57 protein-coding genes (1 of these 57 running past the window's edge) are annotated in these 54944 nt (G+C 71.5%); 25 read left to right on the top strand and 32 right to left on the bottom strand.

What is annotated here, in order from left to right; genetic code table 11:
• Window positions 1-82: 82 nt before the first annotated feature.
• From CFW40_RS33100 to CFW40_RS38795, 3 genes are all read left to right on the top strand, one after another.
• Window positions 83-1480, top strand: a complete 1398-nt coding sequence (locus tag CFW40_RS33100; RefSeq protein WP_088801414.1) for a GNAT family N-acetyltransferase — start codon at window positions 83-85, stop codon at window positions 1478-1480.
• Window positions 1481-1631: 151 nt separating this feature from the next.
• Window positions 1632-3326, top strand: coding sequence for a DUF885 domain-containing protein (locus tag CFW40_RS33095; protein ID WP_088801413.1), 1695 nt, complete (start codon window positions 1632-1634; stop codon window positions 3324-3326).
• Window positions 3327-3428: 102 nt separating this feature from the next.
• Window positions 3429-4916, top strand: a complete 1488-nt coding sequence (locus CFW40_RS38795; protein ID WP_088801412.1) for a GNAT family N-acetyltransferase — start codon at window positions 3429-3431, stop codon at window positions 4914-4916.
• Here CFW40_RS38795 and CFW40_RS38510 read toward each other — a convergent pair.
• The 3 genes from CFW40_RS38510 to CFW40_RS33080 are packed head-to-tail and all read right to left on the bottom strand — an operon-like array spanning window position 4888 to window position 9426.
• The gene (locus CFW40_RS38510; RefSeq protein WP_256331142.1) at window positions 4888-5022 is read right to left on the bottom strand and encodes a hypothetical protein; all 135 of its coding nucleotides are present in this window, start codon (window positions 5020-5022) and stop codon (window positions 4888-4890) included. The two genes, CFW40_RS38795 and CFW40_RS38510, sit on opposite strands and share 29 nt — an antisense overlap.
• 25 nt (window positions 5023-5047) lie before the next feature.
• Complete coding sequence (locus CFW40_RS33085; protein ID WP_088801411.1) at window positions 5048-8263, bottom strand: AAA family ATPase; 3216 nt, start codon at window positions 8261-8263, stop codon at window positions 5048-5050.
• A complete protein-coding gene (locus tag CFW40_RS33080; protein WP_088801410.1) occupies window positions 8260-9426 on the bottom strand; it encodes an exonuclease SbcCD subunit D in 1167 nt (388 codons plus the stop codon). The genes CFW40_RS33085 and CFW40_RS33080 overlap by 4 nt, the downstream gene beginning before the upstream one ends.
• Window positions 9427-9812: 386 nt before the next feature.
• Between CFW40_RS33080 and CFW40_RS38790 the strand changes: the two genes are divergently transcribed.
• Window positions 9813-10193 carry a chaplin gene (locus tag CFW40_RS38790; protein WP_088801409.1) on the top strand — a complete coding sequence of 127 codons (381 nt, stop codon included), beginning with the start codon at window positions 9813-9815 and terminating at the stop codon, window positions 10191-10193.
• 114 nt (window positions 10194-10307) lie between these two features.
• Here CFW40_RS38790 and CFW40_RS33070 read toward each other — a convergent pair whose 3' ends face one another.
• On the bottom strand, window positions 10308-11792 hold the full coding sequence (locus CFW40_RS33070) for an APC family permease (RefSeq protein ID WP_088801408.1): 1485 nt from the start codon (window positions 11790-11792) through the stop codon (window positions 10308-10310).
• A 160-nt stretch (window positions 11793-11952) separates the two neighbouring features.
• Window positions 11953-12579 (bottom strand): YigZ family protein, encoded by a 627-nt coding sequence (locus CFW40_RS33065; RefSeq protein WP_088801407.1) that lies wholly within the window; start codon window positions 12577-12579, stop codon window positions 11953-11955.
• 263 nt (window positions 12580-12842) lie between these two features.
• Between CFW40_RS33065 and CFW40_RS33060 the strand changes: the two genes are divergently transcribed.
• Window positions 12843-13631: a type VII secretion system-associated protein gene (locus CFW40_RS33060; protein ID WP_088801406.1), complete on the top strand. Its 789-nt coding sequence runs from the start codon at window positions 12843-12845 to the stop codon at window positions 13629-13631.
• 190 nt (window positions 13632-13821) lie between these two features.
• Window positions 13822-14229 carry a CoA-binding protein gene (locus CFW40_RS33055; protein WP_088801405.1) on the top strand — a complete coding sequence of 136 codons (408 nt, stop codon included), beginning with the start codon at window positions 13822-13824 and terminating at the stop codon, window positions 14227-14229.
• 25 nt (window positions 14230-14254) lie between these two features.
• Here the strand turns inward: CFW40_RS33055 and CFW40_RS36825 are convergent, their stop codons facing one another.
• From CFW40_RS36825 to CFW40_RS33045, 3 genes are all read right to left on the bottom strand, one after another.
• Window positions 14255-14482 carry a hypothetical protein gene (locus tag CFW40_RS36825; RefSeq protein ID WP_119203481.1) on the bottom strand — a complete coding sequence of 76 codons (228 nt, stop codon included), beginning with the start codon at window positions 14480-14482 and terminating at the stop codon, window positions 14255-14257.
• Window positions 14483-14951: 469 nt separating this feature from the next.
• Entirely contained in the window at window positions 14952-15509 is a 558-nt protein-coding gene (locus CFW40_RS33050; protein ID WP_088801404.1) for a YbaK/EbsC family protein, read from the bottom strand.
• 42 nt (window positions 15510-15551) lie between these two features.
• On the bottom strand, window positions 15552-16124 hold the full coding sequence (locus tag CFW40_RS33045) for a helix-turn-helix domain-containing protein (protein WP_088801403.1): 573 nt from the start codon (window positions 16122-16124) through the stop codon (window positions 15552-15554).
• Window positions 16125-16230: 106 nt separating this feature from the next.
• On the opposite strand from CFW40_RS33045, the gene CFW40_RS33040 reads away from it, so the two are divergent.
• Entirely contained in the window at window positions 16231-17100 is an 870-nt protein-coding gene (locus CFW40_RS33040) for a DMT family transporter (RefSeq protein ID WP_088801402.1), read from the top strand.
• Between the two features lie 41 nt (window positions 17101-17141).
• Here CFW40_RS33040 and CFW40_RS33035 read toward each other — a convergent pair whose 3' ends face one another.
• Window positions 17142-17906 carry a DapH/DapD/GlmU-related protein gene (locus tag CFW40_RS33035; RefSeq protein ID WP_088802523.1) on the bottom strand — a complete coding sequence of 255 codons (765 nt, stop codon included), beginning with the start codon at window positions 17904-17906 and terminating at the stop codon, window positions 17142-17144.
• A 143-nt stretch (window positions 17907-18049) separates the two neighbouring features.
• Between CFW40_RS33035 and CFW40_RS33030 the strand changes: the two genes are divergently transcribed.
• Window positions 18050-18589: a gamma carbonic anhydrase family protein gene (locus CFW40_RS33030; RefSeq protein ID WP_088801401.1), complete on the top strand. Its 540-nt coding sequence runs from the start codon at window positions 18050-18052 to the stop codon at window positions 18587-18589.
• Window positions 18590-18713: 124 nt separating this feature from the next.
• On the opposite strand, the gene CFW40_RS33025 is transcribed toward CFW40_RS33030, so the two are convergent.
• The 9 genes from CFW40_RS33025 to CFW40_RS32985 all read right to left on the bottom strand — a co-directional run bounded on the left by CFW40_RS33025 (window position 18714) and on the right by CFW40_RS32985 (window position 26757).
• Entirely contained in the window at window positions 18714-19478 is a 765-nt protein-coding gene (locus CFW40_RS33025; RefSeq protein ID WP_088801400.1) for an enoyl-CoA hydratase/isomerase family protein, read from the bottom strand.
• Window positions 19479-19502: 24 nt separating this feature from the next.
• A complete protein-coding gene (locus CFW40_RS33020; RefSeq protein WP_176956640.1) occupies window positions 19503-20741 on the bottom strand; it encodes a cytochrome P450 in 1239 nt (412 codons plus the stop codon).
• A gap of 132 nt (window positions 20742-20873) precedes the next feature.
• Window positions 20874-22238 carry a cytochrome P450 gene (locus tag CFW40_RS33015; protein ID WP_088801399.1) on the bottom strand — a complete coding sequence of 455 codons (1365 nt, stop codon included), beginning with the start codon at window positions 22236-22238 and terminating at the stop codon, window positions 20874-20876.
• A 10-nt stretch (window positions 22239-22248) separates the two neighbouring features.
• Window positions 22249-22839: an ATP/GTP-binding protein gene (locus CFW40_RS33010; RefSeq protein WP_088801398.1), complete on the bottom strand. Its 591-nt coding sequence runs from the start codon at window positions 22837-22839 to the stop codon at window positions 22249-22251.
• Window positions 22814-23194: a DUF742 domain-containing protein gene (locus tag CFW40_RS33005; protein ID WP_088801397.1), complete on the bottom strand. Its 381-nt coding sequence runs from the start codon at window positions 23192-23194 to the stop codon at window positions 22814-22816. The genes CFW40_RS33010 and CFW40_RS33005 overlap by 26 nt, the downstream gene beginning before the upstream one ends.
• Window positions 23191-23607, bottom strand: a complete 417-nt coding sequence (locus tag CFW40_RS33000) for a roadblock/LC7 domain-containing protein (RefSeq protein WP_088801396.1) — start codon at window positions 23605-23607, stop codon at window positions 23191-23193. Before CFW40_RS33000 ends, CFW40_RS33005 begins: the two co-directional genes overlap by 4 nt.
• Window positions 23604-24842: an ATP-binding protein gene (locus tag CFW40_RS32995; RefSeq protein ID WP_088801395.1), complete on the bottom strand. Its 1239-nt coding sequence runs from the start codon at window positions 24840-24842 to the stop codon at window positions 23604-23606. The genes CFW40_RS33000 and CFW40_RS32995 overlap by 4 nt, the downstream gene beginning before the upstream one ends.
• A gap of 432 nt (window positions 24843-25274) precedes the next feature.
• Complete coding sequence (locus CFW40_RS32990) at window positions 25275-25631, bottom strand: DUF4333 domain-containing protein (RefSeq protein ID WP_088801394.1); 357 nt, start codon at window positions 25629-25631, stop codon at window positions 25275-25277.
• A gap of 133 nt (window positions 25632-25764) precedes the next feature.
• Window positions 25765-26757: an esterase family protein gene (locus tag CFW40_RS32985; protein WP_088801393.1), complete on the bottom strand. Its 993-nt coding sequence runs from the start codon at window positions 26755-26757 to the stop codon at window positions 25765-25767.
• A 297-nt stretch (window positions 26758-27054) separates the two neighbouring features.
• Here CFW40_RS32985 and CFW40_RS32980 point away from each other — a divergent pair, with 297 nt between their 5' ends.
• Together CFW40_RS32980 and CFW40_RS32975 are read left to right on the top strand one after the other, a co-directional pair.
• The gene (locus CFW40_RS32980; RefSeq protein WP_088801392.1) at window positions 27055-29124 is read left to right on the top strand and encodes an AAA family ATPase; all 2070 of its coding nucleotides are present in this window, start codon (window positions 27055-27057) and stop codon (window positions 29122-29124) included.
• Window positions 29125-29225: 101 nt separating this feature from the next.
• Window positions 29226-29435, top strand: a complete 210-nt coding sequence (locus CFW40_RS32975) for a hypothetical protein (RefSeq protein ID WP_176956302.1) — start codon at window positions 29226-29228, stop codon at window positions 29433-29435.
• A 112-nt stretch (window positions 29436-29547) separates the two neighbouring features.
• On the opposite strand, the gene CFW40_RS32970 is transcribed toward CFW40_RS32975, so the two are convergent.
• Together CFW40_RS32970 and CFW40_RS32965 are read right to left on the bottom strand one after the other, a co-directional pair.
• Complete coding sequence (locus tag CFW40_RS32970) at window positions 29548-30198, bottom strand: DedA family protein (RefSeq protein WP_088801391.1); 651 nt, start codon at window positions 30196-30198, stop codon at window positions 29548-29550.
• 254 nt (window positions 30199-30452) lie between these two features.
• Window positions 30453-30908, bottom strand: coding sequence for a DUF4442 domain-containing protein (locus CFW40_RS32965; RefSeq protein WP_086717747.1), 456 nt, complete (start codon window positions 30906-30908; stop codon window positions 30453-30455).
• A 391-nt stretch (window positions 30909-31299) separates the two neighbouring features.
• Between CFW40_RS32965 and CFW40_RS39065 the strand changes: the two genes are divergently transcribed.
• Window positions 31300-31491, top strand: a complete 192-nt coding sequence (locus CFW40_RS39065) for a hypothetical protein (protein WP_371127243.1) — start codon at window positions 31300-31302, stop codon at window positions 31489-31491.
• A complete protein-coding gene (locus tag CFW40_RS39060) occupies window positions 31488-31631 on the top strand; it encodes a hypothetical protein (protein WP_371127244.1) in 144 nt (47 codons plus the stop codon). The genes CFW40_RS39065 and CFW40_RS39060 overlap by 4 nt, the downstream gene beginning before the upstream one ends.
• A 37-nt stretch (window positions 31632-31668) precedes the next feature.
• On the opposite strand, the gene CFW40_RS32955 is transcribed toward CFW40_RS39060, so the two are convergent.
• The 3 genes from CFW40_RS32955 to CFW40_RS37375 all read right to left on the bottom strand — a co-directional run bounded on the left by CFW40_RS32955 (window position 31669) and on the right by CFW40_RS37375 (window position 34167).
• Window positions 31669-32523, bottom strand: coding sequence for a spermidine synthase (locus CFW40_RS32955; protein ID WP_088801390.1), 855 nt, complete (start codon window positions 32521-32523; stop codon window positions 31669-31671).
• A gap of 200 nt (window positions 32524-32723) precedes the next feature.
• Entirely contained in the window at window positions 32724-33896 is a 1173-nt protein-coding gene (gene tuf, locus CFW40_RS32950; protein WP_088801389.1) for an elongation factor Tu, read from the bottom strand.
• Between the two features lie 109 nt (window positions 33897-34005).
• A complete protein-coding gene (locus tag CFW40_RS37375; protein ID WP_176956260.1) occupies window positions 34006-34167 on the bottom strand; it encodes a hypothetical protein in 162 nt (53 codons plus the stop codon).
• A 189-nt stretch (window positions 34168-34356) separates the two neighbouring features.
• On the opposite strand from CFW40_RS37375, the gene CFW40_RS32945 reads away from it, so the two are divergent.
• Both CFW40_RS32945 and CFW40_RS32940 read left to right on the top strand, forming a co-directional pair.
• Window positions 34357-35058 carry a TVP38/TMEM64 family protein gene (locus tag CFW40_RS32945; RefSeq protein ID WP_088801388.1) on the top strand — a complete coding sequence of 234 codons (702 nt, stop codon included), beginning with the start codon at window positions 34357-34359 and terminating at the stop codon, window positions 35056-35058.
• Window positions 35059-35227: 169 nt separating this feature from the next.
• Window positions 35228-36100: an undecaprenyl-diphosphate phosphatase gene (locus CFW40_RS32940; RefSeq protein ID WP_088801387.1), complete on the top strand. Its 873-nt coding sequence runs from the start codon at window positions 35228-35230 to the stop codon at window positions 36098-36100.
• A gap of 104 nt (window positions 36101-36204) precedes the next feature.
• Here the strand turns inward: CFW40_RS32940 and CFW40_RS32935 are convergent, their stop codons facing one another.
• The gene (locus CFW40_RS32935) at window positions 36205-36597 is read right to left on the bottom strand and encodes a hypothetical protein (RefSeq protein ID WP_256331144.1); all 393 of its coding nucleotides are present in this window, start codon (window positions 36595-36597) and stop codon (window positions 36205-36207) included.
• A gap of 357 nt (window positions 36598-36954) precedes the next feature.
• Window positions 36955-37815: a hypothetical protein gene (locus CFW40_RS32930; protein ID WP_256331145.1), complete on the bottom strand. Its 861-nt coding sequence runs from the start codon at window positions 37813-37815 to the stop codon at window positions 36955-36957.
• Between the two features lie 237 nt (window positions 37816-38052).
• Between CFW40_RS32930 and CFW40_RS32925 the strand changes: the two genes are divergently transcribed.
• Window positions 38053-38910: a hypothetical protein gene (locus tag CFW40_RS32925; RefSeq protein ID WP_088801385.1), complete on the top strand. Its 858-nt coding sequence runs from the start codon at window positions 38053-38055 to the stop codon at window positions 38908-38910.
• Here CFW40_RS32925 and CFW40_RS32920 read toward each other — a convergent pair.
• From CFW40_RS32920 to CFW40_RS32895, 5 genes are all read right to left on the bottom strand, one after another.
• Window positions 38907-39818 carry a hypothetical protein gene (locus CFW40_RS32920; protein ID WP_088801384.1) on the bottom strand — a complete coding sequence of 304 codons (912 nt, stop codon included), beginning with the start codon at window positions 39816-39818 and terminating at the stop codon, window positions 38907-38909. The two genes, CFW40_RS32925 and CFW40_RS32920, sit on opposite strands and share 4 nt — an antisense overlap.
• Before the next feature lie 594 nt (window positions 39819-40412).
• Complete coding sequence (locus CFW40_RS32910) at window positions 40413-40643, bottom strand: hypothetical protein (RefSeq protein WP_088801383.1); 231 nt, start codon at window positions 40641-40643, stop codon at window positions 40413-40415.
• 2 nt (window positions 40644-40645) lie between these two features.
• The gene (locus tag CFW40_RS32905) at window positions 40646-40882 is read right to left on the bottom strand and encodes a DUF6400 family protein (protein ID WP_088801382.1); all 237 of its coding nucleotides are present in this window, start codon (window positions 40880-40882) and stop codon (window positions 40646-40648) included.
• Window positions 40883-41193: 311 nt separating this feature from the next.
• On the bottom strand, window positions 41194-42435 hold the full coding sequence (locus CFW40_RS32900; protein WP_176956303.1) for a PP2C family protein-serine/threonine phosphatase: 1242 nt from the start codon (window positions 42433-42435) through the stop codon (window positions 41194-41196).
• Between the two features lie 114 nt (window positions 42436-42549).
• A complete protein-coding gene (locus CFW40_RS32895; RefSeq protein WP_088801381.1) occupies window positions 42550-43254 on the bottom strand; it encodes a TetR/AcrR family transcriptional regulator in 705 nt (234 codons plus the stop codon).
• Window positions 43255-43538: 284 nt separating this feature from the next.
• Between CFW40_RS32895 and CFW40_RS32890 the strand changes: the two genes are divergently transcribed.
• Together CFW40_RS32890 and CFW40_RS32885 are read left to right on the top strand one after the other, a co-directional pair.
• Window positions 43539-45062, top strand: a complete 1524-nt coding sequence (locus CFW40_RS32890; RefSeq protein ID WP_256331148.1) for an APC family permease — start codon at window positions 43539-43541, stop codon at window positions 45060-45062.
• Window positions 45063-45202: 140 nt separating this feature from the next.
• Window positions 45203-46918, top strand: coding sequence for an amidohydrolase (locus CFW40_RS32885; RefSeq protein ID WP_088801379.1), 1716 nt, complete (start codon window positions 45203-45205; stop codon window positions 46916-46918).
• Between the two features lie 134 nt (window positions 46919-47052).
• Here the strand turns inward: CFW40_RS32885 and CFW40_RS32880 are convergent, their stop codons facing one another.
• Window positions 47053-47463 carry an organic hydroperoxide resistance protein gene (locus CFW40_RS32880; protein ID WP_088801378.1) on the bottom strand — a complete coding sequence of 137 codons (411 nt, stop codon included), beginning with the start codon at window positions 47461-47463 and terminating at the stop codon, window positions 47053-47055.
• Window positions 47464-47590: 127 nt separating this feature from the next.
• Here CFW40_RS32880 and CFW40_RS32875 point away from each other — a divergent pair, with 127 nt between their 5' ends.
• The 7 genes from CFW40_RS32875 to CFW40_RS32845 all read left to right on the top strand — a co-directional run bounded on the left by CFW40_RS32875 (window position 47591) and on the right by CFW40_RS32845 (window position 53458).
• Window positions 47591-48052 (top strand): MarR family winged helix-turn-helix transcriptional regulator, encoded by a 462-nt coding sequence (locus CFW40_RS32875; protein ID WP_088801377.1) that lies wholly within the window; start codon window positions 47591-47593, stop codon window positions 48050-48052.
• Window positions 48053-48323: 271 nt separating this feature from the next.
• Complete coding sequence (locus CFW40_RS32870; RefSeq protein WP_088801376.1) at window positions 48324-48557, top strand: acyl carrier protein; 234 nt, start codon at window positions 48324-48326, stop codon at window positions 48555-48557.
• Window positions 48554-49792, top strand: coding sequence for a beta-ketoacyl synthase (locus CFW40_RS32865; RefSeq protein ID WP_088801375.1), 1239 nt, complete (start codon window positions 48554-48556; stop codon window positions 49790-49792). Before CFW40_RS32870 ends, CFW40_RS32865 begins: the two co-directional genes overlap by 4 nt.
• Before the next feature lie 293 nt (window positions 49793-50085).
• Entirely contained in the window at window positions 50086-50991 is a 906-nt protein-coding gene (locus CFW40_RS32860; protein WP_088801374.1) for an alpha/beta fold hydrolase, read from the top strand.
• 68 nt (window positions 50992-51059) lie between these two features.
• Window positions 51060-51377 (top strand): helix-turn-helix transcriptional regulator, encoded by a 318-nt coding sequence (locus tag CFW40_RS32855; protein WP_088801373.1) that lies wholly within the window; start codon window positions 51060-51062, stop codon window positions 51375-51377.
• On the top strand, window positions 51374-52225 hold the full coding sequence (locus tag CFW40_RS32850) for an SRPBCC family protein (protein ID WP_088801372.1): 852 nt from the start codon (window positions 51374-51376) through the stop codon (window positions 52223-52225). The genes CFW40_RS32855 and CFW40_RS32850 overlap by 4 nt, the downstream gene beginning before the upstream one ends.
• Before the next feature lie 528 nt (window positions 52226-52753).
• Window positions 52754-53458 (top strand): transglycosylase SLT domain-containing protein, encoded by a 705-nt coding sequence (locus CFW40_RS32845; RefSeq protein WP_088801371.1) that lies wholly within the window; start codon window positions 52754-52756, stop codon window positions 53456-53458.
• A 216-nt stretch (window positions 53459-53674) separates the two neighbouring features.
• Here CFW40_RS32845 and CFW40_RS32840 read toward each other — a convergent pair whose 3' ends face one another.
• Complete coding sequence (locus CFW40_RS32840; protein ID WP_088801370.1) at window positions 53675-53890, bottom strand: hypothetical protein; 216 nt, start codon at window positions 53888-53890, stop codon at window positions 53675-53677.
• Window positions 53891-54617: 727 nt separating this feature from the next.
• On the opposite strand from CFW40_RS32840, the gene CFW40_RS32835 reads away from it, so the two are divergent.
• Window positions 54618-54944: the 5' portion of a transglycosylase SLT domain-containing protein gene (locus tag CFW40_RS32835; RefSeq protein WP_088801369.1), read on the top strand. It continues 318 nt past the right edge of the window; only the first 327 of its 645 coding nucleotides appear in the window; its start codon is at window positions 54618-54620; its stop codon lies off the right edge, out of view.

The raw sequence follows: 54944 nt of genomic DNA, 5'->3' as shown, positions 1-54944 counted from the left end.
GCCAATGCGTCGATTGCGTCTTTTACCCGTCGGACACAAGGTGTTGGCGATCAGGCAACACCTGTGCGCAAGGCTGGTGTGCATGACTGAAGCATCCTCTGCCCGTGCCACCCGCCGTCATCACTGGCGGCGGGACGTCGTCGAGCTGGCCGCCCTCTTCAGCGCCGTGGCGGGGGCCGACGTCCTGGCCCACACCATCGCGCACGACCCGTCGGGTCCCGTCATGCTGTGCTCCGCCGCGGTCGCCCTCCTGGCCGTGGCCGGCTTCCACGTCTGGTGGTCACGACGCCACGAAAACGCCCCGCCGCCGACCGATACCGGCGCCACGGCGGCGTCCCCGTCCGGACCGGCCCCCGGGGCCGGCGGGCAGGAGACGGTGCTGTGGCGGATGCGGACCACGGTCCGGGACGAGCCCGGCAGCCTGGCCGTGCTGTGCACGGCGCTGGGCGCGCGGCGGGTGGACATCCTCAGCCTGCAGACCCACCCGCTGTCCGAGGGCACGGTCGACGAGTTCCTGCTGCGCGCGCCCGCCGCGCTGACGTCCGCAGAGCTGACCCGCACGGTCACCGAAGCGGGCGGCACGCACAGCTGGCTGGAGCGGGCCGATGCGCACGACCTCGTCGATGCGCCGACCCGGATGCTGGGTCTGGCGACCCGGACCGCCCTGGACTCCGCCGAACTCCCCCTGTCGCTACGCCAGTTGCTGGGACGCTGCACGATACGTTCGGTGCCCGCGCGCTGGCTGCGCGGGCAGCCGCTCGCGGAGCAGGTGCCCACGGGGGGCGTGCTGGAGAAGCACCGCATGAAATTCCGCGACCCCTCCGGGGGCTCGCTCACCATTGAAAGGCCGCAATTGCCGTTCACCCCCGCCGAGTTCGCCCGGGTACGCGCCCTGGTCGACCTGGACGCCAGACTCGGCCAGCGGGTGCCCCCGCGGCGTGATGTGCTGACGCTTCCCGAGGGCAACGAGATCACGGTCCGCCGCGCCGACACCTCCGATCTGCCCGCGGCCCGCGAGATGCACGACCGCTGCTCCCCGAAGACCCTGGGGCTGCGCTACCACGGCCCGGTCGGTGATGCGGACCGCTATCTCGGCCATCTGCTCAGCCCGCGGTTCGGCCGCACCCTGGCGGTGGAGACGGCATCCGGCCGGCTGGTGGCGCTGGGACACCTGCTGTGGGACGGCGACGAGACCGAGGTCGCCCTGCTGGTCGAGGACGCCTGGCAGCAGCGCGGCATCGGCGCCGAGCTGCTGCGCCGGCTGCTGACGATGGCGGCCGAAACCGGCTGCGAGAGTGTCTATGCGATCACCCAGTCCTCCAACACCGGCATGGTGGCGGCGATGCGTGGACTCGGACTGCCGCTCGACTACCAGATCGAGGAAGGCACGCTGGTGATCACCACCCGCCCCGCGGACATGCCCGCCCGGCGGGAGACCCCGCAGAGCGTATGGGTCCAGGACGGCACGGGGCGCCGCTGAGCACCACCCCGTGGTGCCCGGCCGGGCGTGCCGACGCCCGGCCGGCGCCCCCGCAACCGGACCTCCCGCCTCCGGACGAGAGCGCAAAGCGTCAGCAACGTACCGTCTCTTGGTGGTGACGCGGCGGGGCCATCCGTACGAGGATGGACGTATGTCCCACACCACTACTTCCGGGGGCGGCCCGCTGCCCCGCCAGGTCGCCGATGCCCATGTCGACGCCCTCGTCGACCTGGACCCGATCACCGGCACCTTCCTCGGCATCGCCGAGAGCTCCGGCAAGCTCCCCGACTTCTCACCGACGGGCCAGGAAGCGGTGGCCCAGCTCGCCCGGACGACGCTGGAGAAGCTGGCCGAGGCCGAGTCCCGGCCCGGCGCGGAGCAGGCCGCCGAGCAGGTCTGCGCCCGGCTGCTGCGCGAGCGGCTGACCGCCGAGCTGGCGGTGCACGAAGCGGGCGAGGGTCTGCGCACGGTCAGCAACCTCAGCTCGCCGCTGCACCACGTCCGTGAGGTCTTCACGGTCACCCCGGCCGAGACGGAATCGGACTGGGCGGCGATCGCCCAGCGGCTGCGGGCCGTACCCGCCGCGCTGGAGGGCTACCGCGCCGCACTCGACGCCGGCCTGAAGCGCGATCTGCCCGCCGGACCGACCCAGGTCCGCACCGTCATCGGCCAGTTGGACGAATGGATCGGCACCGACCGCGGCTGGTTCGCCGAGTTCACCGACCCGGGCCCGGAGGCCCTGCGCGCCGAACTGACCGAGGCCGCCGGCGTGGCGACCGGCGCCCTGGTGGAGCTCCGCGACTGGTTCCGTGACAGCTATGCCCCGGCCGTCGAGGGCGCACCGGACGTGGTGGGCCGGGAGCGCTACGCCCGGCTCGCCCGCTACTTCAACGGCGCCGACGTCGACCCGGACGAGGCGTACGCGTACGGCTGGTCCGAGTTCCACCGGCTGCTCGCCGAGATGGAGACCGAGGCCGAGAAGGTCCTGCCCGGGGCGAAAACGCCGTGGGAGGCGCTGGCCTGGTGCGATGAGCACGGCGAGGCGATCGAGGGCGTCGAGGAGACCCGGCAGTGGCTCCAGTCCCTCATGGACGAGGCCATCGACGCGCTCGACGGCACCCACTTCGAACTGGCCGAGCGGGTGCGCCGGGTGGAGTCGCGGATCGCCCCGCCCGGTGGCGCCGCCGCCCCCTACTACACCCAGCCGTCGCTGGACTTCTCCCGGCCCGGCCGGACCTGGCTGCCGACGATGGGCGAGACCCGCTTCCCGGCGTACGACCTGGTCTCCACCTGGTACCACGAGGGCGTGCCCGGCCACCACCTCCAGCTGGCGCAGTGGGCGCACGTCGCCGACCAGCTCTCCCGCTACCAGACGACGGTCGGCATCGTCAGCGCGAACGCCGAGGGCTGGGCGCTGTACGCCGAACGGCTCATGGACGAGCTGGGCTTCCTGACCACCGCCGAACGGCGCCTGGGGTATCTCGACGCCCAGATGATGCGGGCGGTCCGGGTCATCATCGACATCGGAATGCATCTGGAGCTGGAGATCCCGGCGGACTCCCCCTTCCATCCGGGTGAGCGCTGGACGCCGCAGCTGGCACACGAGTTCTTCGCCCGGCACAGCAGCCGTCCGGCCGACTTCGTCGAGAGCGAGATCATCCGCTACCAGGGCATGGCCGGGCAGGCGATCGGCTACAAGCTCGGCGAGCGGGTGTGGCTGCAGGGCCGGGAGGCGGCCCGCGCCCGGCACGGCGCGGACTTCGACCTCAAGGCCTGGCACATGGCAGCGCTGTCGCAGGGCTCGCTGGGCCTGGACGATCTGCTCGCCGAGCTGTCGGCGCTCTGATTCCGGCCCGGTGTACGGCGGCCGGCCACCACACCGGGTGGGGTGGCCGGCCGGCACACCGGGTGTTGTGGCCGGCCGCCGCCGTCCGTAGGGTCCGCTGACATGACAGTGGATCCCGCGCCGGACCGGCCGCTCCTTCTGCTCCCCGGCGACCCGCTGCGTCCCCGGCGCACCGATCCGCACTTCGCGGCCGACGCCGCCGCGGCGCAGTCGGCCGGCGCGGTGACCGCGCTGCTCGACCACGAGGCACTGGTCGCCGGGGACGCCGAGGCGGCGGTGGCGCGGGTCCCGCGGGATGCCGGACCGGTCTGGTACCGCGGCTGGATGCTGCCCGCCGGCCGCTATGCCGAGCTGTCCGCGGCGCTCGCCGACCGCGGCGGCCGGCTGCTGACCTCCCCTTCGGCATACCAGCGCGCCCATGAGCTCCCGGGCTGGTACGAGACCTTCCGCGCACTCACCCCGCACAGCGCCTGGCTCCCCTGCGCGCCCGGCCGGGCGCCGGAGCGGGCGGCGCTGGCGGGACTTGCCGACGGGCTCGGCACGCCGGGCCGGCCCCGTCCGCTCGTCGTCAAGGACTGGGTCAAGTCCCGCAAGCACGAATGGAACGAGGCCGCGTTCGTCCCCGACGCGGGCGACACCGAGCAACTGGCCGCGGTCGTCAGCCGCTTCCTCGCCCTCCAGGAAGAGTTCTTGACCGGAGGCGTGGTGCTGCGCGACTTCGAGACCTTCGAGGCGGTGGGCGAGGCGCGGGTGTGGTGGGTGGACGGCGAGCCGGTGCTGACCGGCCCGCACCCCGACACCCCGGGCCTGCGCCCCGTCCCCGATCTCATCCGGGTGGCGCCCGCCGTACGGGAGTTGGGGCTGCGTTTCGTCACCACGGACCTGGCGCTGCGCACCGACGGTGTGTGGCGGGTGGTGGAGGTGGGCGACGGCCAGGTCAGCGGTCTGCCCGCGGGGGTGGACCACCGGCCGCTGTTCGAGGCGCTGGTCACCGCGGGCGCCGGCTACCCGCTGGTGCTCAGGTCCGGCCGGGTGGCGCTGCGGGCACTGCTGCCGGCCACCGCCGCGCTGGTCGCGGACGGCGAGCCCGCGGGGTTCGACTGGATCGACGGCACCCCGGCCGCGGCCACCTCGGGCGGCGCCGGTATCGCCGTACGGGCCGCAGCGGCCGGCCACTACCGGCCCGGCTGGGGCGTCTTCGTCCTGACCGACGCGGCCTCGGGGACGGCGCTCGGCAGCATCGGCTTCCACGGCCCGCCGGACGCCGAGGGCTTCGTGGAGATCGGCTACGACCTCTCCCCGTCCGCCCGCGGCGCCGGCTGGGCGACCGACGCCGCGCGCCTGCTCGCCGGCTGGGCGGCCGCCCACCCCGAGGTGCGGACGGTGTGCGCCCTGACGGAGCCGGAGAACGTCCCGTCCCAGCGGGTGCTGGAACGGGCGGGTTTCCGGTTCTCCGGGCAGCGCGAGGGGCTGTGCGCCTACGAGATCGACGGGTCCTCGGCCACGGCGGGGGCCGAGGCCGCTGTCGGGGCCCGGCCCGGTGCCGGTGCCGGAGACGGGGTCAACGCCGCAAGCCGCCCTCGGAGTTGATGACCTGGCCGGTGATCCAGGGCGCCTCGTCGGTCGCGGGCCAGAGGATCAGCCGGGCCGGGTCGAGCCGCCCGCCGGTCAGCCAGTGACCGCCCGTCCGTGACACCCCCGCCCGGCAAGGCTCAGGCCGCTCAGCCCCGTACGCGGTGCCGGACCGTCGACCCCGACCGGTCCTTGACGACCTCCAGTTGGGCGGGGATGCGCGCCTTGAGGTCGGCGACGTGGCTGACGATGCCGACGCTGCGGTCGCGTTCGCGCAGGGAGTCCAGGACGTCCAGCACCTCGTCCAGGGTCTGTTCGTCCAGGCTGCCGAACCCCTCGTCGATGAAGAGGGTGTCCAGCCGGGTGCCGCCCGCCTCGTCGGTGACCACATCGGCGAGGCCGAGCGCCAGCGCGAGCGAGGCGAAGAAGGTCTCGCCGCCGGAGAGGCTGGAGGTGTCCCTCTCGTGTCCCGTCCAGGCGTCGATGACATGCAGACCGAGGCCGGAGCGCCGGGCGCCGCCGACGCGTTCGTCGGAGTGGACGAGGGTGTAGCGACCGCCGGACATCCGCTGCAGCCGGGCCGTGGCGGCGGCGGCGACCTGTTCGAGCCGGGCGGCGAGCACATACGACTCCAGGCGCATCCGCCGCTCGTTCTCCGTGGACGTACCGGAGGCGAGGGCGGCGAGACGGGCGATGCGCTCGTAGCCGGCGCGCAGCGGGGCCAGCGCGCGGGCGTCGGCCTCGGCGCGCGCGGAGAGCCGGTCGAGCTCGGTGCAGCGGTCCCGGGCCGCGGCGTGGGTGGCCGAGGCGCTACGCAGCCGCGCCGCCGCTGCCTGGTGCGCGGTCTGCGCGGCGACCGGGTCGGCGGGCGGCAGCGCCGCCGCGGCACTCGCCCCGGGATCGGCCAACTCCGCTTCCACAGCGGCCGATTCGGCCTGCCAGTCGTCGAGTCGCTGCTGCAGCTCCCGCCATTCGCCGTCCCGCAGCAGGGCCTCGGCGGCGGCCTGCGGGGTGTCGAATCCGGCACGGTGGGCGGCGTCGGACAGCCCGGCCTCGGCGTCCTGCAGACGCCGGTCGCAAGCGCCGGCCGTACGGGCCGCCTCCGCCGCCGCGGCGAGCAGGGCGACCTGCCGCTCCAGCCGCGCGGCCCGCTCGGCCACGCTCGGGGAGTCGCCACGCGCCCGGGCCAGCTCCTCTTCCAGGGCGGCCCGTTCGCGGTCCAGCGCCTCGCGCCGGGAGGTACGGGCGGCGACCCGGCGTTCGGCCTGCTGCTGTCCGTCGCGGCGCCGTTCGTATTCCCGCTCGGCGTCTCCCAACGCCTCAAGGGCGGCAGGAAGGTCGGCGGCGAGCGCACCGGCGCGGGCGAAGCCGGCCCGCAGCTCCTCCACTTGGGCGCCGAGTTCACCGGTCGGGGTGCTGCCGGCCGTGGCGGCCGCGGCGGCCAGCGCCTCCTTGGCCGACTGGCAGTGGGCCTCGGCCTGCTGCCGCGCCTCCTCGGCCCGGCGGTGCGCCGCCAGTGCGGCTTCCTCGGCCGTCCGGTCGACATGGCCCGCCCCGGGCCGGGCCGGGGCGGGGTGCTCGGTCGCCCCGCACACCGCACACGCCTGGCCGTCGCGCAGCCCGTCCGCGAGCTCGGCGGCGATCCCGCGCAGCCTGCGGTCCTTGAGGTCGAGCCAGTGCTCGTGGGCCGCCGCGGACTGCTCCCTGGCGACGAGCAGTTCCCCTTCCGCCGACCGCACATCGTCGGACAGCCGGTCACGACGACGGGCCGCTTCCCAGCGTTCGGCGGCCGGTGCGATCCGGGCTGCGAGCTGGTCGGCCCGGGTGGCGGCCTCCTGGGCCGTGTCGATGCGTTGCTGATGGGCGCGCCGGTCATCGCCCCATGCGGCAAGCCACTCGGCGGCGTCCCGCAGGGTCTGGTCATCGGCGCGCGCCTCACGGTCGAGGGCGGCCCGCTCGCGGCCGAGCTCGGCGGCGCGCCGCTCGGCCCGGCGGGCCGCACCGAGCGAGCCGAGATCTTCCCTCGCCTGCCGTTCCTTCGCGGCGAGGTGGTCGCTCTCGGCGTCGGCGAGGGCGGCCGGCAGCGGGCTTCTGGCCTGCCGTTCGGCGCGCTGTGCGGCGTCCAGTTCGTGCCAGGCGGCGTCCCGCAGGGCGAGCGCGGGCGCGACCTCCGCGGCCGCACGAGCCCGCTCCAGCCGCTCCCGGGTGTGCGCCCGCTCCCCGGCACGGGCGTCGAGCCGGGCGGCCCGTCGCCGGGCGTCCGCGTACCGCTGCTGGAGCCGGTCGCGCTCGCGGGCCTCTTCCCACTCCCCGGCCGCCCGGTGCTCGGCGGCCTCGGCGGCATGCACCGCCAACTGCGCGACCGCCAGCCGCTCCCTGGCACTCACCCGGGCAACGGCCGCCCTGACCAGCACCGCTTCCGCGAACCCCGGCTCGCCGGGTCCCGCTGCGACCCGGTCCTCCCCGGCCGCGGCACGGCCGGTTCCGCCCCGTCCGCCGCTCTCCACCGGCCCGGCCTGCCCCGGCACGGTCGCCCGCGCCGTTGAGGCCGCCGCCCGCCCGCGCCCGCGTGCCGGTGCGCCCGGTGCCGCCGGCCCGGCGCGGTCCGGCGCCGGGACGGACGGATCGGTGAGATCGGCGCTCTCACCGGCCGCCTGCGCCATCCGGTGCGCCAGCGCCAGCAGCCGTTCGTCGCCTGCCGTCACCGTGTCGGCGGCGGCCTTGCGGCGCACGTTCAACTGCTCTTCGAGAGCGGCGAACCGCCGGGTGTCGAAGAGCCGGCCCAGCAGCCGGGAGCGGGCCTCCGCATCGGCCCGCAGAAAGCGCGCGAAGTCGCCCTGCGGCAGCAGGACCACCTGGCAGAACTGCTCCTTGCTCATCCCGAGCAGCTGGCCGATCTCCTCACCGATCTCCTGGTGCGAACGGCTCAGCGCCTTCCAGTGACCGCCCGGGCCGTCCGCCGGCCCGTGGCCGTCCGCCGCTCCCCCTCCGCCGGCCGCCGGCACGAATTCCCGCAGCCTGCTCTGCGCCTTCTCCTTCGTCGTGCCACTGCCGCGCTTCTTGGGGCGGGGCTGCTCGGGGAGCCGGGTGATCTCCAACCGCCGCTGTGCCACGGTCAGTTCGAGAACGACCTCGGTGAGGGTCAGCGGGTCGGCCAGATCACTGCGCAGGGCCTGGCCGCTCTGCCGCGCCCCGGGCACCGACCCGTACAGCGCAAAGCACACCGCGTCCAGGACCGAGGTCTTGCCCGCACCGGTCGGGCCGTGCAGCAGGAACAGGCCGTCCCGCGACAGCCGGTCGAAGTCGATGGTCTGGGTGCCGCCGAAGGGTCCGAAGGCCGTGAGGGAGAGCCGGTGCAGCCTCAACGCGCCACCTCGGCCACCATGTCATCCACCCGCACCTCGTCGATCGCCGAGCGCAGTTCGGTCCGCTCCTGCTCATCGACCGCCCGGCCGGACCGCACGTGCTCCACGAAGTCCTCGGCGATCTCCTGGTCACTGCGCCCGCGCAGCCGCTGCGCATACGAGGCGGCCGAGCGGCCGGGCCCCTCGTCGGGGTCGAAGACCAGGCTGACGATGTGCGGGAAGCGCCGGGCGAGCCGGGCCATGGGCTCATGCGGCCGGACGGTGTCGGTGAGCGTCGCCTCGACCCAGGACTCCTCGTGCCGGGCCTGTTCCGGGTCCTCCAGCAACTCCTCCAGCGGCCCGCGGATTCGTGCCAGCGGCCGCGGCACCGGGCAGTCCACCCGCTCCGCCTGCACGGCGCCGTCCGCGTCGAGCTCGACGATCCATGACGACTTGCGGTGACCGGCCTCGGAGAAGGAGTAGGCGAGCGGCGATCCGGAGTAGCGGACCCGCTCGGTGAGGGTCTGACAGCCGTGCAGATGCCCGAGGGCGGCGTAGTCCACCCCGTCGAACACCGGTACCGGAACGGAGGCGACCCCGCCGACGGTGATGTCGCGCTCGCTGTCGCTGACCGCACCACCGGTGACGAACGCATGCGCCAGCACCACGGAGCGGGTCCCCGCGGGCCGGCCGGCGAGGTCGGCCCGTACCCGCTCCATCGCCGCGCCCAGCACCTCCGCGTGGTCGGCCCGCTGCGCGCCGAGGGTGTCGCGCACCATGGCGGGTTCGAGATACGGCAGGCCGTAGAGCGCCACCGGGCCGTGGGCGTCGGCGAGCAGCACGGGGGTGCCGCAGCCTGCCGGGTCGGTCCGGAGATGGATCCCGGCCTGCTCCATCAGCCCCGCACCGACCCCCAGTCGGCGGGCGGAGTCATGGTTGCCGGAGATCATCACGGTCGGGACCCTGAGGGCGGCGAGCCGGTGCAGGGCGTCGTCGAAGAGCTCGACAGCGGCGAGCGGCGGCACGGCACGGTCGTAGACGTCGCCCGCGACCAGCACCGCATCGATGTCCCGCTCGCGCACCGTCTCGACGAGATGATCGAGGAAGGCGCGCTGTGCGGAGAGCAGGCTCACGCGGTGGAAGGACCGCCCCAGATGCCAGTCGGAAGTGTGCAGAAGCCTCACGTGGCGGCTCCGACCAGCATGTTCTTCCCCTCCGTGGACTACGCGTCGGCACGGCCGGCGTGTGCTTCGACAACCACCCCGCCCGTCACGGACCTCATTCTCGCACCTGCGGTGGGGGCGGGTGGGCCGATGGTCCGGGGCGGCCGGCAGCGGCATGCGGCCCCGATGCGGCCGTGAGGCGGCCGTACCGGAGCCCGGACTCTGTGGTCCGGCATCCCAGCAACACACACCCCAGCAGACGCTTTACGCACATAAGGCACCATTAACCACATTTTTCACTCGAAAGCGTGAAACCATCCCGGGTTTACTCATGTTGCGGCCGCATACGCCGAAGGGAAGTACCAGGAAGCGGCAGTGAGTCGCTTGGATCGATCGGGAGATTTGTTATGTCACGGATCACGCGGGTGGCTGCTGTGGCCGCTCTTGCGGCAGGTACTGCCCTGGGGGGCGTTTCGGTAGCGTTCGCAGACAGCGACGTGGCCGGCGGCGCGGCCAATTCACCGGGAGTGGTGTCGGGCAATGCGATTCAGATCCCGGTCCACATTCCGGTCAATCTGTGCGGCAACACCGTTAACATCGGGGGTCTGCTGAACCCGGCCTTCGGTAACACCTGCTTCAACGGCAACGTCGAGCGCCGGGTGATCGTGCACCGCCACGTCACCAAGCACGTCACCAAGCACGTCATCAAGCGCGTCGTGAAGCACCACCACAAGAAGCACCACCCGGCCGGCGGTATCCACACCGGCGGCGGCGGCCTGATGCGCTAGCCCCCGATCCGTCCCGGGTGCGGCCGGTCACCACGGCCCCACCCGGGACGGTCACCGACACACGCATCACGCAGGCCCGGGGCCGGGCCGTTTGCACCGACAGCCCTTCCACCTTCATCGGAGCAGACGACCCGGCCCCGGGCTCTTTTCTGCCCTCCGGCCCCCGGAGGGCTCGGCGCCGTGCAGATACTCCTCGCTGATCCGCTTCGGCCCGAACGGCCACTCCTTCTCGTAACGGGCCCAGGCCAGGAAGGCCACGACACCCGCACCGACCCAGGCCAGCGACCATTCGATGGGGTGCCTGCCGGGCGAGTTCCGGTCCGCGTAGCCGTAGATCGCCAGCCAGCCGACCAGCGCCACGAAGCCCGGCAGCGGATAGAGCCACATCCGGTACGGGCGGCGCAGCCCCGGCTGACGGCGGCGCAGCACGGTCACCGCCGCGATCTGGGCCAGCGACTGCACGAGCACCATGACCGTGGTCAGCAGTTGGATGATGGTGCCCAGGTCGGTGTGCCGTCCGACGAGGAAGCCCACGGCCATCACGGCTCCCATGGTCAGCAGGCCCAGCACGGGGAAGCGGTGACGAGGGTGCAGTGTGCCGTACGGGCGGAAGAAGACCCGGTCGCGGGCGGCGTCGTAGGGGACCCGCGAGCCGCCGAGGAGTCCGGTGAAGACGGAGGCGACGGCGGTGATGAGGATGAGCACCGTGACGGTGTCGGCGGCGCCCTTGCCCCAGGCCTTCTCCAGCACGGCGGAGGCGACGGAGGAGGACGCCGTGGAGTGCGGGTCGAGCATGTCCTTCCAGTCCACGACGCCCAGGGTGCCGATCTGCAGCAGCAGATAGATCGTCATGATCCCGAGGATCGAGGTGATCACGGCGCGGGGGATCGTGCGTCCCGGCTGTCTGATCTCGGCGCCCATGTACGCGATCGTGTTGTAGCCGAGGTAGTCGTAGATGCCGATCGTCAGGCCGGCCGCGAAGCCGACCCAGAAGTGACCGGACGTCACCTCAAAGGCATGGGCGGGGTAGGTGAAGGCGCGCTCGGGGCTGAAGTGGGTGAAGGCCGCGGCGATGACCAGCAGGACGGAGGCGATCATCACCGTCCACAGGACGACGGTGAGCCTGGCGATGTTCTCCACCCGCCGCCACAGCAGCGCGATGATGCCCACCGTGACGACGAGACCCACGACGTCGCCCTGCGCCGGGCTCATGTCCGGCCACACGTAGCCGAGGTACTGCACGAAGCCGATCACCCCGGTGGACATGCCGAGCGGGATGAACAGCATGGCCGTCCAGACGAACAGAAACGGCATCAGCTTGCCGGTCCGGTACTGGAACGCCTGCCGCAGATAGACGTAGCTGCCTCCCGCGCCCGGCAGTGACGCGCCCAGCTCGGCCCAGACCAGTCCGTCCGCGAGTGCAAGCACCGCCCCGGCCAGGAACCCGGTCACGGCCTGCGGCCCGCCGAACGCGGCGACCATGAGCGGGATGGTCACGAAGGGGCCGATGCCGCACATCTGGCTCATGTTGATGGCGGTGGCCTGGAACAGGCCGATCCGGCGCACGAATCCCACGCGCTCATCGAGGAGTTCAGGCATCGGGACCCCTTCTCGTGCCGGCGCGCACACCGGTTTCGCGGCCTTTTCCCGCCGCGCCACAGGCTGACACGATCGGCGCTCCGGCGCACCGGTACGTCCCGGACTTTCCGGCCCGGTCCGTATCCGCCGCCCCCTGCGGCAGGGCCGCGGGGCCCGGCGGTCAGAGGTCGCCGTACGCCTCGCCGCCGAGCTCCAGCCTCGCCGTGCCGGCGGTGGTGTCCGCGAGCCAGCCACGGAAGGCCTCGAGGTCGGCCTCCGGCAGTCCGATCTCCATCCGGACCTCTGCCCCGTAGGTGACCTCACGCACCGCCCGCCCCGTCATGCGCAGATCGTTCTCCACCCGGCCCGCGCGCTGGTGGTCGACGGTGACCGTCACCAGGCGGAAGCGCTGCCGGGTGACCGTGCCCAGCGCGTCCAGTGCCTCGCCGACGACGCCGCCGTACGCCCGGATGAGGCCGCCGGCGCCCAGTTTGACGCCGCCGAAGTAGCGGGTGACGACGGCGACGACAAAGCGGACCTCGCGGCGCACCAGCATCTGCAGCATCGGTACGCCCGCGGTGCCGCCCGGCTCGCCGTCGTCGCTCGCCTTCTGGATGCCGCCGTCGGCGCCCAGGACGTAGGCGAAGCAGTGATGGCGGGCGGTGGGGTGCTCCTTGCGGATGCGCGCGATGAAGTCCTGGGCCTCGGCCTCGGTCGCGACGGGCGCGAGCGCGCAGAGGAAGCGGGACTTGTTGATCTCGATCTCATGGACGCCCTCGCGCGCGAGCGTGCGGTACTGCTCCTGCATCGGACCAGCCTATGCGGCCCCTGTGACATGCGGATACCGGCCGGCCGGGCCGGACCGCGCCGCGCTGGGGTGTCCGCCGTACGGGCGCGGGTGTCCGCCGTACGGGCGCAGAGCGCACGGCCGAGCGGCGTACCCACCCCGTCCGCACGGTGCGTCGGTGCGACGTCCGCCCCGGCCGTGGGCACTGTGAGGTCAGTGCGAGAGCCTCGTGTTTCCGGGGCCCCGCTCGTACGTGTAGGAACGGCGGGTTTGCGGAGGGCTGCATGGAAGAGAGCACACAGTCGGCGATGACGGCGGGCGTTCCCGTCACGGGCGAGGAGATGCCCGAGCCCCCACCGGAGGTCATCGAGGCGGCACGCCAGGCACCCGATCACTGGCTGGCCATGGTGGATCTGACCTGGCAGGGAGAGGGGCCACCGCCCCTCTGGGCGCTGATCGGGCAGTGGCGCTCGGACGCGTCCGGCGAGATCGTCGAGTGGCGCGACAATCCGGAGTACCGGCCGTCGCCGCAGATGCTGGACTGGGCGGAGCCGACCGATGCGGTCGACAGCGCACTACAGCTCGCCGCGACCGGCTACGGTCCGGGAGAGGCCGTCTCCGAGGCGCTGGTGCGCGCGGAGGTGTCCGTCCTGGTGACCGCGACCGGTACGCCGCTGGCCGCCGCCTCGCCCGAGGGGACTCCGGTGATCCCTGTCTACACCTCGCAGAGCTACCTCGAATCGGTGGGCCGTCTGCTGTACGACCGGCGGCCGGTGGCCGCACTCGTCGAGCAGCTGCCGCCCGGGCATGCGCTGTACCTCAACCCGACCGGTCCGGTGAGCATGCTGGTGGACACCGAGGAGCTGCGCGCCATGCTGGCCGGCGTGTCCGGAACGGCCGATGAGCCGCGGGACGCGACCGTGCCCGTGGCGCCGCGCCCGGGTACCGGGGCCGGTGGGGCCGAGCCGGTGGGCAGCGGCCGGGGGATCGGCAAGCCGGCCCGCGCCGCGAAGGGCAGCACCGCCGTCGGAGCCGGAATGGCCGGCAGCGGTATGGCCCGCGGCGCCAACTGAGCCGCGGCACCGAAGACCCGCCCCGCCCGTCTTCCCCTTCGGGCGGGGCGTTTGCCGTCCGGCGCGCGCCGGTCGTGGCGCGCCCCACGACCGCACCGCCGCGCCGTCGCGCCATCGCCCGCAACGGGAATCTCCGGGTCCCGCCGTCCGTTGTCCGGCACAGGACCCTTCCACCCGCAGGAGGCAGTGCGTGTACGGCGACCCCAGCACGATCCGCAAGATCCTCACCGAACTCGGCGACACCTGGGCCGTCGTGGGCCTGTCGGGCAATGAGCAGCGTGCGGCGCACGGCGTCGCCGAGGTGCTGCAGCGTTACGGCAAGCGGATCGTGCCGGTGCATCCGAAGGCGGAGACGGTGCACGGTGAGCAGGGGTACCCGTCGCTGGCCGCCATTCCCTTCCCGGTCGATGTGGTCGATGTGTTCGTCAACAGCGAGCAGGCGGGCGGCATCGCCGACGAGGCCGTGGCGGTCGGGGCCAAGGCCGTCTGGTTTCAGCTCGGGGTGGTCGACGAGGCGGCCTGGGACCGGGTGCACGACTCCGGGCTCGCCATGGTGATGGATCGCTGCCCGGCGATCGAGATACCCCGTTTGCGCTGAGCGGCGGGCTTGGGACGCCCCGTGCTCATTCCTCGGGGTGCCGGTGCGGGCTCCCGTCGTCGGAACACTCGGCGTTCGGGCAGTGGCCGGTGATGACCACCATGGGCGTTTGCACGCTGGTGGCGCGCTCTCGCCCGGTGAAGATCAGGGGCATATCGCAGCGATCACACAGGACGGCCTTCCCTTCGCGGCCCTGGGTGGCCGCATGGAGAATCCGAGTGACGTGATCACTGTCGCCATCGTTACCGGTCATGCACTCACCGTAGCCACACCGGGGGCCTGTGGGGGCCTGTTTGCGGTGCTTGGACGCCTGCCCCGGCCAATCGAAGGATCCCGCGAGCCGGGCCTCCGCCCCGTGCGCAAGTGGTGCGTGAGGGACATTGCCCCGTTGGGGCTGAGCGGCGGATGCGTGAGCGCCCGGGCATGAGCCGGATGCGGGCGGCTGTGCCCGAGGACGCCGCCGAGCTGGTCCGGTCGCGCCGTCTGATGTCCCTCGCCATGAACGGGCGTGATGTTCCCGGGAGTTGGGAGCGGGGCATCACCCGGGCGACCTCCATGCCACCGACGATGCCGAGCCGTTGTACCGGCGTGGGGGATTCACCGAGCACCCCACCGCGCTGCCGCTGGAGCCGCCCTCCGGCACGTCCACCCCGTAGGACCGGCTGAGCGGACGGGCAGCCGAGCGGCCGGACGGAGTTCGACGACCGGGCTTCGGGCCGGTCCTAGGCGGTTGCCAGCCCCTCCAGGACCGTGGCTCCGGGCAGTTCGGCCAGTGCCTTACCGGGCACGATGAGCTTGCCGCGGCGGCTGCCACTGCCGATCAGGGCGTAGGAGATGTCGGCGACGGCCGGGTCCAGCAGCAGCGGCCAGCCGGCGGGCAGGCCGATCGGGGTGATCCCGCCGTACTCCATCCCGCTCTCACCGACCGCCCGGTCCATCGGCGCGAACGAGGCCTTGCGGGCGCCCAGATGACGCCGCACCACGCCATTGACGTCGGCGCGGGTGTGCGAGAGGACGACACAGGCGGCCAGGGTGGTCTCGCCGCCGCGCTTGCCGGCCACCACCACGCAGTTCGCGGACTGCTCCAGGAGCCAGGAGCCGTGGCGCTCGACGAGCAGGGCGGTGTCCGCGACGGCCGGGTCCGTGTCGACGAAGCGCACCTCCTCGACCGGTACGGATCCGCTCCAGGAGCGCAGCGCGTCGGCCACCGGCGCGGTCAGCAGGTCCAGGCACTCCACGGCGGGCCGGATCTCGTCGAAGGCATCCATCGGCACAGGCATGGCGCCAAGTTAACAGTCCTGGCGGAGCGGCGGCCGGCCGTCTCAGCCGGCGAGCGGGATGACCACCGACATGGTCATCTCGACCGGTTCCGTACCGTCGTTGCGGTAGCCGTGCGCGACCTTGGCCTCGAAGGTTGCCGAGGCGCCGGCGGGCACCGTGTGCTCCACACCGTCCACGACCAGCGTCAGCGTGCCGGCACGGACATGCAGCAGTTCGACGGTGCCGGGCGGATGCGGATCGGAGACGCTGCTGTCGCCCGGCATCAGCCGCCAGTCCCACAGTTCGTACGGGCCGGGCGCCTCGGCGCCCACCAGGAGGGTGGTGAAGCTGCCGCCCTCGGTGGACCACAGCCGGACCGCCTCGCTCGGCGCCACGATGCGGACCTGCGGCCCCTGTTCGTAGTCGAGGAGCGTGGTGATGCTGACGCCGAGCGCGTCGGCGATCTTGACGGTGGTGCCCACGCTGGGATTCGTCCGGGCCTGCTCGATCTGGATGATCATGCCGCGGCTGACCCCGGCGCGGGCCGCCAGTGCATCGAGGGTGAAGCCGCGCTCGGCGCGCCAGTGCTTGAGGTTGCGGGCGAGCGACTGCGTGAGCTGGTCGAGGTCCGTCACGGTCCGTCCAAGTCGAAGGGCAATATATTGGATGCCACAATACATTTCACTGCACTACGGTGTGGTGCACTTCAGCGTCCGGTTCACTGTACTGCGAGGTTTCACCATGACAGCGGTCTTCGCCCTGACCAGCAGCCTTCTGTGGGGGCTCGCCGACTTCGGCGGCGGACTGCTCACCCGACGCCTGCAGGCGCTGACCGTGGTGGTCGTCTCGCAGACCCTGGCCGCCGTGGTGCTGGGCGTCGTGGTGCTGGCCACCGGGGGCTGGCGGGAGGCCGGGCCGCAGCTGTGGTGCGCGGTCGGAGCGGGCGTCGTGGGGCCCGCCGCCATGCTCTGCTTCTACCGCGCCCTGGCGCTCGGCCCGATGGGAGTGGTTTCCCCGCTCGCGTCGGTCGGCACGGTCCTCGTACCGCTCGGGGTCGGGATCGTGGCGGGTGAGCGGCCGGGTCTGCTGCAGGCCGCCGGCATGGTCGTGGCCGTGATCGGTGTCGTGCTGGCCGGCGGCCCGCGGGTCAGCGGCGCGTCGGTGGCCCGCCAGACGATTGCGCTGACGCTGCTCTCGGCGCTCGGCTTCGGCGCGGTAATGGCGCTGATCTCGGAGGCGTCCACGACCCTGACAGGCCTCTTCCTCGCCCTGTTCGTCCAGCGGGTGTGCAATGTCGCCGTCGGCGGCGCCGCCCTGTACGGATCGGTGCGGCGTGGCACCCCGGCACTGCCCGAGGGCGGGCTCCCGGCCCTCCAAAGCGCCCTGCCCGCGCTCGGATTCGTCGGGATCGCCGATGTCGCCGCCAATGGCACCTACGCCCTGGCCGCCCAGAACGGGCCGGTCACCCTCGCGGCGGTGCTCGCCTCCCTCTACCCGGTGGTCACCTCGCTCGCCGCGCTCGGCGTCCTCAAGGAACGGCTGCGGGCGGTCCAGACGGCCGGCGCCTCCCTCGCGGTGGTCGGCTCGGTCCTGCTCGCGTCGGGGAGCTGACACACACGGGGCAGGCGGCGCCTTGGCTGCCTGACGGCGGCTCAGGACGCTTCGTACGCCTCCTTGGCCTCCGCCGCCTGCCACGCCCGCAGCGCGACCAGCTGGTCCGGGGTGACGTCCTCGGGGATCGGCACCGGCGCCGGTGTGCGCAGCGGCGGCTGCCAGCCCTGCTGAGCATCCCAGCGGCGGACGACCCGGGCGGGCGCACCGGCCACCACCGCATGATCGGGGACCTCGCCGCGGACCACGGCGCCGGCCGCGACCACCACGTTCCGGCCCAGCCGCGCACCGGGCAGGATCACCGCGCCGGTACCGATCCAGCTGCCGGGGCCGATGGCCACCGGGTCGCTGCGCGGCCACTGCTTGCCGACCGGCACCTCGGGGTCGTCGTAGCTGTGGTTGGTGGTGGTGACGTAGACCCCGGGGCCGAAGAAGCAGTCGTCGCCGATCGTCAGCCGGACATCCGCGATCACATGGCTGCCGCGGCCCAGCACCACGCCGTTCCCCAGCGTGAGGATCGGCTCCGGGCCGAGGTCCAGGTCCGGCATCATGCCCGCGGTCAGCGTCACGTCCTGGGCGATGATGCAGTGGTCGCCGAGCTCGATCCACGGGTCGCCGAAGACCGTGCCCTGCGGATAGGCGAGCCGGGTGCCGGTACCGATCCGCCGGAAGCGGTACGGGCCGGGGCGCTCGGCCGTGACGGCCGCGGCTTCCCTCACCCAGCGCGCGCCGCGGTGGACGGCACGCGACACGGCCCGGCGCCGCCAGGCCGCGACGGATGAGAACACGTTCTGGTTTATCGGCACCCGCACACCGTACTCAGCCCGCCGGGCGGCGGACCGCGCGCCGGACTGTGATCTTCGCCCCACCGGGCGCCGTCCCTGCCCGGCGCAGCGGCCGTCGTCTACGGTGCTGTGGGCGCGGCGCATCACGGCGAGGAGATCCACGGATGGCGGGACGGGCATTGATTTCACCGGTGGGCGGCAAGGAGCCGAAGGTCGATCAGGAGGCCTTCACCGCCCCGACGTCCGTCGTGCTCGGCGAGGTCAGCATGGCGGCGGGCGCCAGCGTCTGGTACCACGCGGTGCTGCGGGCCGACTGCGGTCCGATCGTGCTCGGCGCCGACAGCAACATCCAGGACAACTGCACGGTGCACGTGGACCCCGGTTTCCCGGTGACCGTCGGCGCACGGGTCTCGGTCGGGCACAACGCGGTCCTGCACGGCTGCACCGTCGAGGACGACGTGCTGATCGGCATGGGTGCCACGGTCCTCAACGGCGCGCACATCGGCGCCGGCTCGCTGGTCGCCGCGCAGGCGCTGGTTCCCCAGGGCATGCAAGTGCCGCCCGGCTCCCTGGTCGCCGGGGTGCCGGCGAAGGTCAGGCGGGAGCTGACCGACGAGGAGCGCGAGACCATCCGCCTCAATGCCACGATGTACCGGGAGCTGGCGGCGCGGCACCGCGAGGATGTGCCGGGCACCGGAGACTGAGCCAGGCCGCCGGCCGGGCGGCACAGCGGGCGGCCTGCCGAGGGCCCGACGGGTACGGGGTCGGCCCGGGACCGCGCCTGCGGGACCTCACCTGTATGCCTGCGCCGCTGCCCACCGGCCCCCGTCAACCGCTCCGTTGCGACCCGGCGGCCGCCAGCACCGACGTCAGCATCTCCGCGTCGAAAAGGGTGGCGTCGGCAAGGCGGCCGGCGCCCGCGTAGGCGTTCATCATGACCTTGGCGGTCCGCAGGGCCGCCGGAGACCTGCGGACCAGCGGTCTGGTCCACCGGGCGATCGCCTCGTCGAGCTCGCCCTCCGGAACGGCCTGGTGGAGGAGAGAGAGCTCGACCGCCTTCGCCGCGTCGAAGCTCTCCCCGGTCAGGATCAACTCGCGGATCCTGGCCGCGCCCGCCTCGTTCAGCAGGCGTGGCAGTACGCCTCCCCAAGCCGGCGGCATGCCCAGCGCGAGCTCCGGCAGCCGGAAGCGGCAGGTGTGCGCACCGGCCCGCAGATCACAGAACACCGCGAGCGCGATACCCGCGCCGATCACCCCACCGTGCAGCCGGGCGATGGTGACCGCGCTGGTGGCGGCGAGTGCTTCGCACACCCGCCGCGCCTTGTTGCCCATGGCGCGAAGGGCCGCTCCCGAGCCGTCCGCGGCAAGGGACTCCGCGAACTCCCGGCGGTCTCCGCCCAGGCAGAAGTCCGCTCCCGCGCCGGAGAGGACCACCACCCGTATCTCGGGGCTGTCGTGCAACGCACCCAGCACGGTGAGGAGTTCGTCGAGCATCGGCTCGCCGAGCGCATTACCGGTGTCCGGGCTGTTCAACTGGACGTCGAGCAGGGGTCCGTCGTGGGCAACGGCAAGGGTCTTGAAGTTGTCGATCACGACGCTCTTCCTACCTCACGGCTCTCAGGACTCCACCACGGGCAGCGTCATGAGCCGCCGGAAGGCCACCCGCGGCGCCCAGTCGGGCGTACGGCTCAATCGCAGGGCAGGGAACCGTCGGAGCACGCCGGTCAGCAGGGTCGTCGCCTCCAGCCGGGCCAGCGCGGCACCGAGGCAGTAGTGGATCCCACCGCTGAAGCTCAGATGGGTGGCTTTGCGGCGGACGTCGAAGAGCGCGGGATCGATGTGGTGTGCGGGATCGTGGTTGGCGACACCGACCATGAGGTGCACCATCTGGTCCTTCTCCACGCGAATTCCCGCGAGGGTGGTGTCCTCGCCGGCGATCCGGCTCACCACATGCGTCGGGGAGTCATAGCGCAAGACCTCTTCGACGGCCGCCGGTATGCACTCCGGGTGGGCACGCAGCCACCCCATCTGCCAGGGGTGTTCGGCGAGCAGCCACACCATCGTGGACAGCAGGTTGGAGGTGGTCTCCAGGGCGGCCAGAACCACGAACAGGGCGAGCCGGTAGACCGCCTCGTCCGCGGCGTCCTGATGTGGTTCGAGTTCGTCCCAGGTCCGTATCCACGACGAGATGGGGTCATTTCCGGGCGCCCGGCGGCGTTGCCGTACCAAGGCGATGAAATACTCGCGCAGAGTCCGGGTCGCGGCGTCGGACTGCGCGAGCTGACTCGCCGTGGGCAGCAATTCCTGGGCGAATACCTGGTCGTGGGTGAGTGACCGCAGCAGCGGATAATCGGCCGTCGGCAGACCGAGCCATTCCCCTATCGTCATCACCGGCAATTCTTCGCTGACCACGGAACCGAAGTCCGCCTCACCGTCCTTCAGCCTTTCTGCCAGCCGGTCGAGCAATTCCTCCGTATTGCGCTCGACCGAATCCTTGACGGTATCCAGGCACTTACGGTCGAACATATTGCCCACCGAACGCCTGGCCCGCGTGTGGTGCGGCGGATTGAGGCCGGGCAGCGTGCTGGCCATCTGCTGCGAGGAAGGCGCCATCCAGCGGGTCGCCGCACCCTGCCTGGCCCGCCAGCCACTGTCCGGCACCAGCCATGACCTGTTGCGCAACACGTGGTCACACAGACCGAAAGAGGTCACCAGATGGCCGCCCCAAGGTGCCGGAACGATATCTCCCATCGATCGGAGTTCCGCGTAGTGCGGCAGCGGATTCGCTTGACCTTCCGGTGTGCGCAGGCGGGAGAAAAGCCTTATCACGGATCGGCGGTCCACGGATGTGACCATGGGTGGGGCAATCACGGCGGATTCCACTGCGAGAACTCCTTCATTCAATGCATCAGGCCAGGACGACCAACCCTGACTACCCCGGTGATTGAACGTTTACGCCCGATGGAAACCGAACCGTTGTCGTGAATGTCACACCTTCCACCAAGAGAGGAACGAGCTCCACCACTTTCCTCGTTGCACCTCATTCCTGTCCTGTCCAGAAGCATTATCCGTCGCGCGGCCACCCGTTGCCGGACCGGCGGACGGACGCCGCTCGGGGCGTACCGGGGTGAAGCGGGCGGGCAGGGCTTCCAGCGCCCGGTGGAACGGGCCGGGCCGCCAGGTCAGGCTTTCCGCGGGCAGGGCCAGATCGATGTCCGGCAGGGTGTTGAGCAGTTTCTCGATGGCCAGGACGGACACCAGCAGGGCGGGATCCTTGGCGGGGCAGGCGTGCGGGCCCGCCCCCCAGGCGAGATGCGCCCGCTTGCTGAGCATCTGACGGCCCGTCGACAGCTGCGGGTCGGTGTTGGCGGCCGCGAAGCTGATGACCACGGGTTCGCCGGCCGGCAGCTTGGCTCCCCCGAGCTCCATGTCGTGCACGGGGTAGTGCACACCGTAGTTGGCTATCGGAGGGCTGTTCCACAGCACGTCATTGATGGCGTCGTCGACCAGCAGTCCGGCCGCGCTCTGGTCGCCCACGTACTTCTCATCCGTCAACAGCAGCCGCAGCGCGCTGGCGATGATGTTCTGCGTGGGCTCCGTCCCCGCCGCGATCAGGGTGACGAGCTGGTGGACCATCTCCTCGTCGGTGAGCCCGGAGGGGTGCTCCATCAGCCAGGAGGTGATGTCCTCACCCGGCGAACGCCGCTTGAGCGCCACCAGCTCCAGCAGCGCTTCGGTCAGGACCTCGTTGGCCTTCTCCGCGTCGACCCCGTCGAAGATGCCCGATATGCCGAAGACCAGGCGGTCACCGATCTCGGCGGGGCACCCGAAGAGGTCGTTGAAGACCAGCAGCGGCAGCAACTGGGCGTAGTCGGCGACCAGATCCACTCGGCCCCGGCTGCTGAACTGGCTGATGAGGTACGCGGCGACGCGGTCGACATGACGGCTCAGCCGGTGGGTGTCCACCCGGCCCAGGCTCGCCGTGACCGACTGACGCAGCCGCATATGGTCCGCACCGTCGGAGAACAGACAATTCGGCCGGTACATCATCATCGGCAGCACGGGGCTGTCCAGGGGTACGCGCCCCTCGTTCAGGGCGCGCCAACGGCGTGAATCACGCGCAAAGGTGTCCGGATTCTGCAGCACGTGGAGCGCCGCGGCGTAGTCCGTGACGAGTTCGGCCTCCACCCCGGGGGCGAGCTCGACCGGCGCGCTGGGTCCGTGCTGCCGCAGGGCCTCGTAGAAGGCCTCGGGGGCTGCGGCGAATTCCGGCCCGTGCAAGGGAGTCCGCTGACCGTCGGCGTGTGCGGGGCAGCCGGGCGGGGGGCCCTGGAATTCCGAGTGAGATTGCATGCCTGAACTCCTAGTTGAGGCGGGACTGTAGATAACGGACGAGCGCGATCAGCGAATCCGCCGAGGAACGTTGGTCCCGTGCGTCACAGTTGACGACAGGCGTCTCAGGAAGGAGGTCCAGCGCCTCCCGGATCTCGTCGAGCGAATGCGTGGGGGTCCCGTCGAAGCGGTTCACCGCGATGGCGTAGGGGATTCCGTAGTGTTCCACCAGGTCCATGACAGGGAAGGACTCGTCGAGCCGCTGGGGGTCGACGAGGACCAGCGCCCCGAGCGCGCCGCGCGTCATGTCTTCCCACACCTGAACGAAGCGCTGCTGGCCGGGCGTTCCGAACAGGTACAGGACCAGCTTCTCGCTGAGCGTGAGACGCCCGAAGTCCATGGCGACCGTGGTCGTCGTCTTGTGGGGCGCACCTGTGGGGTCGTCAATTCCCGCCCCCGCCTGCGTCATTACCTCTTCGGTCCGCAGCGGAGGAATCTCGGACATGGTCCCGATGAATGTGGTTTTGCCCACGGCGAAGTGTCCGACCACAAGGATCTTCGCCGCGGTCTGCACTGAATTGCGCAAGTACACGCCGTCATCCAAAGCGAGCCTGGAGCCCATTCAGCACCTCCTCAAGGATTTGCCGGTCGACAAGCTGAGCGCTCGGTATGGGCGCACGCGAATACAGGTGGCCCTCCCGTGCGAGATCGGACACCAGAATCTTGACGACACCCACCGGCAGCCGGGTGTGCCCGGCTATCTCGGCGATCGAGAGAAAACCCCCCGAACACAGCTCCAGCAGACGCAGCTTCTCCGGATCGAGGGGTTTCGTCCTGGGCGGTTCCGCCTGCACGGTGACCAGGGTGATCAGCGAGAATTCGTTGCCGTCAAGAAGATCTCGGCCGTTGGTGATGACGTACGGCCGTACTAATTCCGCTGCTTCGTGTTCCAGCTCCGGCTCGTCATCGGTGGTCATGACTGAATGTCAGCCCTCTCGCGCGGCGGACTGGTCAGTGCCTTACCGAGCTGGCCGACAAGCTGCTGCATACGGAACGTGATCTCCGCCATGTCGACATCAGGAGAAGCCGAAACCGCGAGATACGCACCCTCGCCGGCCGAGATGAGAAAGACCCAGCCGTGGTCGAACTCGACCAGCGTCTGCCGCCATTGCGACCGGCCGGTGGGGGCTGCACCGCCATGACAGAAATCGGCGACCGTACGACTCAGCGACTGCATTCCGCTCATCGCGGCGGCGACGGTGTCGGCGTGGTCCCGGCCGACTTCCTTGGAGCGGGCCATGAGCAGGCCGTCGGCGGAGACGAGAATGGCGTGCTGCGCTTCGGGCAATTCCAGAGCACTGTCAAGCATCCACGACAGATCGTAGTTCACTGAACCTCATGCCCTTCATTGCGTGCATTGGTGGAACGACGGCCGGATTGCGTGCCGCGCTGGAAGGCCCCCATGACGGAAGCTGTCTGTGCGCTGTCGCGGGCCGGGGTTTGTGTGCTTTCGGAATCGGTCGGCACGATGGATATCGCACCGCGCCGGCGGCGCTTCGGCAGACCGCCGGCCGTCGTCTCGGGAGCCGACTGGGCCGGGACCTGCTGCCCCATGGGCGCGGCCCCGGGATACGGGGCTCCCGCGGCCGGGTAACCGGGGGCCGCAGGGACCGGAGCCGGTCCGCCGGCAACCTGCTGACCAGGAAAGTTCTCGGGCGGCAACGGGGCGGATGCGGCCACGGCAGGACTCTCCTCGGGCTCGTGCGGGGACGTCAGTAGATCCTCGGGGAGCAGGACGACCGCGCGCACGCCGCCATAGGGAGAGGTGGAGTCCACCGACACACTGAAGCCGTAGCGGGCGGCGAGCACTCCGATGACGGTGAATCCGAACTGCGGCGGGTTGCCGAGGCTGGAGACACTGGCCGCGTTCTCGCTCGACAGCAGCCGGGCGGCCCGCGCCTTCTCCTCCTCGTTCATCCCGACACCGGCGTCGTCGACGACGATGCACACGCCCTTGGGCACCGGGCGGATATTGATCTCGATCATCGTTTCCGGCGCCGAATAGCTGGTGGCGTTGTCCAGCAGCTCGGCGAGCACCAGGGCCACCGGCTCCACGGCGCGGCTCACGATCGCGAAATTGCTCTGCGAGCGGATCTCGACACGCGTGAAATGCCGGATACGGCCCTTCGCACTGCGCACCACATCGTAGAGCGAGGCATTGTGCCGCCGCCGGCCGAGCCAGCCGTCGCAGAGAACGGCGATGGACTGCGCACGCCGCGCAAACTGCGAGTTCATGTGGTCGATGTCGAGCAGATCCTGGAGAATCTTGTGCTCGCCGTAGGCCTCCTGCAGCTTGGAAATCGCCAGCTGCTGCTCACCCGCAAGGCCCTGCAGCGTCCGCATGGCGGCCTTCAGCGTGGTCTTGGTGGCTTCCTCCGCCCGGTCCTTGGCCTCTTCCACGGCTTCCGCGTAGTGGCTTTCAAGAGTGGCGTAGTGCTGCTTGAGCTCGGCCTGTTCTTGTCGGAGTTCCGTAATCTTCTTTCTGCCGCGAATAATCGCGGTTGCGGCGACAGGGGTACCAGCGATCAAACCCCAGAACGCTGGATCCTGGAAGTATTGCGTCATAGGACTCTCTTCGGACGACGGAGCCACCAGGTGTCGTATGTCTGGCCATGACGTGGCGAATCGATCGCACTCCCAGACATACGTGAACGGCCACGCACAGTCGCCTGCCAGAAAGCCATCAAAGGGCCGGCTAATGGCATAGTTCTCCCCGGGGTGGCGGTTTTCTTAGGCCAATGCGCGGAATTTATTTCATGCCATATCAGGTGACTACCCCGTTGGCAAGTGCGATGATCTTAGCATCACAGCAACACCCCCCGTCCAACCGCGATCTGATCATGCGACAGGTGCAGTGTTCATTCAACAAAGGCTTGTGCGGGGCGCTTTGGGAGCGTCGTTGGGTCCGAAGGCTTCCGGCCGGCCCATTCCTGACGGCTCGCTAACACGTGTTCACGTGACGTGGACCACGTCTTGCGCGGCAATTGTCAGCCGTGGTCAGCGATGCGGGGCGTCGTGAACATAAGTGATCTCGCCCCCGCGGACCCGGACGACGCGTACGGTCATGCCGCGGTCCGTCCCTTGCAGGTAGTGCGCCGTGCAATGGGTCCGCGCCCCCTTGACCGCACGCAGGTCCCTGGCGCAGTCGACCGAGCGCGGCCCCCGGGAGATCACCGGCAGCGACAGATGGCCCGAGATGGAACGGGCGACCTCGTCGCGCGGAACGGCATCGGTCGTCCCGTTCACCTCGCTGGTCGCGCCCCGCTCCCCCAGCCACTGGGTCCCCGCCGTGAGGCTGCCGCCCAGCAGAGCCGTGCCGGCCAGCGCCAGACCGACGACTCGCAGATTCCGCACGGTTCTCCTTCCAGCGGCCACACCCGTCATGCGCCGGCCACACCCACCGGCCGGGTCACGGACAATTCTTGCGGCGGACCCGGCGCCGGCAACAGGAGGCCCCCTCCCGTGCGACCACCCGGGCGACGGTGCGTCAAACGGACGGCACGGGGCCCTGCATCTGCTCGCTGATCCAGTGCAGCGAGTCGGCCATCCGCTGGATATAGGTGTGCGGGCTGTGCACGCCGCCCGGTATTTCGAAGAGCGTGGAGTGGACCGGCCCGCCGGTGTAGTCCTTGATGAAGCGCTTCACATCGGACACCGCCGCCTCCTTGCTGCCGAGTTCGAAGGCCAGATAGACCGGCGGGCTCTTGCGCGCGGCCAGCCGCCGCGCCAGGTGGCGTGGGTCGTTGGCACGCATCTCCGCCGGGTGCCCCTGCCACATCGGCGAATCCGGCGCCGTGTCCGGGCCGTTGACGACGGCCGCCTTGAACTTCCGCGGCTCCTTGAGCACGGCCTTCAACGCGGCGAACCCACCCGACGAGGACCCCATGAAGGCCCAGCCGTCACGGCTCTTGTACGTACGGAAGTTGGCCCGCGCGAAGTCCGGCACATCATCGGTCAGCCAGGTGCCCATCTTCGGCTGCCCTGGTATGTCGCTGCCGTCGTAGTACTTCCTGCCGGGGTTCAGCACCGGCATCACGACGATGAACGGCAGCGTCTTGCCCTGCCGCGACCACCGGGCGATCCGCTCCTCCAGCGCGAAGGCGTCCCCGGCCCAGTAGTTGAACGGATAGCCGTACGCACCGGGCAGCGCGATCAGCACCGGGAAGCCGCTCGCGGCGTACTGCGGCTGGTGGTACTCCGGCGGCACCCAGACCCAGATGTCCCCGGTGAAACCGGACTTGCGCCCGTGCCACTTCGTCGTCACGACCTCGGTGCCGTCCCCCGCCGTACGGAACGGGGTGAAGGAGGAGCGCGGGCCCCGCGGCCCGGCCACCCGGGGCTTGCCGTTGCGGGCGTCCGCGGCACGGGCCTGCAACCGCGGCACGCTCGAGGCGTCGGCGAAGTCCCGGCCGTCACCGCAACCGGCCAGCAGCCCCAGGGCCACCACACTCGCCGCAGCACGGACACGCAGGCGCTTCATCGGGACGTACTCCTCGGATACTCGGGCCGGCCGGCGGACAGCCACGCTGCCACTGCCCCGCCGGTCGAAAGACACCACTTTAAGATCGCCCGACGGGTCCTCGACGCCCGCCCCGTGCGCCGTGACCTGGTGCTCCGCCCGCCCCGGGGCCCGTGGAGACCTCGCGTCGCGTCAAATACGGCGCCGGGGTTTCCCTCGTTCGATGCGCCCACTCGTTCCTTACCGGACGGTCGGTTCTGGCATCGTGGGTGCCCAGTTCGGAAGGGCGCGGCACTGTGCCGTGGTTGGGGATGACCGATGACCGCGTGGGCCGATCACCGGCCACTGCCCGGCGTAGTGGGGCGGGCCGTTGAGCATGAGCAGGTGTCCGGGCTGCTGAACGGTGCTTCGCTGGTGACGCTCACCGGTGCCGCCGGGGTGGGCAAGAGCGTGCTGGCCCGCGCCGTCCTGGAGGAGCACACCGCTCGGCACGGCGGCACGGTCATCCGGGTCGGCTGCTGGGACGGACTGGCCGAAGGCGGTCCGGCCGAGGCGCTGCTCCGGGCGGCGGGGCAGGCGGACACCGTCTGCCGGGACACCGCCCGGCCCCTCGCCCGGCAGGCGGCCGACCCCGGCCCCGGCGCACCGCCGCCCGTTGGGGCGGACCGGACGGATGCCACCACGGCCCGCACTCCCCCGGGCGGCACGGCCCTCGCGGCGCTGGCCGCACACTGCCGTCGGCAGCGCGCGACCGTGCTGCTGGACGACTGCGACCCGGTGCTCGCCGAGTGCGCGCAGCTCGTACGGCGGCTGCTGCGGGCCGATCCGTCGCTGCGCATCGTGGCGACCGCACGGGGCCCGCTGGGACTGGCCGAGGAGCGGGTCGTCGACCTCGCGCCGCTGCCGGTGACGCTGGGCGAGGGGATCGCCGGACCGGCGGTCGAGCTGCTGGCCACGCGGGTCGCCGGTACCGGGACGGCAGCCGCGGCGCCCGAGCTCCTGGTCACGGTGTGCCAGGCGCTGGAGGGCTCACCGCTGGCGATCGCCCTGGCCGCGCACCAGTTGGACCGGATGTCCCTGCCGCAGCTCGCGGCGCAGGTGGGCACGGACGGTCCGTTGTTCTACTCCGGGCCGGCGGCAACCGTGCGGCACACCTCGCTGCACGCCGCGCAGGCCGCGGGCTACGCCCTGTGCTCGCCCACCGACCGCCGGGTGTGGGCCAGGCTCTCGGTGCTGCCCGGCGACTTCGACCCCTGGCTCGCCGGCTGCGTGTGCACCAGCAGTGACGTGCCCGCGGCGGCGGTCGACGGCGCACTGGAACGGCTCCGTACGGCCTCGGTCGTCGAACGCGTACGGGACGCGGGTGGCGCGCACGAGGACACCGGGGCCGCGCTGCCGCCGCGCTACCGGCTGCCGCGCGCCGCCCGGGACTTCGGGCGGACGCAGCTGCGGGAGGCGGGCGAGGAGTCCGCGGCGCTGCGACGCTTCCGGCAGGCCTGTGCGGCACTCGCGGCCGAGGCCCAGATCACCTGGCAGGGACCGAACCAGCAAGTCGCCGTGCGGCTGGTGGAGGACGAACGGGCCAACCTCGACGCGGCGCTGACCCGGCCGCCGCAGGACGCGGAGGATGCGCTCGGCGCGCTGGAGATCGCGGTGTCCCTGTGGTTCCACTGGGCCGCCTGCGGCTTCCGCCGGGAGGGGCGGGCCCATCTGGACCGCCTGCTGCTGCTCTCCCGGGACGACACCGCGCTGCGGGCCCGGGCACTGTGGCTGGCCGGCTATCTCGCCGCGCAGGAAGAATCGCTCGCTGCCGCGGAGGTCCTGCTCGACGAGGCCTGGACGGCGGCTGTGATGCATGCGGACTCCGACGGACTGGCCCGTATCGCGCATGCGCACGGCGTGCTGGAGCTGTACCGCGGGAACACCGCGGCGGCCGTGGCGTGCCTGGAGGAGGCGACCCGGCACCGCTCCAGGGATCCGTGGTTCGGGCCGGGTCCCGCCCACAGCTGGGCGCTGCTCGCCATCGCGCTGGCGCCGCTCGACGCGGAGCGGGCGCGGACGGCGGCCCACCGCGCCTGGGAGACCCGGCACTGCGACGGCGATTTCTGGCTGTACTCGACGGTTCTCTACGCCCGTGCGATGACCGAGAGCGCCCATGGGAAGCCGACGGCGGCGCTGCGCGCCTGCCACAAGGCGCTGGTGGCCAAGAAGCTCATCGGCGACCCGCTGTTCATCGCGGGGGTACGCAACATGCTGGCGGGCCTGCGCCGGACGGTGCGCGGCGGGACGGCACGGCCGGGCGCCGAGGAGGAGACGCCGTGGTGGCAGCGCGGCGGTCCCGGCGGCAGGGCCCGGCCGTTCTTCTCACGGTTGCGGGCCGGCTCCTGAGGGCCGGACCGTCCGCGGCGTGCCGCCGGGGGAACACGCTGGGTGACGCGCCGACCGCGTTCGGGATGCGGGAGCGGGGGGCCGGTCGCATGCTGGGAGGCATGAAGCGTGCCCCCGTGATCGTGCATCCGCCCTGCACCGGCGGTCGCCGCGTGTCGCTCAACGGACAGGATCTGGGACGGGCGCTGCGGCCCGGTGATGTGGCCGCGATACTGCGCCGGGCCGGATTCGGCACCGCGAACTTCGTCTGGGACGACACCGGCCTCTTCGAATGGCGCGACGGCGGGCCCGATGTGTGGCTGATGACCTGACGTACGGGCCGCCAACGGGCCCGCGGCATCAGCTGAGTTGCGCCGGGTGAGCCGTGGACTGCCGTGGGGGGCCGTGGAGGGCCGTACGGACCCGCGCTGCGCCCCGGGGAGGTCAGTCGACCGTCGCGGTGACCGGCGCCTGGGCCGCCTCGCGCGCGGCGGCCGCCTTCTTCGCGCGGTACCTCATGAGGAGGAAGGACCCGGCGCCGAACAGCAGGGCGGCGGCCAGCCCGAGCCAGGAGAAGCGCTTGAGCCACGCCTCGGCGACCATGCCCACGCTGTAGATCAGCGCGGTCGTGCCGCCGGCCCAGATGATGCCCCCGAGGACATTGGCGATCAGGAACTTCCAGTACGGCATCTTCAGCACGCCGGCGAGCGGTCCCGCGAAGATGCGCAGCAGCGCGACGAAACGGCCGAAGAAGACCGCCCACATACCCCACTTGTCGAACTTCGCCTCGGCCATGGCGACATGGTCCGGGCCGAAGTGCCTGGGGAACTTCCGGCCCGCCCACTGCAGCAGGGGCTGGCCCCCCTTGCGTCCGATCAGATACCCGATGGAGTCACCCAAGATCGCACCCGCGGACGCACAGGCACCCAGCACGACCGGATTGATGTGGTCCTGGGTCGCCGCGAGAATCGCCGCACTGACGAGGACGATCTCGCCGGGCAGCGGAATGCCCACGCTCTCCAGTCCGATGACCACCCCCACCAGGAGGTAGACGCTCACGGCCGGTACGGTCTCGAGCCACTCCTGGATGTGCAACGCCGCTTCCTCCGCTGGTGTAGGGCCCCGTGGGCCGGGCGCCGGCAGCCATGACACCGGCGCCGGTCGATCCCCTGGCGCGCCTCGGCACGCCCGGGAAGCGTACTCGATGGCGCCGACGGAGGGCCGAATCCGAGTGCGCTGCGCAACACCTGTTCCCGCGGCCCGGTCCGGGGGCCGAGCGCCCCCTCGGAAACGGCGACGGCCCGCCGTGCGCGGCACGACGGGCCGGGGAAACCCCGCTGTGAATCAGCTCACTTGTTGGGGCGCAGGGTCCACACGATGCTCATCTCGCCGGTGACCGCGCCGTCCTCGCGGGTGATGGCGATGTTCACGGGGAACTCCGGACGCTCGCCGGCGTCGAGCTCGGCGACGACCTCGGCCACCGGCCGGCCCAGCTCCGCGGTGGCGGTGACCGGTCCCATGGCGAGCTTCTTGTAGCCGATCTCGGCGCGCACGGCCAGCGGCACCGCCCGGCCGAGCTGGTCGCCGAAGGCCGCCATCACGATGGCGCCGCTCGCCGACTCGGCGAGGGTGAACATCGCGCCGGCGTGCGGTCCGCCGACGTGGTTGTGGAAGTCGGCCTGGTCGGGCATGCGGACCACGGCGCGCTCGGCGGTGGTCTCGGCGAACTCGAGGTTCAGGGTGCGGGCCATCGGCACGGAGGCCGCCATCATTTCGCCGATCGACGGCAGGGTCTCGGAGGACATGGACATCATGTTACCTAGCGGTAGCTTAGGTGTGAAGGGGCGGTCGCGCTCCGCCGCCGGACCGACGGGACGCCGCGGCCCCGCGACAGCACGCACCCGGAGATATCCGTGTGCGGCACACGTAACGCCTTGCCTATCGTTGACGCCCGTGCGGCCAGGACTACAGCACAGCGAAGGCGGAGGGACGCCCGCCGTGCCGGTGCCCTCTTGGTAAGGGCCCGTCCCGCATGGGCGGGGAGCAACTTTCTGCTGCTCACCGGCGCCACGGTGATCGCGAACCTCGGCAGCTCCGGCGCACTGATCGCCACCGAGGTCGGCCTGGTGGCGGCCGCGCGGACGGTCGCGCTGATCCACGGGACAGGCGTTCTTCGCGCCGGCCTCCAGAGGCGGCGTGCGGCACGATCTGCGGGACGACTGGCGCCAGGTCGTCCCCCGGCCGTGGCTGTGGACGGTGGTCGTGCAGTTCTCCCTCGTCAACGCGGTGGTCTCGGCCGCCGAGGCGGTCTACGGGCCGCTGGTCGCCGAGCAGCATCTGGGCACCTCATCGGCCGGCAGGGTGCGCTGTGGGGCTGCTCCGCCGTGATCGTGCTGCTGACGGGGGCGGTGCTGTGCGTGCCCGACGTGCGGCGGCTGACCCGGCGTACGGGGCCGGAGCCGGCCGCCATAGGGGCGGCCTCCCGCGCGGCCGGAGCGACGGAACCGCACACCGCGGAGGCGGAGTGACCGGTCGTCGTGGCCCTGTCCCCACGGCGGACCGCGCTCAGCCGACGCTGAAAGCGCCGTCGGGCGGCATGGGGGACGCCACCGCCTCGGCATCGCGTACGGGGACCGCGTCCGCGATCAGCCGCCGCAGCGCCGCACCGTGCTCGACGCGGGCCGGGAACGCATCGCCGGCCGTCCGCCGGGCCAGTGCGGCGATGGGGAGCGGTGCGCGCGAGGCGAGCAGCACGGCATTGCCGAACCGGCGGCCGCGCAGCACCGAGGGCTCGGCGATCAGTGCGAGATGGTCGAAGACCGCGGCGAAATTGGCGAGTTGGCCGCGCAGGAAGCCGAACGGCGCGCCGTCCGCGAGGTTCGCGGCGTAGCAGCCGTCCGGTCGCAGCACCCGGGCCGCGGCTTCGGCGTACTCGACCGAGGTGAGGTGCGCCGGCACCCGCGAGCCGCCGAAGACATCGGCCACGATGACATCGGCGCTGCCCTCCGGCGTGGCCTCCAGCGCCCTGCGGGCGTCCTCGGCGTGCACCGTGATCCCGCAGTCGCCGGGCAGGGGCAGATGTTCCGTCACCAGGGCGAGCAGCCCGCGGTCGGCTTCGATGACGTCCTGCCGGGAGTGCGGACGGACGGCGGCGACATATCGCGGCAGGGTCAGCGCCCCGCCGCCCAGGTGCAGCGCATCGAGCGGCCGGCCCGGGGCGGCCACCTCGTCCAGGACGTAGGCCAGCCGGCGTACGTACTCGAATTCCAGCTGGGTCGGCGCGTCGAGGTCCACGTACGACTGGGGTGCACCGTCCACCGTGAGCAGCCAGGCGCGCGGACGGTCGACGTCCGGCAGCAGCTTGGCCGTGCCGCAGTCCACGGTCCGGGTGACGGGTATCGGCTCGGGTGCTTCGTCCACCGTCCCATTGTGCCGGTGCGGCCACGGTGTCCCGGCCCCGGCCACCGCGGGCACCGGTCGGGCGGCGCGTGGCGCAGCGGTGAGCCCTCGTGCCCGTTCGTCCGGGCGAGCAGTCTCGCACCCACGTGTCCGCGGCGACCGGAGGCGGCTGCGCCCGGCACCCGGAGAGGTGCCGGGCGCAGCCTGCTGACCTGCGGTGTCTACTCCCCGACGGTGCGCACCGTGCCCGCGCCGACGGTGCGTCCGCCCTCGCGGATGGCGAAGCCCAGGCCCCGCTCAAGCGGCACGTCCCGGCCCAGTTCGACCGACACCGTCACCGTCTCTCCGGGCCGGGCGACGCCCCGCTCGCCGAGATCGAGGTCGCCGACCACGTCCGCGGTACGGATGTAGAACTGCGGCCGGTAACCGGTGGACAGCGGCGTACGGCGGCCGCCCTCCTCGGTGGAGAGCACATACACCTCGGCGGTGAAGCGGCGCCGAGGTGTGACGCTGCCCGGCGCGGCGACCACATGCCCGCGGCGCACCTGGTCGCGGTGCAGACCGCGCAGCAGCAGCGCGACATTGTCCCCGGCCTCGGCGGACTCCATGGGCTTGCCGAACGTCTCCAGCCCGGTGACCGTCGTCTCGGTCTCCGCGCCGAGCACCGCGACCCGGTCGCCGACCCGCACCGTGCCGCGCTCGACCGCTCCGGTGACGACCGTGCCGCGACCGGTGATGGTCAGCACGTTCTCCACCGGCAACAGAAAGGGCGCGTCGACATACCGCTCGGGCATCGGGACATAGGTGTCGACGGCGTCCAGCAGCGCGTCGATCGCCGCCGTCCAGCGCGGGTCGCCCTCCAGGGCGCGCAGCCCCGAGACCCGTACGACGGGCACGTGCTCCCCGTCGTAGCCGTGTGCACTCAGCAGTTCGCGCACCTCCAGCTCCACCAGGTCGGTGAGCTCCGGGTCGCCGGCGTCGGCCTTGTTGAGGGCGACGACGATGTACCGGACGCCCACCTGCTTGGCGAGCAGCACATGCTCGGCGGTCTGCGGCATGATCCCGTCGAGCGCCGAGACGACGAGGATCGCGCCGTCGAGCTGCGCCGCGCCGGTCACCATGTTCTTGATGAAGTCCGCGTGGCCGGGCATGTCGACGTGGGCGTAGTGCCGGGTGCCGGTCTCGTACTCGACATGCGCGATGTTGATGGTGATGCCGCGGGCGGCCTCCTCCGGGGCCCGGTCGATCCGGTCGAAGGGCACGAACGTGCCACTGCCGCGCGCGCTGAGGACCTTGGTGATGGCCGCGGTCAGCGTCGTCTTGCCGTGGTCGACGTGGCCCATGGTGCCGATGTTCACGTGCGGCTTGGTGCGCACATATGCCGTCTTGGGCATGGTGTTCTTCCTCGCAACGATGCGGTGAGAACGGCGACTTGGCGCCGTGGGGACCCCTGAACCCGGCCGACCCTCCCCCTGCGGGGTCCGCCGGACGATCCGGAGAGGGTCAGCTTCGTGCGCCGCCGGCCGCTGCGGCGGCCGGGACGGCGACCGCCGCGACGGCAGTGACTGCGGGAACGCAGGCGGCGATGGCCGCGAGGAAATCGACGGCAGCCTTCGGCTCGTCCGCGACTGCGGACGGGAGCGGGAGGAAGGCGTACCGGAACATGCGCCCTATGGTGCCGGGGGCCCGCCGCCGCGTCGACCGATTTATCCGGCCGCCGTCCCGATACGCCTGGAGGGGACAGCCGACCGTCGGCGTACCCGGCGATACGTCAGGACGCACCGATGCCCGGCGGCTCACGCACCGTCGACACTATGACGGCTCCCCGGCAGCCCCGTCGGTTACGCTCCGGGGGTGTCCCCACCCGCCGCAGCGCCCGCCGGCCTCGCCGCGCGCTGCACGCGCGTGCTGTTGTCTCCCCGGTCCCGGCTGGTCCTGCTGCTCGCCCTGCTGGCCTGCGGCGCGGCCGTGACGCTCTGGTGGCAGCCGCAGCATCTGCTGACCGGCGCCCGCCCCGCCGGGCCGTCCGGCCCTGCCGCCCTGGCGCTCTTCGCCCTGGCATACGGCGCGTGCACCAGCGCCTTCGTCCCGCGCCCGGTCCTCAATCTCGCGGCGGGGGCCCTCTTCGGCAGCCAGGCCGGGCTGGCCACCGCACTGGCCGGCACGGTGCTGAGTGCCGCGCTGACGTTCGGGCTCGGCCGGCTGCTCGGACAGGACGCCCTGCGCCCGTTGTTGCACGCCCGCTGGCTGACGGCCGTCGACCGGCAGTTGAGCGAGCACGGCTTCCGCTCGATGCTGGTGATCCGGCTCTTCCCCGGCCTGCCGTTCTGCGCCATGAACTACTGCGCCGGCATCTCCCGTATGGGCTGGGGCGCCTACCTGGCCGCCACGGCACTCGGCAGCATCCCGAACACCGCGGCCTACGCCGTGGCCGGCGCGCGGGCTTCGACGCCCACCTCACCGGTGTTCCTCGCGGCCATGGGCTTCATCGCGGTCAGCGCTCTGGGGGCGCTGGTGGTGGCGTGGTGCAAACGCAAGGCGCTGCGCGGGGGCTGACAGCGGTTCGGGCGGGCGGCCACCGTACGTCCAGGACCCTTTGGCCGCCCGGACATCTTCGGACGTTACGCTGCCCCCTGTCGGCGATGATCCGCATCCGTCGCCACCGTCCGCTTTCTCCCCTCTTGCGCAGGTCAGCGCTTGATCACCCTTGGATAGCGTATTTTCCATGTCTTGGTTTGAATCATTCGTCCTCGGACTCGTCCAAGGGCTGACCGAGTTCCTGCCGATCTCCTCCAGTGCGCACCTCCGCCTGACGGCGGCGTTCGCGGGCTGGCAGGACCCCGGTGCGGCGTTCACCGCCATCACCCAGATCGGCACCGAAGCGGCCGTCATCATCTACTTCCGCAAGGACATCGGGCGGATCATCTCGGCCTGGGCGCGCTCCCTCTTCCACCGGGAGCTGCGGCACGATCACGACGCCCAGATGGGCTGGCTGGTGATCGTGGGCTCGATCCCGATCGGCGTCCTGGGCATCACGCTCAAGGACGCCATCGAGGGCCCGTTCCGCGATCTGCGGCTGATCGCCACCACCCTCATCGTGATGGGTGTGGTCCTCGGCATCGCCGACCGCTTGGCCGCGCGCGACGAGACCGGTGGCCGGCACCGGGCCGCCAAGCAGCGCAAGTCCCTCACGGATCTCAGCGTCAAGGACGGCCTGCTGTACGGCATCTGCCAGGCCATGGCGCTCATTCCCGGCGTCTCCCGCTCGGGCGCCACGATCAGCGGCGGCCTCCTGATGGGCTACACCCGTGAATCCGCGGCCCGCTACTCCTTCCTGCTCGCCATCCCGGCGGTCTTGGCCTCCGGCGTCTTCGAACTCAAGGACGCGGGCGAGGGCCACGTCTCCTGGGGCCCCACCCTCTTCGCCACGCTCATCGCCTTCGTCGTCGGCTACGCCGTCATCGCGTGGTTCATGAAGTTCATCTCCCACAAGTCCTTCATGCCGTTCGTCATCTACCGCATCCTCCTGGGCATAGCCCTGTTCGCCCTGGTCGCGGCGGGGACCCTGACGCCGCACGCGGGCGAGACGGCGGGCTGAGAGGGCACGGTCACGCGCTCGGGCAGGGCGGGCCTGTGACCAACGCCGACGGGCGCTGAGCGGATCAGCGGCCCAGGGGGCTCAAGGCCCAGGAGCTCAGGGGCTCAGGGGATCAGCACGCAGTGGTTCTCGATCACCCTGCCGCTGCGATCCAGGCCGCCGCAGACGGCCAGTCGCGGATACGCCCTGATCTCGCGGTTGACGACGAACCGCCACCGCGACACGTTGGCCTTGCGGTTCCCGTAATCGCCCACGAAGGCGCGCAAGGTCCCCGGCAGTCCGTCCCGCGTCGTGACGGTGATGTCCTGGACGTAGTCGCGCCCCTGGTAGGCCGTGGCCACGCAGATGTAGGTGCCGCAGGTGGACTTGACCTCGGCGCTCGCCGGTGCCGCGGTCGCCAGCCCCAGCGCGCTGACCGCTGCGAGGGCCGCCCCGACCGCAGCCGAGCGCCGCCGTGCAGTGGTCGCCGGCCGGACGCTCTCCTGTCGCATGTGCATCACAAGACCCCCTTGACTGCTTGCAGTCGGCTGACCGCACCACTCCCCACACTGTCGCGGGCCTGCCCGGATTCGACAAGTAGCAAGGAAATTACGGAGGGCTACGTTTCGTCCGGCGATGGCTCACGGGGTGGCAGCCGTCAGCGGTAGCCGATGTCATCGAACGGCAAGGTCCCGGTCCTTGACCCCCACGACGTAGCGCCGGCAGTCCGACTGGCTTCGGCCCGCCCCCTTCTTTCGCTCTCCGCCTCTCTTCGTCCCCGCTCAGGAATTCCGGCGGGGACGCGTCGCCCTCGGCCGGGCCGGTGCCGGTCTGCGAGGCAGGGTGGGTACGTCTCGCAAGTACATCGGGTGGGGTCAGGAACTGAGGTGGTATTGGGCCCAGGGCTGATGGGACGGTGCGGCATCCTCGTGGGAGGGCGCGAGGGTCCCCCACGGGGCGAGAGCGTTGTCCCATTCCGAGGCCAGGGCGGCCATGTCCGGGCCGGATTCCGCGGGCGGCATCGTGCCGGTGTGCCAGGCGGAGGCCATCTGGTGCCCCGAGGGCGCGGCGTTCCAGGAGTTCGTCTGCTGCGCAGGGATGGTGTATTCGGACTCGTGCACATCGCCGGGGCCGCGCCGGTGGCGTCCCGCATGGCTCTCCACGGGGCCGGGGTAGAACCGCCCCTGGGCGGAGAGTTGTTGGGCGCGGGTGACCAGGCGGGTGAGGTCGAGCCCGAATTCGGCGGCGAGTTCGCGCAAATCCACTCCGGTCTGCCAGCTGCCGATGAGGACCGCGTCCATCGCCGGGGACCAGCTCTGTTCCGCTGTCCCCGGGCCGCCGGCACCTTCGCGGGGCAGGCCGGTGGGACGCGTTCCGGCAATTGGGTTCTGGTGGGAATATTCGGCGGCGGGATCGGGCGCCGGTGAGGCCTCTTCCGGTTCCCGTGGTGGCGCGGCGGGAGTGGCGGCCGCCAGCAGCTCATCGGCGACGGCACGGGCGTCGTCCTTGCCCACCGTGCGCCGGGCGATCCGTACTTCCCGCTCGTTCAATCCGAACAGACCGGCCACCGCGCCGGTGCTGCCCACCGTGATCGCGAATGCCGCCAAAACCCGTGACCGGTCCGCCTGCGCCTCGTCAAGTCGGGCCTGCGCCTCGCGCACCCGCTCATCGCCCAGACAAAACGCTTCTGCCAGCACGGCGTTGCGGTCCCACAACTCTCTAGGATCCATACCCATTCAACGGCTCTTGGTCAGAGGTGTCCCGACCCGGCCCAGCAAAGCACCCCAAAGCACTCATCGAACCACCAGATGACAATCACCCCGGCGCCCGGCCGGTGACCGCCGCCGGTCTGGTCGGGATGTCATATTCCCTGGTCACACGCTTGCGTACATACTCAACGCCGGTTGTCGGTGCCATGGGTTATTGTCATGATCGATGACATTTTCATAGTTCCATGTGCTCATGGGGGGGCCATGACTCATTTCTCCCGTATCCCGTCCCGCGTCGCGGGGGCGCTGCTCACCGGAGCCGTGCTGTGCGGCACGGCGGCCTGCACGACGTCGGGCGACCACACCGCCGCGTCGGGGAACATCAACGCCGCGCCGGTCGCCGCGGTGCAAAAGGCCGTCGACAAGGGGGCCAAGCTCAACTCCGTCTCGTACCAGCTCTCCGGCAGGGTTCCGGGGCAGGGGACGGTCGACGGCAAGGTGTCGTTCAGCATGCGTCCGCGCGCCATCGACATGCGGATGAAGGCCTCCGGGGGCAAGGAGGAGGGCGAGTTCTCGGTGCGGCTCGTCGGGGACGCGGTGTATCTCGGCGGGGACGGGAAGGCGACGGCCGCGTTGGGCGGCAAGCACTGGATCAAGTTCGCCATGAAGGACAAGGGGGCCGACGCCCTCGGGGGGATGCAGCAGCAGGCAGACCAGGACCCGGCGGCGCAGGCGTCCTTGCTGACCCAGTCCGACGACGTCAAGAAGGTCGGTGAGGAGACCGTCGACGGGGTGCGGACGTCGCACTACGCCGGTGTGGTCGAGGTGGCGGATCTGCTGAACGAGCGGGGCGCCAAGAGCGCGCTGGATGCCGAGCGCCGTAAGAAGGTGATCGAGCAGTATCAGCAGCTCGGGGTGAGCAAGCTGACGCTCGACATATGGATCGGCCCCGGCGACCGCACCGTGAAGTTCCGCGAGCGTGCGCAGGCGGCCCAGGGCCCGCTGGACGTGAGCATACGGTTCTTCGACGTCAACAAGCCGGTCAGGGTCCAGGTGCCGCCCGCATCCGACACGGTGGATCTGGAACAGAAGCTCAAGGAAGCCGGAAAGCGCCTGGGCTAGGGGGGCGGCGTGGCCTGGTTGTGTTGACCGGAGAGGGTGCCGCCGCGCGGTGCGGGCTCGTCGAGGTGCGGCAGGCCGATCGGGTTGGGGAAAGGCAGGACATCCGCGGCCAGGAGGCACCGGACCAGGGGTTCGAGCGTATGCAGCAGCCGCTCGGTCTCCGCCTCGGGCAGCAGGTGCAGCAGCCGTCCGGCCAGCCGGTCGGTCGCCGCCTCGATGCGCTCGCGCTCTTGCCGGCCGTGTTCGGTCGCGTCGCCCCGTGCGTCCACGAGGCCACGGGCGCGCAGCCGGTCCGCCGCGTCCGCCCACTCCTCCTCGCTCCAGCCGCGGTCCTGCCGCATGGTGTCCCGGGGGACGCGCCCCGAGGCGACGGCCAGGACCAATGCCTCGCAGCCGTCGAGCCCTTCGTCGGCGAGCACCGCGAGATGGGCGTCACCCCTGAACTCCCGCACGGTGGTGACCAGTTGCCACAGGCGCTCGACAGGGTCGGCGTGGTCGCACAGCGCGCGGTTGGCGGCGAACAGGGGACGGGCGAGGGCCGGTGCCTCGTCGACGATCGTCTGGAGCGGGGGCAGCACCGCGGCTGCCGTGCGCTCCAGCCCGGGGTCGATCGCGCGCAGCGCCTGGGCCGCGCGCCTGCCGCGCTCGTCGAGGACGTGCGCCGGGCTGACGACGCTCCAGGCCGCGGGCAGTGCACGGGCCACCATCCCCGGGGCGAACACCCCGAGTACGGCCGTGGCCGCCGCAGGCTCCACCGCTCCCATGGGCGCCGTACGCGAGGCGAAATAGCCCATCCAGAAGCCTTTGAGGCCGAGGTCCTTGCCCAGGCGGCGGCACCTGTCATCGAAGTAGCAGACCGCATGCAGCGGCTCGGACACCAGCCAAAGCGATCGTGCGTGCAGCTCCATGCCCGCACGCTACCGCCGGCCGAGGCCTGCCGCACCGCATCGCAGCGCGGAGGCCCCCCGTACCGGCGCCCTCGGCGCAGCCGACCCGAATCGAGGACCAGTGGCAACGCCCGGCAACGCAGAGATCATCAGCATTGCCCCCTCGACCGCATCACGGCGGGCTATGTCTTCCCCCGGCGCGCCGCGGAGGTCGACCGGGCCCTGCGCGCACGGCTGGCGGCCGGTGAGTACGACGCGCTGAGCGGTGCCGCGCTCTGCGAGGCAGTGACCGAACATCTGCAGGGGGTCTGCCCGGACAGGCACCTCAGGCTGTTGTGGCAGGAGGCGGTGCGCACCCCACCGCCCCGCCATCCGGTGACGGAGCACATCACGGTCACCGTGCCGACGGCCCGGACCGTCAACGCCGTCACGGGCACCAACTGGGAGGGTGCCGGGGTGCAGCCGGATCGTGCCGTACCGGCCGAGAAGGCACTCGAGGCGGCACACGAGGAGGAGGGAGCGGTGGGGAAGGCGGTGAAGATCCGGTGGAAGCAGCGGGCTCCGACGGCAGGGAGCGGTGCGCGGGAGCGAGAGGCGCCCGACGGCGGTCCGGCGTCAGCCGTCGGTGCGGCCGCCCGCGCCGAAGCCCGACTCCCAGGTCCACAGGTGGGTGCAGTTGGGGCACTGCAGATGCAGGACGCTGCCCTTGTGCGACAGAAGGTAGCGCCAGTGGTCACCGCAGGTGCGGCCGTCGAGGCAGGTGCCGCAGTCCTGGTGGTCCTGGCAGCGGGGGCACGGTACCCAGGCGCGGCGGCCGATATCGGCGGTCGGGTCGAGCGGCAGCATGCTCAGTCCTGCCCGGAGCCCGGCAGCACCTCGGCAGCGACCAGCATGTCGTAGGTGGCCTGCTGCTCCGCGTCCAGGCCCGAGTAGAGGAGCCGGTACGCCTCGTCCTCGCCCTCCACCACCGCGATGGGGTCCCAGGTGTCGCCCAGCGCCGCGAGGACTTCGGTGCGCCGCCGGGCTTCGTGGGCGGCGAGGTCGAGCTCGAATATCTGGTGGTCAGAGGTGTTGCGGTCGTTCATGGTGCGCGTCCTGTGCCACTTGCGGATGATGCGGACGTGTCTATCAAGCCGGGCGGCACTGAGGAAGCGTCAGGCGGAGCGGAGCGGGCCGGAACCCGCTGGAGTGCAGGGTCGGTAGCTTAACGTGACGAAATGTAAGGGATATATCGGGCGTAAGTGGGGCCTCTGCTGAAGCATTGGACGCCGTATGCCGGATTTCATGAGGAATTCGGGGGGAATCCGAGGCGTGACGTAATTCATCCCTGTGATGTCGGATCCTCCCTGCGGGATGGAGCGTGTCCGGCCGCTCCGCTGCCGGGGTGCGGGCCGCCTCAGGGAGCGCCGGGATCCCCTGCGGTGGACGGTGACCGGGCAGGCAGGCGCCGTACCGCGACGGCGGCGGCGTCGTCGCCGAGCCTGCCGTCCGTGTGGGCCAGCAGGTCCGCGCGCAGCCGGCTCAGAACCTGCTGTGGACTGCCGTCGCCCCAGGCGCCGGCGCGCTCGGCAAGGGGGTAGAAGGCGCCCTTGTGGTCGCGGGCCTCGGTCACCCCGTCCGTATAGAGCAGCAGCAGATCCCCTGGCGCGAAGGGGAAGGTCTCGACCTCGTAGTCCGGGGCGCCGGCCAGGCCACCGAGGCCGATCGGCAAGGCGGTCCGCTCGCCGTGCAAGGGGACCGGCGCCTGCCCCTCGCGCAGCAACAGCGGGGGCGGGTGACCGCAGTTGATGATGCGCAGCACGGGCCAGCGGTCGGGGAGGTCCAGCAGCACGGCGGTCGCGAAGGTCTCCTCGCTGCCGGCGACGGAGTCCGGGGCCGGGGCGACGGGGAGGAGGCCGCCGTTCGTGCCGGGGTGGTCCGGTGCGGGCGCCGGCTCCGTCCCGGTGTCGGCGCCCGGCGCCTCGTACCACTGGCTGCCGTCCCAGCGGACGGCGCCGTCGAGGTGGACGGCCAGCCTGGGCAGGGTGGCCTGCCGGTGGGCGGCTGCCCGGAAGGCGCCGAGGAGGAGGGCGGCGTCACCGTAGGCGGGCAGCCCCTTGCCCCGGACGTCGCCGATGATCAGCCGGGTGCTGCTGGCGGTGCGCGCCGCCGCGAACAGATCGCCGCCCATCTCCGCCTCCTCCTCGGCGGCCAGGTAGAACGAGGCGATCTCCAGGGCACCACTGCGCGCGGGCAGCGGCCGGAGCAGCACCTGCTGGGCGACCGCGGCCACCGAACGGCTCTGGGTGAGCCGGCGCTCGTTGCGGTCCCGTACGACGGTGAAGAGCACGACCAGGCCGGAGACGACCACCAGCGCGGCGATCTGGGCCTGCAGATTCGCGGTGAACAGCACCTGGCGCGCGATGCCGATGAATACCTGGGCGGCCACCGCCAGCGCACCGATCGCGGCCGTCAGGCGGGGCCCGGCGAACGCGGCGGTGATCGCGGGAGCCGCGACGAGGAGCGGCCCCAGATGGATGTCGGGCGGCGCGAGAGCATCGATCACACAGACCGCCGCGATGAGCCCGATCGGGATCAGCACCAGGACATGGGCCAGTTCCCGTCGTCCGTGCAGCGGTGTCCGCCGTGGAGGGGGCATGCCTCATGTTTGCACTGGGGCGAGAGAAATGCCCGGATCGCCCCAGTCACCCTGTCGCCCCGCCCCCTCCCCCGGCGCCCTGCCTCTGCCGCTGCCCGGCCTCTCGCCGCTGCCTCACCTCTCGTTACCGGGCGCCTCTCGCCGCAGGGCCGCAATGAGGAGATCGAGCGCGGGCTCGATCGCCGAGCCCGCCATGAGCGGAAGGTGGTCCCGGACGCGGTGCAGGCTGGGGAACTCCTCCGCGGGCAGACCGGCGTACCCGTCCTGCCAGGCCTGCTCGTCCGCCATGCGCTGGGCGGGGGCCAGCCGCAGTACGCCGGCGTCCAGTGCCGCGTGCCCCAGGGCGGTGTCGACCAGTGTGTGGTAGTGGCGGACGGCGGTGGCCTCGTCGAACCCGGCCTGGAGCAGCAGACCGATGCCCGTGTCGACCGCGCGCTGCTCATGGGGCCGGCCCGTGACCCGGACGGTGCTGAACACCGCGATCTGCGGGTGGCGCAGTGCGGAGCGGTAGGCCCGCAGAGCCAAGTTGCGCAGGTCGGCGGCCCAGTCGCCGCTGCGCGCGAAGCCGGCCATGGACTCCCCGATGAGGCGGTCGGCCAGCGCCAGCAGCAGATCCTCGGTGTTGCGGAAGTAGCGGTAGACGGCGGACGGATCGGCGCCGAGCGCCGCACCGAGTTTGCGCACGGTGAATGCCTGCGCGCCCTGGGCGTCGATGAGTTCGCAGGCGGCGTCGACGATGAGATCGGCCGACAGGACCACGCCGGAACTGGTCGGCCGGCGCCGCTTGCGCTCAACCGGGACGCGCTCGCTCTCCACCACGCCGAACCCCTCCGCATCGCTCCGCCCCGGCCCCGAAGCCTCTCGGGCCAGTTAACCACCAGGTTACGTCAACACCGTTGACACAAGGATGAACGGCCTGTTTCATCGGCGGACATACACGGATCACCGCGGTGCCGTATCCCGCACCACCCCCTTCCGTACGACGCAGCCGGCCCGCTACCCCGGGCCCGGTCCGCGCCGTCCTGCCCCGCCCCACCCCGCCCCTCCGCGTCCCCCTGGCCCGCCCGAGACCGGTCCGGCCCGCAGCCCAAGGAGTGAGTGCCATGCCTTCCGCAGTGCAGCAGGACCCCGGCCCGGCGAGAATGCGCCGCTCACTGGGGGTGAAGGACGGGGTGGCGATCGCCGCGTCGAGCACCGCCGCGACCACCAGCATCGGCATCGGTATGGGCACCCTGGCCGCGTACACGGGCCGACAGACGCCCGCCCTGTTGCTGCTGGCCTTCGTGCCCATCCTGGGGATCGCGCTGTCGTACGCCCGGCTCAACCGCACCGAGCCGAACTGCGGCAGCGGCTACACCTGGGTGGGCCGGTCCATCGGCCCCTGGCCCGGGTTTCTGACCGGGTGGGTGGTGCTGGTCGGAAACGTGATCTTCATGGCGTACACGGGTGCGGTGACCGGCTCCGTGGTGCTCCAGTTCCTCAACAAGCTGGGGCTGCGCAGCGTAGGAGGGCTCCGGCTGGATCCGGCCTCGACCGGCATGAGCACCGCCGTCGGGCTGGTCGCGCTGGTCATCGTCACGGCCACCGCGATCACGGGTGTGCGTGCCGCGACCCGGCTGCAGATGTGGCTGCTGGTCTTCGAGTACACGGTCCTGCTGCTCTTCTGCGGCTACGCCCTGTTCACCGGTGACCAGCCGTTCTCGCTCTCCTGGCTCAACCCGTTCGAGATCTCCTCACCCCAGGCGCTGGCCCAGGGGATGGTGCTGGCGGTGTTCTTCTACTGGGGCTGGGACGCCGCGTTCAGCGTCAACGAGGAGACCCGCAGCTCCACCGACGCCGCCCGCGGCGGACTGATCGCCCTGGTGGCGATGCTGGGGCTGTTCCTCATCGGTGCGCTCGCCTTCCAGCGGGTGATGAGCACGGACGAGCTCATCCACAACGGACCGCAGGCGCTCACCTTCCTCGGCAACGCACTGGCGCCGGAGCCCTGGGCCTCGCTGCCCCTGGCCGCTCTGATGTGCTCGGCCTTCGCTTCGCTCCAGTCGAGCGTCATCCCCACCGCCCGCGGCACGCTGGCCATGGCCCGCGACCGCACGCTGGGCCCGGTGTGGCAGCGGGTGCACCCCCGCTACGGCTCCCCCGCCGTGGGCACCCTGGTGATCATGGCTCTCGCCGCGCTGCTCGCCGTGCTCGCGGTCGGCATCCCCAAGCTCAACGACATGATCCTGACCGCCGTGAACTCGATAGGACTGACCGTGGCCCTCTACTACGGACTCACCTCACTCGCCTGCGCGGTGCGCTTCCGCACCAGCCTGCGCGACGGAATGGTGCGGGCGCTGCGCGATGTGGTCGTCCCGGCGGTGAGCGCACTGGCGCTGTTCGGGCTGGGCTGCTACCTCGTCTGGGACTACGCGACGATGAGCGACCATTTCGAGGCGAGCCCGGACAACGGCTGGTTCATGCTGTTGCTGCCCGCGCTGTTCATTGCGCTGGGCCTGGGCACCGCCGCCTGGGCCAAGTGGGTGCGCCGCGCCCCGTACTTCCGTACCGGCCGGGGGACGGACGCCGACGCGATCAGCCTGCCCATGGACGCGGACGCCGCGCTTCCCAGCCCGTCGGAGGGCTGACCGCCCCGCCCGGACCGCCCTCCGCGCGCCCGCCTCGGTCCTTCACGGACCCGCCTCGATCACCACCACGGCCACGGCACCCGCTACGACCCCGCACGATGCCCCGCAGTACACCCGACCCCTCTGGAGCGACACCCCCCATGGATCTCAGCACCACCGTGAACCCCGGCACCACCCCGGACACCGCCGCCCGAGGCGCGACCGATGACGGCCCCGCCGACCTCGTCTTCGTCTCCGGCCCCGTGCACACCGTCGACGCCGCGCGCACCCGGGCGAGTGCGGTAGCGGTCCGCAAGGACCGCATCATCGCCGTCGGGCACGATGCGGAGGTCCGCGACCTGATCGGGCCCGCCACGGAGGTCGTCGATCTGCACGGCAAGCTGCTCATCCCCGGGTTCCAGGACGCGCATGTCCATCCGGTCGGCGGCGGACTGGAATTGGCGCTGTGCGATCTGAGCGCGGCCGTCACCGCCGAGGCGTACCGCGAGCTGATCAGCTCGTATGCGGCGGCGCACCCGGAGGCGGCGTGGATCACGGGCGGCGGCTGGTCCATGGAGGCATTCCCCGGCGGCGTGCCGACCAGGGATTTCCTGGACGCCCTCGTCCCCGACCGGCCGGTGTTCCTCGTCAACCGCGACCACCACGGTGGCTGGGCCAACTCCCGCGCCCTGGAACGCGCGGGGATCACCTCCCGTACGCCGGATCCGGCCGACGGGCGCATCGAGCGGGACGCGGACGGCCACCCGACCGGCATGCTGCAGGAGGGCGCCATGCAGCTGGTGGGCGATCTGATCCCGGAAGCGACGCCCGCCGAGCAGACCGCCGGACTGCTCAGGGCGCAGCGTCTCCTCCACAGCTACGGGGTGACCGCGTGGCAGGACGCGATGCTGGGCCGTGGTCCCGCAGGGGCCGACCCCTCCCCCGTGTATGTGGCCGCCCGGCGCGACGGCACGCTCACGGCACGGGTAAGGGGGGCGCTGTGGTGGGACCGGGCCCGTGGGGCCGAGCAGATCCCGGAACTCATCGCCCGCCGGGAGGAGTTGACGGGCGGACGGCTCCAGGCGACCAGCATCAAGATCATGCAGGACGGCATCGCCGAGAACCACACGGCCGCCATGCTCAGCCCCTACCTCACCGCCTGCGGCTGCTCCTCCGACAACAGCGGTATCTCGTTCATCGACCCCGGGGACCTGCGGAACTACGTCACCCTGCTGGACGCGGAAGGCTTCCAGGTGCACTTCCACGCCCTGGGCGACCGGGCCGTACGCGAGGCGCTGGACGCCGTCGAGGCCGCCCGGCGGACGAACGGCCGGCGCGACACCCGGCCGCACCTCGCCCATCTCCAGGTGGTCCACCCCGACGATGTCCCCCGCTTTCGCCGGCTCGGCGCCACCGCGAACATCCAGGCGCTCTGGGCGGCCCACGAGCCGCAGATGGACGAATTGACCATCCCCTTCCTGGGTCCCGAACGTGCCGCCTGGCAGTATCCGTTCGGGGACCTGCTGCGCTCGGGCGCCACCCTTGCGGCGGGCAGCGACTGGCCGGTCAGCTCCCCCGACCCGATCGCCGCGCTGCATGTCGCGGTCAACCGCCGGGAGCCCGACTGCCCGCCCTCGACGCCGGTCTTCCTCCCCGAGCAGCGCATCGACCTGGGCTCGGCGCTCGCCGCCTATACGGCCGGCAGCGCCTACGCCAACCACCTCGACGACACCGGCACCATTCAGACGGGAAAGCTGGCCGACCTGGTCGTCCTCGACCGTGACCCCTTCGACGGGGCCGACGAGGAGATCGCCGCGACCCGTGTGCTGCAGACCTTCGTCGGGGGACGCCGGGTGTACGCGGCCGAGGACGCCTGAGCGCGTCGCGCGGGAGACACACCCATCGGCGGAGCGGCCGGCTGCGGCGCGCCGCCGGCGGTCCGAGCCGTACGTGCCCGGCGGACCGGCCCCGGCGAGGTCGCGGGGGCCGGTCCGCCGGGCACGCCGCTCCCCTACTCGATGACCAGCTCGACGTCGATGTTGCCGCGGGTCGCCTTGGAGTACGGGCAGAACTGGTGCGTCGCCTCGACCAGCTGCCGCCCGGTCTCGCCCGCGAGGGTGTCCGGCAGCTCCACCCGCATGACGACGGCCAGGCCGAAGCCGGTGTCGTCCTTGCCGATGGAGACCTCGGCGGTGACCGAGACGTCCTTGGTGTCGAGCTTCATCTGGCGGCCGACGTTGCCCATCGCGCTGGCGAAGCAGGCCGCGTAGCCGGCGGCGAAGAGCTGCTCCGGGTTGGTGCCGGCGCCATTGCCGCCGAGGGCCAAAGGCATGGCCAGGGCCAGGTCGATCCGGCCGTCGGAGCTGACCGCCCGGCCTTCGCGGCCGTTGGCGGTGGCGACAGCGGTGTACAGCGCATCCATCACGGTTCCCCTTCGGTGGCGGGCGGCCGCTTCCCGGCCGCCCGATGGGCATCACAGTGACACAGGTTTAAGTTGTGCGCAACTAAATTGCGCGCAACTAAATGCCGCGGCGAGCTAACCTGGCCCCATGACCTCCGCCACCAGGCCCCCGGTACCCGACGCCGAACTGCTCCGCCTCGACCACCAGGTCTGCTTCTCGCTGCACGCCGCCTCCCGGGCGTTCGGCAGCGTCTACCGCGACGCCCTGAAGGACCTGGGCCTGACCTACCCCCAGTACCTGGTCATGCTGGTCCTGTGGGAGCACGGCCCCCGGCCGGTCAAGGCCATCGGCGAACAGCTCCGGCTGGACTCCGGCACCCTCTCCCCGCTCCTCAAGCGCCTGGAATCGGCCGGCCTGGTGCGCCGCGAACGGAGCACCGAGGACGAGCGCTCGGTCACCATCCACCTGACCCCCGCCGGCGACGACCTGCGCGAGGCGGCGATGCCCGTCCCCCGCAGGATGCTGGCCGCCACCGGCCTCACGATCGAAGAACTCCGCACGCTCCAGGGCCTGTTGGGCCGGGTGACCAGCGCCCTGGACGAGGCCTGACCCCGGAGGATCCCGGAGTCCGCCCGCCCAGGGCCCGTACCTCCCGCCGGTCCGCGGCGTTACGTACGTAGGTGCTTTCCGCGGCGTCCGCAAGGCGGGGCGTCGGCGCCCCACCCCTACCGGTGCGCTCATCACCCCATTGAGCTACCAAGGTTGGGGAGTCATCGGGACAAAGGCGTATAAAGAGGGGTCAAACCAGCCGGAGCCGCCGGTGAAATCCCGCCCACGACGCGGTTGGCAGCATCGCCTACGACAAGCGGAGGAGCACCACGTGAACGCGGCAGAAGTTGTCAACACCTTGCTGGTCCAACGATTCGGGGTCTCCCCGGCCGACATCACCGATGAGGCCGTGCTGCGCGGCCTGCGCCTCGACTCCCTGGCGCTGGAAGAACTCCGCGTCCTGATCGAGGAACGGCTGGACATCGACCTCGACGAGGTGTCGCTGACCCCGCGGAACACCGTGGGCCAGCTGGTGGCGGCCGTCGACGGCAAAGTTCCGGCATGACGGCCCGCCAGGAGCCGTTCGCCGCGGCCGTGACAGGACTGGGACTGGTGACCGCGGCAGGGGTGGGGGCGAAGGCCACCTGGCATGCCGTCACCCAGGACACCGTGCCCGGCGGCGTGACCCACCAGGAAGAACTCGCCGATCTGCCCTGCGACTTCATGTACACCATCGCGGGTCTGGACACCACGGAACTGCTCGGGGTGGCCACCCAGCGGCTGATGGACCGCTTCGCGCAGCTCGCGGTGATCGCTGCCAGGGAAGCCGTCCTCGATGCCGGCCTCGACCCGGAATCCTGGGACAGCAGCCGGGTCGCGGTGGTCATCGGCTCCGCACACGGCGGGCTGCCGTTCTACGACCAGCAGCATGTCGCGATGGCCGGGCGCGGCGCCCGCCGGGTCTCTCCCAAACTCGCCCCGCTGACCGTCGTCAACAGCGCCGCCAGCAGCGTCTGCATGGACATCGGCGCCCACGGCCCCAGCCTGGGCGTGGCCACGGCCTGCTCCTCCGGGACCGTCGCCCTGGGCACCGCGCACCAGCTGCTGCGCGCCGGAGTCTGCGATATCGCCCTCGCCGGCGGGGCGGAGTCGGTGCTCTCCCGGCTGCTGATCGCCAGCGCATGCCAGATGAAGGCGGTCTCCACCCGCCGGGACGATCCGGCCACCGCGTGCCGCCCCTTCGACGCGGACCGGGACGGCTTCGTCGTCGGCGAGGGCGCCGGGCTGCTGGTACTGGAGCGGCCGGAGCACGCCAGGGCCCGCCACGCCCCCGTGCGGGCGCACCTGCGCGGCTACGGCGCGTCCAGCGATGCCTACGCCGCGGTGGCCCCCGACCCCGAGGGCAAGGGCATCGAGCGGGCGCTGCGCGCCGCGCTGGCGGACGCCGGGGTGCAGGCCGGCGATGTCGGCCACGTCAACGCGCACGGCACCTCCACGGTCGCCAACGACCACATCGAGGCCGCCGTGCTGCAGCGGGTTCTCGGCGATCACCCCCTGGTCACCTCGACCAAGGCGATGACCGGGCACGCGCTCGGCGCCGCGGGCGGGATCGAGGCCGCGCTCACCGTGCTCGCCCTGGAGCAGCAGCTGGTGCCCCCGACCGCCAACCTCGAGGTGCTGGATCCGCGGATCCCGGTCGACGTCGTGCACAAGGAGGCCCGGCAGGCGGCATTCGACTGCGCGGTCAAGACGTCGCTCGGCTTCGGCGGGCACAACGCCGCACTGGTGCTGACCCGCTAGGGCGTGTCGTTTGGATCAGGGCGGATCAGGGAGCGGGGTCTGGCGCGTGCGATCGCAAGGCGGAGGAGGGAGTCGACGCGGAGCGTCGGCGACTGACGACAACGCGGATGGGGGTCCCCCCGCGCCGTTCAGGCGTGGGGGAGTGCGTGCCAGACCCCGCGAGCCCGCCCTGATCCAAACGACACGCCCTAGCACTGTCTGCAAAGTCCCGTCGCGACGACAAGCCCGAGGCCGCCCCCGGCGCGCCGCCTCGGCGCGTCCGTTCCCGCCGGTGGTTCGAGAAGGAATCTCACATGTCCGAGGAAATGATCCGCTCCTTGTCGGTGGACGGGGTCTCCTACTCCTACCGGCGCCTGCGGCAGCCGGAGCGGATCACCGAACCCGTGCTGGTGCTGGGCGGCGCGCTGCAAGGGATGTTCGGCTGGCCGCAGATGGAAGATCATGTGGGTCCGCTGGCGGATGTGGTGACCGCCGACCTGCCGGGCATGGGGGGTGCCGACCCGCTTCCCCCGGGGCCGAGCATCGATGTCGTGTGCGCGGCGATCGAGGGCATCATCGACGATCTGGACGTCCCGCGGATCAATCTCTTCGGCTTCTCCTACGGGGCGGGCCTGGCCTACGGATGCGCCCGGCGGTTCCCCGGGCGGATCGCACGGCTCGCCCTCGGCGGGGTTCCGGCGCACATCAGCGAGGCGCAGAAGGAGCTGTGGCGACGGGCGTCCGACCACCTCGCGCAGGGCGACACCGAGGCCTTCGCCACCCTGGTCGCCGAGGGGCTGATGTGCCTCGACGACCGTCGGCACGTCGCCCACCGGAAGCTGGCGTACCGCTACGTCCGGCGCTCGATGCTGCATGCGGCCCGCAACTCCCGGCACGCCGTCGACTCGCTGCGCCGCGGGATCTCGGACCGTCCGGACTTCTCCGCCGGCTTGACCGGTATCCCCACGCTCGTCTTCAGCGGGGAGCACGACACGGTGACCTCGCCGGCCCGGCAACGGCACTTCGCGTCCACCATCCCGGGCAGTCGCTTTCTGACGATTCCGGACGCCGATCACTGGGTGGTGCTCGAACGCCCGCAGGACGTCGCGGACTTGGCCGCGCGGTTCTTCACCGACGGGCCGCTGAGCTCGGCGCCCGCGCTCGCACCCGTGGCGCGCGAGCGCGAGGAGGCGCCGGCGGCCGGTCCGGCGTGTGCGTGATCCGGCGCCCCCGCACCTCGCTACCACATTCCCTTGCGGTTATATAGCCAACACGGCATGCTGAAGCCATGCCCCTACCGTTCGACGTACTTGCGGAGCCGAGCCGGCGCAAGATTCTCGACCTGCTCCTGGAGCGCCCACGGCTGGTCGGCGAGCTCACCGAGCAGCTCGGGCTGAGCCAGCCGGGCACCTCCAAGCATCTGCGGGTGCTGCGCGAGGCCGGCCTGGTCCGGGTCCGGCAGGACGCCCAGCGCCGCTGGTACGAGCTCCGGCCCGAGCCCCTGGCGGAGCTGGACGCCTGGCTCGCGCACTACCGGCATCTGTGGACCGGGTCCCTTGACGCCCTGGAACGACATCTCGACGCCATGGAGGACGACCCCCGATGAACCCGCACTCCGACAGCCTCACCCCCGCCGGCGACGGCCGGAACGCCCTGCGCATGGAGCGCAGGCTCGCCCATCCGCCCGCGAAGGTCTGGTCGGCGATCACCGACCCGGCGCACCTCGGGCAGTGGTTCCCCTCCGAGGTCACCGTGGAGCTCCGGCCCGGCGGGGCGATGACCTTCTCCATGCCCGGCGTGACCGGCATCGCCATGACCGGCACGGTCACCGACGCCGAGGAGCCCCGGCTGTTCGCCTTCACCTGGGGCGAGGACCACCTGCGCTGGGAGATCACGCCGGACGGCGACGGCTCGCTGCTGACCTTCGTGCACACCTTCGGCGACCGCTTCGGCGGCGCGAGCTTCGCCTCCGGATGGCATCTGTGCCTCACCGCGCTCTCGCAGCTGCTGGACGGCGCGCCGACGGCCGGGCCCCGGGACACCGGAGAGCTGCACGAGGCGTACGTCGAGCAGTTCGATCTCGGGCAGGGCGCGGTCGAGGACACCCCGGACGGCCCGCGGATCCGCTTCGAGCGCCAGCTCGTGCGGCCCGCAGAGGCTGTCTGGGCGGCGCTGACCTCGGGAGACGTGCCCGTGGAAGGTGCGCCCGCACCGGCCGGCTTCACCTCCCGGGAGGCGCCGGCCGGGCCCGTCACCGAGGTGCGGGCCCCTTCCGTGCTCGCCTACCGCCGGGATCCGGAAGGCACGGTCCGGTGGGAGCTGGGCCGGGGCACCGGTCATGGTGCCCGGCTCGTCCTCGTCCAGACCGGCCCGCCGGGTGCCGACGCGGATGCCGCGCTGCAGGCCTGGCACGACCGCATCGAGCATCTTGCGGCCCGACTGCTGGAGAGCTGACCCGGACCGGCAGTCCGCGTCGGTACCACCGCATTCCCGCGCCCCCAGGAAAGCCCTGGGGGCGCGATGCCGTGTGGGCGCAACGCCATGCGGACCCACTCCGCGATATCCCGCCGGCGCCCCGTCGGCGCCCTTTCCGAATTGCTCCTTATCCCCGCGGGCCAGGCCGCTCGCCCATGTGAGCCAGGCAACTTCGCGGTGCCGCGAAAGGGCCTCAGGAGCCGGCCCGGGGTGATGCCCGGCACGCGACGTACGTCACGTACGAGCACACCTAGTCGGTGCCTTTCCCGGCCCTGAGCGTGAAACACCGCATTTACAACGGACATCTCACTGCATCTCACGAAGATAGGTAGTACAAGGCACCTTTGCCTCTATCCAGGGCGCTGGCTAAGCATGTTCGGCGTAGCACCGAGAACGAGCCTGCGATCTCAGCCAGAGCGGCGAAACGCGGCCAATGACCCTCGGTCTCACGCGCCAACCGAAGGCCGCCTCCCCCGCCATCAAGCCCTGGAAGAGGTCAGAATCCCCATGCCCCAGTTCACCCTGCCCCGCCCTGCCCGCATCACCCGCGCCCACAAGATTTCCGCGGCGCTGGTGGCCACCGCGAGCGGCGCCGCGGCGCTGGCGTTCACCGCGGCACCGAGCAACGCCGAGACCACCGCCGCCCACGCGCCGTCCGCGGTCAAGCCCGTCAGCGCCAACGGCCTTCCGCTCACCGCGAAGGACCGCGCCGACGACGGCAAGCAGGGCCGGCAGCTCGCCTCGTCCGTCACCGCCGGCCTGAAGGTCACCGCGGTGGAGAAGCAGGGCCACACCGCCCAGCAGGCCGCCAACCGGTCCGTCGAGCGCAAGGTCATAGCCGCACCCAAGGCCGCCCCCAAGGCAGCGCCGAAGGTCGCCCCCAAGCGCTACGCGAACAACCTCGACGGCTGGATCCGCCAGTCGCTCGACATCATGAAGGCCAAGGGCATCCCCGGCTCCTACGAGGGCCTGCACCGCAACATCATGCGGGAGTCCAGCGGCAACCCCAACGCCGTCAACAACTGGGACATCAACGCCATCAACGGCGTGCCCTCCAAGGGCCTGCTGCAGGTGATCCAGCCCACCTTCGACACCTACCACGTGTCCGGCACGCCGCATAAGCTCACCGACCCGATCGCCAACATCACCGCCGCCGCCAACTACGCGGCCCACCGGTACGGCTCGATCGACAACGTCAACTCGGCCTACTGAGCCGGAGCGACGCGACCGTGAGAACGGTCGGAGCAGACTGATACGGGCGCCGCGGTGCGGCGCCCGGCACGGCAACGGCAGTGGCCCTGCCCGCATCGCGCGGGTGGGGCCATTGCCGTTGCCGTCGCGGGCGCCGCGGCCCCTGCCGTCGCCGGTCCCTTGCCGTTGGCCGGAAGCCGACTCCCGTACCGGGTGCCGGGGCCCGGCGCCGCGCGTTCAGAAGCGGTCGCGTCGCACGGTGCCGCCGCCGAAGAGGGTGTCGAGGATCTGGGCGGCGAGGCGAACTCCGGCCCGCTCCCTGGGTGTGAGCGGGTGGTCACGGTGCCAGCCGGGCTGGGGGTGACTGTCGGCCGGGGCCGCGGCGGCGACGCCCGTCGCCAGGAAGCCCGAGACGAGAAGACCGGTGAGAACGACGGCAAGACGACGGAACATGAGCACGTCCCTACGAGGAGTGATGGCTGTGTGCGGTGCCACCTTCGGGGAGCCGGGGGCCCGCAGTCATGCGACAGCTCCGGGGGCTGCTGCGAACGGACCAGCAGCACCGCCGTATCGCCGTACCGAGGACTCACCAACGGCCCTCACCAACGGCCCATCCGGCATGCGCCCTTCCTCGTGCCGCACCTCCCGCAGCAAAAGCCCGGAAACCGCTCGTGAATCAGCGCACAATTGCCGCCCTATTGGGCCCGGACGGGGTGCGCCTCACCACATTTGGGGATTCCCGGGCCGTCGCGCCGGGCAGTTGCCGGGACAAATCTGCCGCCGTCCGCGCGCGAAACAGCACCGGCGACCGGTAATTCCGGTGTGAGCCAGGCAACTTATACGGACCGGTCGAGCGGCCTTTGAAGGCCCTCTCAGGTGACTCGGGGCACGCGACGTACGTCACGTACGAGCTTGCCTAGTTTGAATTCCATGCGGCCATTCCGGGCCAACGCCGCCAGAAACGCTTATCACTTCAGGTATCCGGGTTTACCTCACGAAGATGAGTAGTACCGAGCAACATTGCCTCGATTCGGGACCGGCGTTAACCATGGATTCCGACGCACTGAGAGCGAGCTTGCGACTTACGCCCCCCGGCGATCGCGGCAAAGACCTCCGGTGCGGAACGCGCCGCCAAAAAGGCCGCCTCCCCGTCCCCAGTACCTGGAAGAGGTCAATCTGCATGCCTAGCTTCACCCTGCCCCGCATTACCCGCATCACCCGCACCCACAAGATCGCCGTGGCCGTCCTGGCCGCCGCGGGTGCGACCTCGGGCCTGGCCATGACCGCGGCTCCGGACACCGCCCAGGCGGCGTCCGCGCACGCCCCGGCCGCGGTCAAGCCCGTCGATGCGAAGGGACAGCCCGGCAAGGCCGACGACGCCAAGACCGGCCGTGCCGTGACCGCCTCGGTCGCGGGCCACACCAAGGTCACCGACGTCGCCGAGCAGCACAGCGCTCAGCAGGCCGCCAGCCGCTCCACCGAGCGCACCGGCGTCAAGGCCTACCCG

Source organism: Streptomyces sp. 2114.4, assembly GCF_900187385.1.
Taxonomy (GTDB): Bacteria; Actinomycetota; Actinomycetes; order Streptomycetales; family Streptomycetaceae; genus Streptomyces; species Streptomyces mooreae.
Note: the sequence above shows the minus strand (reverse complement) of the source record. Positions and strands in the feature narration are given on the sequence as shown.

What these genes read in the sequence shown, in the direction of transcription:
- CFW40_RS33100 (WP_088801414.1), top strand. Translation starts at nt 83, where the DNA reads ATGACTGAAGCATCCTCTGCCCGTGCCACCCGCCGTCATCACTGGCGG.
- CFW40_RS33095 (WP_088801413.1), top strand. Translation starts at nt 1,632, where the DNA reads ATGTCCCACACCACTACTTCCGGGGGCGGCCCGCTGCCCCGCCAGGTC.
- CFW40_RS38795 (WP_088801412.1), top strand. Translation starts at nt 3,429, where the DNA reads ATGACAGTGGATCCCGCGCCGGACCGGCCGCTCCTTCTGCTCCCCGGC.
- CFW40_RS38790 (WP_088801409.1), top strand. Translation starts at nt 9,813, where the DNA reads ATGTCACGGATCACGCGGGTGGCTGCTGTGGCCGCTCTTGCGGCAGGT.
- CFW40_RS33070 (WP_088801408.1), bottom strand. Translation starts at nt 11,792, where the DNA reads ATGCCTGAACTCCTCGATGAGCGCGTGGGATTCGTGCGCCGGATCGGC.
- CFW40_RS33065 (WP_088801407.1), bottom strand. Translation starts at nt 12,579, where the DNA reads ATGCAGGAGCAGTACCGCACGCTCGCGCGCGAGGGCGTCCATGAGATC.
- CFW40_RS33060 (WP_088801406.1), top strand. Translation starts at nt 12,843, where the DNA reads ATGGAAGAGAGCACACAGTCGGCGATGACGGCGGGCGTTCCCGTCACG.
- CFW40_RS36825 (WP_119203481.1), bottom strand. Translation starts at nt 14,482, where the DNA reads ATGACCGGTAACGATGGCGACAGTGATCACGTCACTCGGATTCTCCAT.
- CFW40_RS33050 (WP_088801404.1), bottom strand. Translation starts at nt 15,509, where the DNA reads ATGCCTGTGCCGATGGATGCCTTCGACGAGATCCGGCCCGCCGTGGAG.
- CFW40_RS33040 (WP_088801402.1), top strand. Translation starts at nt 16,231, where the DNA reads ATGACAGCGGTCTTCGCCCTGACCAGCAGCCTTCTGTGGGGGCTCGCC.
- CFW40_RS33030 (WP_088801401.1), top strand. Translation starts at nt 18,050, where the DNA reads ATGGCGGGACGGGCATTGATTTCACCGGTGGGCGGCAAGGAGCCGAAG.
- CFW40_RS33020 (WP_176956640.1), bottom strand. Translation starts at nt 20,741, where the DNA reads ATGGTCACATCCGTGGACCGCCGATCCGTGATAAGGCTTTTCTCCCGC.
- CFW40_RS33015 (WP_088801399.1), bottom strand. Translation starts at nt 22,238, where the DNA reads ATGCAATCTCACTCGGAATTCCAGGGCCCCCCGCCCGGCTGCCCCGCA.
- CFW40_RS33010 (WP_088801398.1), bottom strand. Translation starts at nt 22,839, where the DNA reads ATGGGCTCCAGGCTCGCTTTGGATGACGGCGTGTACTTGCGCAATTCA.
- CFW40_RS33005 (WP_088801397.1), bottom strand. Translation starts at nt 23,194, where the DNA reads ATGACCACCGATGACGAGCCGGAGCTGGAACACGAAGCAGCGGAATTA.
- CFW40_RS32995 (WP_088801395.1), bottom strand. Translation starts at nt 24,842, where the DNA reads ATGACGCAATACTTCCAGGATCCAGCGTTCTGGGGTTTGATCGCTGGT.
- CFW40_RS32985 (WP_088801393.1), bottom strand. Translation starts at nt 26,757, where the DNA reads ATGAAGCGCCTGCGTGTCCGTGCTGCGGCGAGTGTGGTGGCCCTGGGG.
- CFW40_RS32980 (WP_088801392.1), top strand. Translation starts at nt 27,055, where the DNA reads ATGACCGCGTGGGCCGATCACCGGCCACTGCCCGGCGTAGTGGGGCGG.
- CFW40_RS32975 (WP_176956302.1), top strand. Translation starts at nt 29,226, where the DNA reads ATGAAGCGTGCCCCCGTGATCGTGCATCCGCCCTGCACCGGCGGTCGC.
- CFW40_RS32965 (WP_086717747.1), bottom strand. Translation starts at nt 30,908, where the DNA reads ATGTCCTCCGAGACCCTGCCGTCGATCGGCGAAATGATGGCGGCCTCC.
- tuf (WP_088801389.1), bottom strand. Translation starts at nt 33,896, where the DNA reads ATGCCCAAGACGGCATATGTGCGCACCAAGCCGCACGTGAACATCGGC.
- CFW40_RS37375 (WP_176956260.1), bottom strand. Translation starts at nt 34,167, where the DNA reads ATGTTCCGGTACGCCTTCCTCCCGCTCCCGTCCGCAGTCGCGGACGAG.
- CFW40_RS32940 (WP_088801387.1), top strand. Translation starts at nt 35,228, where the DNA reads ATGTCTTGGTTTGAATCATTCGTCCTCGGACTCGTCCAAGGGCTGACC.
- CFW40_RS32935 (WP_256331144.1), bottom strand. Translation starts at nt 36,597, where the DNA reads ATGCACATGCGACAGGAGAGCGTCCGGCCGGCGACCACTGCACGGCGG.
- CFW40_RS32930 (WP_256331145.1), bottom strand. Translation starts at nt 37,815, where the DNA reads ATGGGTATGGATCCTAGAGAGTTGTGGGACCGCAACGCCGTGCTGGCA.
- CFW40_RS32925 (WP_088801385.1), top strand. Translation starts at nt 38,053, where the DNA reads ATGACTCATTTCTCCCGTATCCCGTCCCGCGTCGCGGGGGCGCTGCTC.
- CFW40_RS32920 (WP_088801384.1), bottom strand. Translation starts at nt 39,818, where the DNA reads ATGGAGCTGCACGCACGATCGCTTTGGCTGGTGTCCGAGCCGCTGCAT.
- CFW40_RS32910 (WP_088801383.1), bottom strand. Translation starts at nt 40,643, where the DNA reads ATGCTGCCGCTCGACCCGACCGCCGATATCGGCCGCCGCGCCTGGGTA.
- CFW40_RS32905 (WP_088801382.1), bottom strand. Translation starts at nt 40,882, where the DNA reads ATGAACGACCGCAACACCTCTGACCACCAGATATTCGAGCTCGACCTC.
- CFW40_RS32900 (WP_176956303.1), bottom strand. Translation starts at nt 42,435, where the DNA reads ATGCCCCCTCCACGGCGGACACCGCTGCACGGACGACGGGAACTGGCC.
- CFW40_RS32890 (WP_256331148.1), top strand. Translation starts at nt 43,539, where the DNA reads ATGCCTTCCGCAGTGCAGCAGGACCCCGGCCCGGCGAGAATGCGCCGC.
- CFW40_RS32885 (WP_088801379.1), top strand. Translation starts at nt 45,203, where the DNA reads ATGGATCTCAGCACCACCGTGAACCCCGGCACCACCCCGGACACCGCC.
- CFW40_RS32880 (WP_088801378.1), bottom strand. Translation starts at nt 47,463, where the DNA reads ATGGATGCGCTGTACACCGCTGTCGCCACCGCCAACGGCCGCGAAGGC.
- CFW40_RS32875 (WP_088801377.1), top strand. Translation starts at nt 47,591, where the DNA reads ATGACCTCCGCCACCAGGCCCCCGGTACCCGACGCCGAACTGCTCCGC.
- CFW40_RS32865 (WP_088801375.1), top strand. Translation starts at nt 48,554, where the DNA reads ATGACGGCCCGCCAGGAGCCGTTCGCCGCGGCCGTGACAGGACTGGGA.
- CFW40_RS32860 (WP_088801374.1), top strand. Translation starts at nt 50,086, where the DNA reads ATGTCCGAGGAAATGATCCGCTCCTTGTCGGTGGACGGGGTCTCCTAC.
- CFW40_RS32855 (WP_088801373.1), top strand. Translation starts at nt 51,060, where the DNA reads ATGCCCCTACCGTTCGACGTACTTGCGGAGCCGAGCCGGCGCAAGATT.
- CFW40_RS32850 (WP_088801372.1), top strand. Translation starts at nt 51,374, where the DNA reads ATGAACCCGCACTCCGACAGCCTCACCCCCGCCGGCGACGGCCGGAAC.
- CFW40_RS32845 (WP_088801371.1), top strand. Translation starts at nt 52,754, where the DNA reads ATGCCCCAGTTCACCCTGCCCCGCCCTGCCCGCATCACCCGCGCCCAC.
- CFW40_RS32840 (WP_088801370.1), bottom strand. Translation starts at nt 53,890, where the DNA reads ATGTTCCGTCGTCTTGCCGTCGTTCTCACCGGTCTTCTCGTCTCGGGC.